Raw genomic sequence first — 57671 nt, 5'->3', positions numbered from 1 at the left:
ATGCCTCAGATCCTTGCCCGGCACATCGTCGGCTTGCTGATGCTTTGCCTCAGCAGCCTGACCCTTGCCGTAGAGGTTGACTATCGCCTGCCAAAATCCTATGCGGTGACAGAGCAATCTATCGCTCTCACCCTGGATCCGGTGAAAGACGGCTTTACAGGTACAACCGTTCTCAAGCTCGTTGTGCATGAGCCGATGGATCGTGTTGGCCTGCACTGGGTGGATCTTAATGTTACGCCGCCGCAACTGACCGGCAGCGATGGCAAGCTTCGAACACTGACTTACGAAGCGGGTGATTACGAGATGTGGTGGTTGGGGGATGGCAGCCCGATCGCACCGGGGCAATACACGCTCGATATTGCCTTTAGCGGCGATTACTCCCGCGACGCGCTGGGGCTCTACAAGAGCACCTTTGCTGGCCGGGACTACCTGTTCACGCAATACGAACAATCCCTGGCGCGCAGAGCCACGCCCATGGTCGACGAGCCGGATTCCAAAATACCTTGGCAGCTGACTATTACTGCACCCGAGGGATTCAAGGTTGCGTCTAATACCCCGGTGGAGTCGCAATCAAAGAACGGCGATATGGTGACGCGAGTCTTTAAGCAGACCCCACCGATGCCCAGTTATCTGCTGGCCCTGGTTGTAGGGGATTTTGACGTCACGCCTATAGAAGGGCTGTCTGTCCCGGGTGTTATTTATTCACCCAAAGGTACCGGTGGCGACACGGGTTTTGCAGCTTCCGTAACTCCCGAAATCCTAAGTGCCCTGGAGGACTACTTCGGTAGCAAACTGCCCTACGAAAAACTGGATTTTGTGGCGGTACCGGATTTTAGCTTTGGCGCGATGGAAAACGTCGGCCTGGTGACTTACCGAACAGAGTTACTGCTCCGTGGTGACACCGCGTCGGGCTCGGCGGCGGCTAACACGGTCAACACCATCGCCCACGAGCTTGCGCACATGTGGTACGGCAACCTTGTCACTATGGAGTGGTGGGACGACCTCTGGCTGAACGAGGCCTTCGCGACCTGGATGGCGAGCAAAATTGTCGACGATATGTACCCCCAGTACGAGTCGAATCTGCAGTTGCCTCAGGCGGCGGCCTTCGGCGCGGATGCCGTGGCGCAGTCGCGCCCATACGCAAAGAAGTGAAGACCGATGAGGATGTACTCGATGGTTTTGGTCTCAACTACAGCAAGGGCCACGCGATACTGAATATGCTGGAGCAAAGCATGGGGGGGGCCGCCTTTCAGCGCGCAATCCAGGCTTATATGGACGAGCATCAATGGTCGAACACCCGCTCGTCAGACCTCTGGGCCTCCCTTGCAACGGAAACCTCCGTGGCCGTGGACGTCATCGCTGATTCTTACCTGGAGCTTGCGGGATTTCCGCTGATCACCTTTGGTGATGATGGCGTGGTCAGTCAGACCCGCTTTCACAACCCCGGCGTTGAATTGCCCGAGCAACGTTGGCAAATCCCCGTCGCTACGCGGTATCGCAATAAAGAGAGCGGTGATATCACCGAGTCCGTGTTCGCCTTGACGGGCCAAAGTGTGGTGCTGCCCGAGTACAGCAAGGCTGAATGGATTTTGCCGGGCGCGGGGGGAGACGGCTACTACGTCTGGCACACCGGTGACCGGCGCTATAAGGCCCTTCTGGAGAATCTGGATGCCCTGAGCGCGCGCGAAAAGGCGGCGGTTTTTGCCAACAGTAACCAGCTACTCCAGGGCGATATCATCGGCATTGATCAGCATTTGCAGCTCCTCGGTGGCCTGCTTGCTGATGACAGTATGACTTTGGCTCTGAGCGCGGTGAATGGATTGCGTGGCATTGCCGGGATGTATTTTCAAACAGAGCTGCAGTCAGAGCTCAAAGCCTATATTACTCGGGCACTGACTCCCTGGTATGAAAAACTGGGCACGGAAACCCGCGCCGACGACAGTGATAGTGCGCGGGACCTTCGGCCTCGCGTGTTGCGTACCCTCGCGGAGTTTGGCGATAAGCCTGAATTGGTGGCCCAGATGTCAAAGCTGGCGGAGCAATACCTCACAAAACCCGAGAGCGTTGATCAGCGATTGGGACAGGAGGCTCTGCGTATTGCTGCACTATTTAACGGTGATGAGGCCATGGCCAAGCGATACATCAGGGCGTACCGCGAAACCGACAACGCCAATCTGCGGAGTAATCTCGCCTTTGCGATGTATTTCCGGGATCAGGCGGCGATGAACAGCGTGCTGGCGTCCCTGGCAAAGGGCGACATTCAATCGGGTGATGTTTCTCTGGTGATCATGGGGCTGTTCTATGCTTCGGTCGATCAGCGCACCCTGTATCAGGAATTTGATGCTTACTTCGATAATCTGGCGGCGAAGATCCCGGAGTTTTATCGACCCACGATGCCGGCATTCACATCGACGGGTTGCAATAGCGAGAACGTCGCTCTTCGAGAAGCCTTCTATGCGGGTCGCGACAGCAGCATGAACACGCAGCTGCGCAAGTCCCAGGAGTCGGCGCAGAACTGTATCGCTACGGCGGAGCGAGGCTATGCGGCTATGGCAGAGTTTTTGAAGGGGCCTTGATCTGGCGCAAGCCCCAACGGTCCCCCGTTCACTAGTATGCGTTAACTCGTTAGTACGGATATTGTGGAGAGTAGCGCGTGACGACTTTGGGATATAAACGCATGGCGGGCACGTCAGCGGTTTTTTTAAGAGAGGACTATACCGGGCCGTCGCCCGTCGAACGTGACGGAATGGTATGGAAGGCAGAAGAACTTCATCTCGATGAATTACCGAAGACTCTGAGTCCTCTTGACGCTATGGCGAACGTATTAGCCCTCGAGGGCCTTGAGGACTACGATCCTGCGACCCACGGCGATTTGCGCCAGGTCAAATCCATCGGCAAGTACTTCGTATATCTCGCGCCGATACGCGGTTGGGTGCAAATGGGCGATGAGCTACCAACGCAGTAGTGCGGGCAAGAGATAGCGGCCAAGCAAAGCGCCCAACAGCACAGGCGCCACATGCCATAGGCCCAGATGAATAGCACCGTCCAAGGGACAGGCCAGGCCATAAGCCGCTGAGCCCAAGGCGGTTGCGGCAATGCCCAGATGCAGTCCGGCGGTCGCCGGCGCTACCGGTGCCCCGCGACGCAGCCACAGAAAGAGCGCTACTGCCGTGATGGTCGAGGCGAGCATCGCCGAAGCAAAGCATTTGAGTCCGTGGGTATCGGTGAGGGGCCCCATGGGATGCTCGTGTCCCAACAGCGCAAGAAAAGCAGCGGCGGGTAGTACCGCGACCATCAATGAGGCCCATCGGGGGCCGTCATGCTGATTGCCCACGCGTGGATTGGCCATTTGAATGACGCTGCTGGCGGCGGCGCAGCCTAAAATCAGGAGGAGGCCGTTGGTCACCACGAAGAACATCGACGCCTTACCGCTGAGGAGACCGCTCCAGAGCCCGGGCCCGAAGGCGACGCCAAGCACCGTGACTGCGACGGCGGCGACGACCAGCAGGATACCGTCGCGGATCTTCAGGGGTCTTACGGGCTCCAGTTCATCAGCCATTTGTTCAATCAGGGAATTGGTAGAGCGATCCATTGCTAATTTGCCTTCTCTGGTAGGGCAGACAGTTTTTTAAGCCCACGATGAATATTGACCTTCACGGCCGCTTCGGACAAACCACTTTTGCCCGCCGCTTGTTTAATAGATAGTCCTTCGATCTTGACCCAACTGATTACCTCCGCCTGCGTCTTGGGGATCTGAGCCAGCATCCGATCAAGACTGAGCCTCGCGATAATGGATTCTTCTTCGCTGGCAAAGGGTGTATCCGCATCGGTCAGCTCTTCTTCGGCTTTACGATATACGCCTCGCAGATGATCTATCCAGCGATAGCGCGCGATGGCCGCCAGCCAGGGCAAAAAAGGTCGCGTCGGATCGTAGGACGCGCGTTTGTTGTGTACGGCGATAAGTACTTCCTGTACCAGATCGTCGCTATGCCCCGGCGCGCAGCGACGACTGAAAAATCGCTCCAGCCAGCGCTGCACCTCTGTCAGCAGCGCTGTATACGCCTGCTTGTCACCACGCTGGGCGAGACCCATGAGGCGCGCCAGGGTTTCTTCGTCAGCAATCAAGCGGTGGCACCCGCGGGAGTGCGACGGAAGCGCTGCATCAGATGATCCAGGGAAAAGCCGCCGCCACCTTCCGACAGTAACATCAGAGACAGCGCGGCCCACAGACTGTGCACCTGCCACCAGGCATCGGGATAGACAAAGAACTGTATCGTCAGGGTCATCAGTAATAGCGCCAGTGCCGAAAAACGGGTCGCCAATCCCAGTACCAGCAAAATGGGGAACAGGTGCTCCCCATAAGTTGCCAGGTACATGGAAAGCTCGCTGGGCAGGGGCACGCCGCTGTACTCCTGTTCGAAGAGGAAGCCTGTGGTATCGCTGATGGTTAGCAGGGTTCCTTCCTCAACTTTGGTGCGACCGGCGCGCCAGAATACGCCGGCAAGGGAGACACGGCAGAGTAGCAGTGCGGTCCCCCTGAAATAAATGCCCGAGAGGAGACTGGTCGCCCGGTCGTAGTAGCTTAAGGTCGAAATCATGGTTATCTCCTGTCGGGACTGCGCTCAGCGCTCGATGGGTGTCAGGGAGCCATTACCTTTCGGTGTCTCGATCCGCTCGCAGCTGCCTTTTTTGACCAGCTTCCAGGCATTGCCCTGGTAATCACGCGTTGAGCTTCCGGAGCAGCTGGTGCCGGGACCCGCTGCGCAGTCGTTCTGACCGGCTTTGGCGATGCCGTAGCACTTCTCCATGGCATTGGCCTGCGCAGCGGCGGGTGCGGCATTGATACCCGCAACGATACCCGCGGCGAGGGCCAGGGAAGCAATCTTAGTGATGTCACGTCGTTTCATGATGGTGTCCTTTTATAGGGAGTGAGTACATCTCCACCCCATGAGATGCCTTCCGGGCAATCCCCCTGCGGTAGATACACAGTCATTCGTCCCGTCGCAGCATTTGGTTACAACTTTCTGAAAAAAAGTTTTTTAAATTTTTTTCATCTTCCCTGTAACCCAATCGCCGTTTGTAGCGAATACCGATATGTCCATCGCGACAATTTCTTTGAGACGAACGAAATCACGAACGACAACACGAAACACAACTGACTTAACGACAAGGAATGACTTATGAACAAGCAAAACATCTTCGCGGCTACTGCCGCTGCCATCGCTCTTTCATCTGTTGCAGCGTTTGCAGCGGAGCCACCGGCGGGCAGTAACGGTCGAGCCATTGACAGCAGCGACACGGTTCACTGTTACGGCGTCCATGACTGCGCGGGTAATGCGGACTGCGCCACGACAGAGAATGCCTGCAAGGGCATGAACGCCTGTAAGGGACATGGTTTTCAGACTTTGGAAGCCGGCGCCTGTCTGACGCGTGGCGGCACCATTGGTGACATCAGCGGCGAGTGATCCTGAGTCTTATCAGTGCTCAGGCTCTCAATCGATCAACTGTCCGGCTACGCCTCATGAGGAGGCAAGGCCGGATTGTCCCGGGGAGATCACTACGATGAAAAGCATCACAGCAACGGGCGGCTATGGGATCGGTCTTCGCCGCGACCATTACGAAGACTTTCTCAAAGGCGCCGTTCCCGTCGATTTTGTGGAGGTGATCTCCGAAAACTATATGGTTGATGGTGGTAATCCCCTGCGCGTACTAGAACAGGTGCGCAAAGATCTGCCGGTTATCCTCCATGGTGTCTCCATGTCCGTAGGTTCCGCTGAGGGCCTTGATACTGCTTATCTGCAGCGACTCAGACGCCTTGCCGATCGTATCGAACCTCTATGGGTTTCTGACCATATATGCTGGACACGCACCAGTGCGCACAACAGCCACGACCTTTTACCACTCCCGTACATTGAAGAAGCCTTAAAGGTCGTCTGCAAGAACATTGAACACGCCCAGGAGGTCCTGGGGCGGGAACTCGTTCTTGAGAACCCCTCAAGCTATCTCAGTTTTCCCGGCGATGAGATGACGGAGTGGGAGTTCATTGCTGCTATCACCCAACGCACGGGCTGCCAGCTCCTCCTTGATATCAACAATGTTGTTGTCAGCGCTCATAATCACAATTTTTCCGCCGACGACTACATCGAAGGCTTGCCTCTGGAGCGTGTGCGACAGGTACATCTTGCCGGTCATACGGACGGCGACATCAAGATAGACACCCATGATCATCCCGTGAGCGACGCAACCTGGGATCTGTACGCCAGAACCCGTCCTCTTCTGGGCGACGTTGCTGTGATGATTGAACGCGACGACAAGATTCCTGCTCTCGATGAACTTCTTGAGGAACTCACCATTGCCAGGGGTTTCGACAGCAACAACGCAATTGCCCTGCGCGAAGAAGCCAGCGTCTCATCTAACCTCCGGATGGCCTTATGACGGCTCCAAGCCTCGCCGCGCAGCAGGAAGAGTTTATGGCGCTGCTGTTGGACGATGCCCGGGATCTACCCCCGGGCTTGGAGGCGCAGCGCGTTGCTATCTATCGCAATGCCTATCGGGCACGATTGATTGATGCGCTTCGCGAAACCTTTCCGCGAACGGCTCGCTGGGTAGGCGAAGAGGCTTTTGCCCAGGCCGCAGCTCATCACGTGATCAGCTTTCCACCGTCGAGTTGGACTCTGGACGATGTTGGTAAAGGGTTTAGCGACACGCTTCAGGGGCTCTTCCTTAAAGATCCTGAAGTGAGTGAACTTGCCTGGTTGGAGTGGGCAATGCACCGGTGTTTTGTCAGTTATGACGCAAGGCCTCTGGACGCTGCTGGCTTTGCCACAGCCACCGCAGGCTTTGAGGACAATGACTGGGCAACGATGCGTCTGCGGTTTATGCCCGGTACGCAACAGGCGTCCATGGCGCACCGCATCGACAGGCTCTGGCGCAGCCTTCTCGAATCAGAAAGCGAAGCCGTTGGGGAGGGTGCTGAAGAGACTGACTTCAGCAGCGATGAGCCCCTGGCATGTGTTGTCTGGCGTCAGGACTACACACCTGCGGTGCTCCCTGTCACCGCGATCGAGGGACACGCCCTCTCGATGATGTTGGACGGGGCTGCCTATGGCGAACTTTATGCACTTCTCGTGGATGCCTTGGGCGAAGAGGCCGCAGCGGGGGAGGCTGGCGCGATGCTGGGTCGCTGGTTGAACCACGGTATGCTTGTGGGCATCAGTCTGGGTCCGGTGAGGAAGTAAACGCTGCGGTTGAGGGAACAACTCGACAGTGCTCCTGCGGCGGCTTTATCCTAGGCGCCTACAGCTACCTCACACCCGACTCCCATCCGAGGCTTCTTTCAGGTGATTGTGTCCGCCATCCCAGTGCGCTCGCGGCTAGCGCAGAGAATAATCAATTTATCCCCAACCGCGCCTGGCGCCAGGCTTATGGCGGCAGGGCTCTGTCTTGTCATTGCCGGCAGTGTGAGCGCCCAGCGTGCCGCCGAGAACGTTGTGCGCGCCGCGGCGGATGCCTTTGGCTCCAGCGTTGGCGATGAGCAGATCGGTCTCTATAGCGCTACCAATGTTCGCGGTTTCAGTCCCACGGCGGCGGGCAATATTCGCATCGACGGAATCTTCATCGACCGGCAGTCCGGCTTTAGCGATCGTCTTGTCTCCGGCTCGCAGATTCGCGCAGGGCTCGCAGCGCAGGGCTACATGTTGCCCGCGCCCACGGGCATCGCCGATTTTTCCCTGCGTCGCGTCGCTGACGAACCCGTGCAAAGCATTATTCTGGAGCGCAGCCGCTACGGCGGCGTCCGCCTGGCAGCGGACCTGCAGGCTCGCTTGGCTGAGGGCGTGGAGGCAGCGTTCGGCGTAGGTTACGAAGAAGACGAGGAGGGCAATGGCACCAACGATATCGCCGCGAGCGCCGGGGGCAACCTCCGCTTTACGCTGCAGCCCGACGCGGACGTAACGGTCTTCGCTGATTACGTGGAGGAGTTGGAGAACCAGTTCTCCCAGCGCTATTTCACTGCGGGGCCCTACGAGCCGCCAGAGGTTACGCCCCTGAAGTTTGTTGGCCAGCCCTGGGCCAAATTTACCGGCCCCCGCTATAACGTGGGTGTGCTTGCCAACTATCGACCGGCTGATTGGGAGTATCGTCTGGGAGTGTTTCGCTCCAGCCGCGAATGGGACCAGCAGGCAAACGTACTCTATACCGATGTGCGTCCCGATGGATCGGCACGACGTCGATCGGCCCTGGGCCCATCGACTACGCTGTTGTCCGATTCTCTTGAAGCGAGGGTTACGCGGCACTTTTATGAAGGAAGCCGCCGGCACAGCATCACTGTGAACCTGCGTGCCCTGGACCGGAGCAGGGTCTACGGCGGCACCGTAGGGATTGATCTGGGTGACGCCAATATCGACGAGCCAGTGTACTTTGAACGGCCGGATATCGAGGTAGGTGAGCAATCCCGGGAATCCGTAGAGCAGGTGACTCTCGGTTTTAGCTATGATCTGCGCTGGGAGAATGCGGGCCAGCTCAATATCGGTATTCAGCAGTCTGATTATTCCCGGGAGGTGATTGTGCCCGGTAGCAATGACCTCCTTGATGAAGAAAACCCCGTGCTCTACAACGTCAATGCGAATGCCCCCCTGGGTGAACGGGTCGTTGTTTATGGCGGGATCGTCCGCGGCTTTGAAGAGAGTCCCGTGGCGCCCATCAGTGCAATTAACCAGAATGAGGCGCCGCCCGCGGCGGAGACGCAGCAGATTGATGCGGGTGCCCGCATTACCTTCGGGGAGCTCACAGCGGTTGCCGGTGTCTTCGAGATTGAGAAGCCGTTTTTCGGCTTTGATGAAGATCGCTTTTTCGGTGCGCAGGGTATGCAGATCAATCGCGGTGTCGAGTTCTCCGTCGCCGGGCCGGTGACCGAGGCGCTGCAGTTAGTGCTCGGTACGGTATTTTACGATGTGAGTCTGACGGGCGATGCCGTGGACTCCGGTGCGCTTGCGGACAGCCCTGCGGGGGCGATCACCCGGTCTACGACCCTGAACTTTGATTATCGACCCCAGTGGGCTCCCGGCTGGTCCTTTGATCTTGGAGTGACCAGCCAGGGGGAGCAGAACGCCGACTCCCAGGGACTGGTTACCATCGATCCCTATACCCTTTTCGATCTGGGGCTACGGCGTCAGTTTTCCTTTGCCGATAACGATGTGGTGATTCGAGGACGTCTGACCAATGTCTTTGATGAATTTGCCTGGAATGCCGGTTCTACGGGGGCTTATCGGTACATCCCACCAAGAGCGCTCAGCCTTTCATTGCGTATGGATATCTAAAGCTCCGACGACTGTCTCTGGAGAAACACTGATGTCCGGAATCATCTGCCGTAGTCTCATTACCCTGCTGTTTGCTTCTGTGTGTTCGGTGTCGGTGCAGGCCCAGTTCACTAACCGCTACCCCAAGCTGGACGATTTCGGCCATCAGATTTATCTGGAGCAGCACGAACTCCCCATCCTGGCGCACGGCCCCACGGATCCTGCACCCTCACCCGACGGGGAATCCATCGCCTTTGCGGCCCAGGGTTGGCTATGGTTGCTGGACCTGGACTCGGGAATCGCTCGGCGTCTGACCCGTGGCGGTGATGTCGACTCCCGGCCCCGCTGGTCCGCCGATGGCCGCCGTCTTGCGTTTGTCCGGGACACGGGCAAAGACACATCGCTGGTGGTGATGGATGTGGCAGGAGGGGATGAAACCATTATCAACACACCGGCGATCGATCTGGATCCCGAGTTCTCCGGGGATGGCGAGTCTCTCTACTACGCATCGGGCCAGTCGGGTTCTATTGATATCTGGCGCCACCACTTTGCCTCAGGGCACAGCGAGCGGATCACTGCCCTGCGTCAGGTGGAGCGCAACGTTCGTCGGGTACCCGGCAGCGACAGCATTCTGTATCTCGATGGCCAGGGCCCCAGCCGACAGCTTCGTCTGCGGAATTTCCTGACCGGGAGTGATATCAGCGCCCACGCCGAAACCCTGACCTATCATCTGTCGGCGGATGTGCACCCCGTGGAGCGCCTGGTGGTTTTTTCGGCGCCCCGGGAAAATGACTATCACCTGTGGACCAAGGACCTGGACCATCCCGGCGTGCGAAAGCAGCTGACCTTTGGTGAGGGATATGCACTGACACCGGCATTCAGTGCTGATGGAACATCGATTTATTTTGTCGAGGCGGACGCAGCGCGGCAGTTCCAGTTGAAGACCGTTCCCACCTACGGGGGCAAGGTTGAGACGGTAAAAATCACCGCCTGGAATTATGGAAAGAAGACGGGCCAACTGCGCCTTGCGCCGCAGGATGTCCGGGGAGACATTGTCAGCGCCCGGGTGTCTATTGTGGATGAGCAGGGTCATCCCGTTGCCAGTCCCTCGGATGCCACCTACTTCGATCCGCAGTCGGGACGTAATTATTTCTACACCGACGGTGAGGAGGTAATGACCCTTCCCGTTGGGACCTACGACATTACCGCAACGAATGGGCCCTTGACCCCCCTCGTCCGTCAAACGGTAGTGGTCCGCGCGAATAAAGCGGCGGACCTTGCCCTGCGACTGGAGCCCGTGTGGGATGCCAGAAAAGCCGGATATATAGCGGCGGATTATCACAATCATTTGAATGGCGATGGCCATAACCGCGCGAATCATGGCCATGCCCTGCGTGTGCAAAAGGGAGAGAGCCTCCACCATATGTCGCCCATGTCCTGGAATCGCTGGGAGCGAAAAATCGATCGGGAGTTGCTTGGCACGCAGACCCGGAGCGAGGGCTTTGTCGTCAGCCAGGGGCAGGAGGTTCGTTCTCACTTCCATGGACATATTGGCCTGGTGGGTGTGCAGGAGCCCTTCGCGCCGTGGTTCTTCGGACCCCGCAATCCGACCCTGGGTGATCCCGACCTGAGCAACGGCATGGTCTTTGATTACGCCCGCGATCGGAATCTTTTTCCTATTTATGTGCATCCGGCATCTGCGGATGAGGATCCTTTCTCGCCGGCGCTCATCGCCAGGCTACCTATTGAACTTGTTTCCGATGCCGTGCTGGAAGACAACTTTGGTCTCGAGACAGTGATCGGTTGGTCGAGCCCCCTGGGTACATCCCAGCTTTGGTATCGCCTGCTGAACGTCGGGCGTTCCGTGCCGGCCATGTCGGGAACCGATGCCTGGGTTGATTTCTATCGGACGCCCGCTGTGGGCACCGGTCGCAACTACCTGCCCGTTGAATCAGCGGATGGGGACTTTGCGACGATCTTCCGCGAGGCGACGACGGGCCGGGGCTTTGTGAGTACGGGCCCTGCGATCCTCTTTGAGCTGAATGACGGGAGCCAGCCCGGCGATGTCACCCGGGCGGGGAGCCACTCCTGGTCGGCGTTTGTGGCAAGCACCGTTGATCTTGAGAAGCTGGAGATTATTGTGAATGGCGAGGTTGTCGCCCGGCGCTCGAGTGTATCTGCCGGCGAGGCGCAAACGATGAGTGGTGACATTGTGCTGCCCGAGGCCGGGTGGGTCGCCGCGCGGGTTTACAGCGCCGAGCGACAGACAGATCCATGGCCCATGATGCATCCCCGGCCCTTTGCTCACAGCGCGCCCATCTGGATTGGAGAAAGGGGGAGTAGTGATCCCGAGGCTCGCGCTAAGGCCGCAGGGGATATGATTCGCGCCATCGAAGCGGCGGAGCAGACCTCACGCGACGCCTATGGGGAGGTGCAGGTGTCGACGCTCATGGACCGCCTCGCGGCCGCCAAGGCGCTACTGCGGGATATGACACTGCCGGAGCAATAGATTCCTGTCGTTCATCCAGACATCCACTCAGCCACCGGTCCATTGACGACGTCGGAGACTTGTTTATGAAGCGAAGCATTACACCGGTGCTCCTGCTGCTATGGATGAACGCCACACCGGCCCTCGCGCAGGAAAAAAGCATTCTGTTCATCGGCAACAGTTTTACCTTTGCCTACGGCTCCGCCGCCTGGTTTTGGGGGGCCGATACGGTGACTGATTTGAATGCTCAGGGTGTTGGTGGTGTGCCCGCGCTGTTCAAGGCTTTTACGGAGCAGGCGGATCTGGCCTGGGATGTATCTCTTGAGACTCATCCGGGCGCGGACTTTGCCTTTCATCTTCGTGAGAAACAGGCGGAGATCACCGCGCAGCCCTGGGATGTTGTCGTGGCACACAGTTACAGCACCCTCGATGCACAGGCGCCGGGCGATCGGTCGAATCTATTGAAGACCGGCAGCGATCTCGCCGGTCTACTCCAGCGCAGGAACCCCGATGTGAAGTTTTATGTCACGGCGACCTGGTCGCGGCCAGACCTCACCTACGGACCGGGGTCGCCCTGGTCCGGTAAAAACATCGAGGCGATGGCCCTTGCTGTGAGTGAGGCCTACGAGCAGCTCGCCAGGGACGTGGCCGGCGTTGCGGCGGTCAATCCCGTGGGTAAGGCCTTTAATCGCGCCATTCGCCGGGGCGTGGCCGACGGTAATCCCTACGACGGCATTGATGTGAACAAGGTGGACCTGTGGACCTGGGATCATTATCACGGCAGCAGCTATGGATATTACCTGGAGGCGCTGGTGGTCTTCGGTAACGTTACCGGCGTGGACCCCCTCGCCCTTGGGGATGGAGAGTGCGCCGCCTTTGAGCTCGGCTTCTCCCCCACCCAGGCGGTAGCTTTGCAGCAAGTTGCCCACGATGAATTGCAGGCAGCGGGGGTAGCATTGAGCACCCCCAAAGCGATGGCCTCGCTACCGTGGGCCACGCCCTGCGGATGAGCCACCCGCCGCGTTTCGCGGAGTCGAATTAAAAAGTCGCGGTATAGTTCATCCTTTGCTATCGCGGAATAGAAATGGCATTCAGTTCGCTCCCCGGAGTTGTATGGCTTTACACCCTGATCCAATCGCTGGCCGTGAGCGTCGGCAGCATGATGGTGATTGTCGGTGGTGTCCTGGGCGCAACACTGGCTCCTGAGCCATCCTACGCGACACTGCCGGTTGCTGTAATGATATCGGGCACCGCGGTAAGCGTACTTCCCATCACCCGACTCATGCGACGCTTTGGTCGCAGGCCCATATTTTTGGCTGTCACCATAGTGGCGGTGCTTGCCTCCTTGTTAGCGGCGCAGGCGGCCAGCGATGGGAGCTTTCTCCTGTTTTGCAGTGCCGCCCTTGGTTTTGGCTGTGCCCTCGCGGGCATTCAGCAGCTGCGTTTTGCTGCGATGGAGGCCGTAGCAACCCACCTGGTGCCCAAGGCGGCGTCTACGGTGTTACTCGGAGGTCTGGCAGCCGCCATCATAGGACCCCAGCTGGCCACCAGCGGCAGAGATTTGGTGGGGGCCGAGTTTGTCGGTACTTTTTTGTTGATGGCAGGCATCTCAGGGGTATGCACCTTACTGTTTTTGTTCACACCATCCTCCCGAGCACAGGCAACCGAGGTATCCGGCGATATTCGTTCCCTGCGGGAGATGCTCAGCAATCCCACACTTATCATGGCCATTGTTGCCGCAGTGGGTGGCTATGGTCTGATGAGCTTCATCATGACCGCCACACCCGTACATATGCATGTGTACGAGGGCCACGGACTGGACCAGACCAAGCTGGTGATCCAAAGTCATATCCTGGCAATGTTCCTACCCTCGTTTTTCAGCGGTTGGCTCATCAGTCGGTGGGGGACTGCCAGGGTAATAGTGTTGGGTCTGCTGGCCTATGTATTGACGGTCCTATTGGCTCTTGCCGGGAGCGCGATTCTCAACTACTGGACGGCGCTTGTGCTGCTGGGCGTGGGCTGGAATTTTCTGTTTCTCGCCGGAACTACCTTGTTGCCCATGACCTACGCTCCTGCGGAGCGCTTCAAAGTGCAGGGGCTCAATGAAATGCTGGTGTTTGGATTTCAGGCCATTGCCGCCCTCTCTGCGGGAGCCGTATTGCACTGGTTGGGTTGGCAAAACCTGTTGCTGGCCTGCATACCTCTGATCCTGTTGCTCCTGCTTACACTGCTGTGGTGGCAAAAATCCCAAAACGCGGCAGACCTCGGTGTTGAGGCGAAAACGGGGCTTTAGCTCGCCCCATTGTGAGTGTTTGTAGGGCTGTTTACGACTTTGTCACGATTTAGTCACGACCGAGCGCTGCCGAAGCCACGGCTTTTAAACGCTTGTAATCAACCTTACCGTTAGCCGCCCGGCCAATGCTGTCGATGGGCACGATATGCCGGGGTGCTTTGTAGGCAGCAAGGCTTTGGCGCACATGACTGATAAGATCTGCGCTATCGAGGGTTGCACCGGGCTGGGCTTCGACGACACCGACCACGGACTCCCCGAAGGTGTCGTGGGGGACGCCGACGGCAACGGCATCGTGGACATCGGGATGGGTTTTCATCGCCTCTTCGACTTCTTCGGGGAAGATTTTTTCACCGCCGCTGTTGATGCAGACCGAACCGCGACCTAGCAATATGATGCCTCCGTCAGCGTCGACCATGGCAAAGTCACCGGGGCAGGAGTAGCGCTTACCCTCGATTTCCAGGAAGGTGCGCGCGCTTTTCTCGGGATCTTTGTAGTAGCCCAGGGGCTGACGACCGCCCACGGCGATACGACCCACCTTGTCGCTACCCGCCTCGATTCTCTGATTGTTGTCGTCGATCACAATGGTCTCGGGGCTCATCTCAAAACGTGCCGTGGGGTTGGCTGCGCCCGCCGCCGACACCGAAGAACCCATACCCAGCGCTTCCGAGGATGAAAAAGCGTCCATGAGCATCATGCCCGGATGATGCTCAAGGAGACGCTCCTTGCTCTCCTGACTCCACATGACGCCCGATGAGACCATGCCCTGCAGCGATCGAAGATTCCAGCGACCGGGTTCGCTATCAAGGGCACGAAGAATTGGCTTGGCAAAGGCATCGCCGACGATCGCCAGGGTATTTACCTGCTCTCTTTCGATAGTGTTTAGGAGCTCCTCAGGATCGAAATGGCGACCCGTCAGCGTGACAATGCTACCGCCGCCACACAAGGTACTCAGGCAGGGGAAATTGCCCGTGCCGTGCATCTGGGGGCAGGAGGGGAGGAAACGACTCCCCGGAGCGGTGAAGCTACCGCGGAGATCACCGGCACTGCCGCTGTCGTCGAGAGGATTGCCAAGGGAGGCGGTGAGCGTGACGGCGAGATCATCCTGTCGCCACATCACGCCCTTGGGCATGCCCGTGGTACCTCCGGTGTAGAGAAAGTTTAAATCGTCGCCACTCCGCCCCCAGCGGGGCACAAGGCGTTCGCAGGCCTGGCTCGCGACGGTTTCATAGTCCCTTGCCCATGGGGGACAGGGGCCGCTGCCGTCATCAACGAAAAGCCAGACCCGCACCTTGGGCAGGCGATCGCGGATCGCTTCGATGGTCTTGGCAAACACACCGTGGAAAACGACGGCACCCGCATCAGCGTTGTCCCAGAGGTAGAGCAGCTCGTCGGCGGTGTAGCGATAATTGGTGTTTACCGGTACCAGGGCCGCCTTGAAGGCAGCGTACATGGACTCCAGGTATTCGTTGCCGTTGTAAAGATATTGGGCCACCGCCTGCTGGCGTTCGAGGCCGGCGTCTATCAGATAGTGCGCCAGGCTGTCGGCGCGCTCGTCGAACTCACGCCAGCTTCGACGTGTATCGCCATGAATGAGGCACGGGGTATCACCCAGTTCATCTGCAGCAATCTCCCAGATATCCGCAAAATTCCAGCTGCCCATAGTGTCTGCTCCTGCTTTTCCCTAAGCAATCTTAGGGGCTCTGTCGTCTCAGTTAAGAGAGACACCCTCAACGTGGGGTGCGCCGGCTTCAACTAGCGCCTCACTGAGTTCCTCTACGGTCGCTTCGGCACTTTCCAGTTTTTCCCGAAGGGATGCCATGGCTTTATTGGCCAGGGCCAACTGCTGCTGGCTGGTTTCCGTGGGACCGTAGAGGGAGCGATACACCGTTCGCTCTACGGCGAAGAGCCGCTGAGAAATCGTGGTGCGGGTTTTCTCGCCCACCTCCAGTTTCGCAGGATTGCCCTTGATCTCTGCATTCAGCGCATGGAGCGTTTCCCTTAGTTCATGCACGCGTGCGTCCAGCCCACCGGCATCCGCACGGGAGAGCGACAAGGCTGTGCCCATGGCGTCGACGCGATCGATGGCGCGAGCGAGTTCAAGGTCAAGCCTGGACGCTTCCCGGGTGGCATCTTCCCAGGCGCGCCAGAAGGCGGCGACGTCTTCATCGGATGCACCGGGTAGGGCGCCCTGGTAAAGACGTTCCACCTGGAACTCGATGGGGTCGTCGAGCTGGCTCACCTGTCCGTCCACACGCTTATAGAGCGTAGCTGTATAGGTTCCCGGCGCGGCCATGAGACCCCGGGAGGGCTCATCGTCGTCATCTGTTTCATTGAACCTGATGACCTTGGGCGCCGGATAGCGCAGATCCCAGGCCACACGATGGAAGCCTTTTTCCCGTGGACCTTCGATGCGACGTACAACATTCCCGTCCTCATCTCTGACCACTAGCAAAATAGCGGGCTCGGCTTCCATAGACTCTTTAGCCAGGGCGTCCCACCCCGGGAACGCGACGTTCTTGCCGTCCGCTTCCAGCGGTGCCTCTGCTTCCTGGCGCGTCTCACTGCGCGTCTTCAGCCCCCCGTTGAGGTGGTAGGTGAATACCGCACCGAAGTCCGGGTTGGGTGCGACGTAGTGCGAGGCTCCCTGAGAGCCTTTGAGATCATCAAAATCCAGGTCGGAGCGGGGGATGTACAGCCAGGCTTTGCGCGTTGAGTAGAGGGAGCCTTCCTGTTCGAGGGACGCTTTGCTGACTTCGCGCAGTGCGCTGTAGTCGTCCAGAATGAAGAATCCCCGCCCGAAAGATGCGCCCACGAGGTCGTTCTCCCGGCGTTGGATGGCGAGGTCCCGAAAACTGATCGTCGGTACGCCACCTTCAAGCTCGATCCAGTTATCACCCGCATCGATAGAGAAAAACACGCCGAACTCCGTTGCGGCAAACAGGAGTTCCGGTTTCTCGTGATCCTGCACCATACGCCATACAAGATGTCGCTCGGGCAGGTCACCGCTGATGGACTCCCAACTCTGTCCGCGGTCAGTGCTCTTTAACAGGTACGGTGCGTAGTCGCCGTACTTGTGGTTATCGAGGGCTACGTAAACCGTGTCGGGATCGTGGAGATCGGCCTTGATGTCGTTGATGAAGGCGCGCTTGGGAACGCCCATGCGGCTGACCTCGACGGATCGCCAGTTAGCCCCGCCATCCTCCGTAACCTGCAGGAGGCCATCGTCGGTGCCCGCGTAAATCAGGCCCTCCACTAACGGTGATTCCGATAGCGACGTAATAGAGTTGTAGTTGGACATGGCGAGCACATCCCAGGATGAATCCCAGCTTTGCTGGCGACCCATAATCGGTAACTCGAAGCGCTCTTCATTGCGGGTGAGGTCACCGGAGATTGCCTGCCAGCTGTCGCCACGGTTATCTGAGCGCCAGACTCGCTGACTGGCGAAGTAAATGCGCGCGGGGTTGTGGGGGCTGACGTGGATCGGCGCGTCCCAGTTAAAACGCTCGTAATCCTCATCCTCGCCCGCCTGCGGCTGGATATCCACGACTTCGCCGGTGGTCATGTCGATGCGCGACAGCGCGCCCTCCTGACGCTCGGCGTAGACGATATCCGGATTACCAGGTTCTGTGGCAGGTGCATGGCCATCCCAGTTCAGCACCAGGCTCCAGTCAGAGTTGCGTATACCGTTGACGCTGTCCGTGCGCGAGGGGCCGCCCTGGGTGCCGTTGTCCTGGGTACCGCTGTAGATGTTGTAGAAGGGCGCCGCATCGTCCACGGCCAGCTTGTAGAACTGCGTGACCGGCAGATTGGGCATGTAGCGCCAGTTGTCCGCCAGGTCAAAGCTCTCGTAGACCCCGCCATCGGTGCCCAGGAGCAGGTAATCGGGATCGCTGCGCTTGAAGGCCAGGGCATGGTTGTCCCCATGACGGTGCTGACGGTTCACGGGTCCCCAGGTCTTGCCGCCGTCGAGGGATTGCTTCATGGAGGCATCCATCATGTAAAGATGGTCAAAGCGATGGGGTGATGCATACAGCTCCACGTAATAGTGGGGGCCGGTGCCACCGGAGATGACCTCCGATTGCTGAGTCCAGGACTCGCCACCATCCGTCGACTTCCAGGTGCCTCCTTTACGCCGGTCGAGTTCGATGGCGGCGTAAACAATGTCCGGCTGCTGCGGCGATATTGCCAGGCCGATCTTGCCCATCTTGCCTTCGGGCAAACCCTCGGACAGTTTCTTCCAGCTATCCCCACCATCTTCACTGCGATAGATAGCGGACTTTGCACCGCCGTCCATCACCGCCGCCACAGTGCGATGATGCTGCCAGGTTGCGGCGTAGACTCGCTCCGGGTTTCGTGGGTCGATGGCAATGTCAGTTACACCGGTGAAGGCCTCATCGCCCAGGGTCTTGGTCCAGGTCTGGCCGCCATCCGCTGACTTGAAAAACCCACGATCGCCGCCGGGGCTCCAGAGCGGCCCTTGAGAGGCAACGTAGATGACATCGGAGTTCTCGGGATGGACGATGATTTCGCCGATATGTTGGGAATCCTCAAGACCCATGTTTGTCCAGGTCTTGCCGCCATCCATGGACTTGTAGATGCCGTCACCAAAGCCGAAGTGCCGGCCGCCGCCGTGTTCGCCGGTGCCCACCCATACCGTATTGCTGTTGTTGGCATCCAGAGCCACGGCGCCGATGGAATAGGAGCCCTCGTCGTCGAAAACCGGCTCAAAGGTGGTGCCGGCGTTGACGGTTTTCCAGACACCGCCGGAACCCACCGCGATATACCAGGTGTTCTCGTCCTGGGGATGGATAGCAATGTCTGCGATACGCCCGGATCGCACCGCCGGGCCGATGTTGCGGAGGGTCAGGCCCTCGAAGGTGGCCTCCGACAAAAGGGCCTCTGCCTCATCGGCGGCACTGCCTGTGCCGGACAGCAGGAGGCTCGAGGCCAGGGTCAACGTGGACAGGATGGACCTGACGGTGCTCATATTGAATCGCCTTGTGTGAATCCAGGGGAGTCGAATACTCGCATAATCCCCCGTGTGCAGCTACGGGTGTGCAGCTACGGGTGTGCAGCTACGGGTGTGTAGCTAAGGAGAGGAGGTGAGAGGTGCAGGTGAGGGGTGGAGCTAAGGTTATCGAGCCAGGATTAGCTGCCTGCAGGCCGCCGGTTTAATCCCAAGAGATCCCTGAGGGCGTTGAACGCCTCAGCGTTCCCGCGCCTGCTGCCATGACAAAAGGCATACCAGGGCTGCGAAAAAGCTGCTGAGACCCACGGTGCCCCACCAGCCGCCAAGATCGTAGGCGAGGGCGCCGGTCCAGCTACCCATGCCGCCGCCCAGAAACATGAGGGTGATGTACAGGGTCATCAGGCGGGTGCGAACCGCCGGTGGTTTGTTGAGGCTGGTCATGCGCCCCGTGACATCCACCATGGGTCCCACGGTGCTCATAATGCCGATGGGTAGGAGCAGAAACAGCCAGTGGATGGGCGCCAGGCTCAGGGTCAAAATGCCCAGGAAGTTGATGATGGCCACGCGTAGACGCGCCCGCTCGGCGCCGAAGCGATCGGCCCAGCGCCCGAGGCGCGGCGTTACCAGCAGGCCCACGCCAGAGAAGGCCGCGAGGTAACCCACGGTGTCCGTTCCCAGTTTGAGTTCGTCGCTGGTGAGATGTAGTCCGATGCCCAGCCAGCAGCATAAAAATGCCGAGAAGCCCAGCCCCTGAATCACGCCGGAGATCATGACCCGGGGGTGGCCCGTGGCCAACAGGATGAGGGACTTCAGCAAGCTGCCATAGCTCTCTCCGGGGATTTCTTCGGAGGTCTCGTCCCGGTCCATGAGCATTGGCAGCACAAGCATTGAGAGTGCCATCAGCCCTGCGGCCATCCAGTAAACACTCCGCCAACCCAGTAGTTCACCCATGACGCCAGAGGTCACCCGCGAGAGCTGTACACCGGCGATGACACCCGTTGTCAGAACGGCGGTGACAAAGCCCAGACGCTCTATGGGCACGCGTTTGGACGTGTAGGCCGGAAGCAAATAGGGCGTGATGGTAAAAAAACCAAGAAGGCTCGACGCTGTGATAAACAGCCAGTAGTCCTTTACCGTGGCCATCAAGACGAGAGCCGCGACCTGGGCGCCGATGCAGATAACGGCGAGGCGGCGGTTGCTCATGCGATCACCCAGGGGCAGAAGAAACAGTACCCCCAGGGCCAGGGCGATCTGATTCAGCGCCGGCACCAGACCCACAAGTCCATAGCTCACCTTAAAGCTGTCTGCCACGGGCCCAATGATCGGGTGTATGTAGTAGGCGTTTGCCGTGACGATGGCGCCCGCAGCGGCGAGGAGAATGACCTCACGGGTGCCGAGCTGTCGGGGAGTGATGGTGTTCAGGGGTGCGTCCAGCTGCCAAAGGGTTGCCATCATAGGGCGATGTCAGCGCTCTGATAAGCCTTTCTTAGGAAATGGATGCCTGCCCGGGTGCCTGATGAGACCGCAGCCTGGGTCTGTTCCACGACAAATGAACGCGCCCTGATGTGTCAGCTCAGGCGCACAAACTCAGGCAGGGCGTCAGCTGCCCGTTTCATCGAGGACTGTGACACCCCGCTCTTCAGCTTTTGAGACGCCGAGGGCGCTCAGTTCCTCGCAGGCGTGGGACTGCACCAGTGTCGCTCTGCGCACGCCTCGCCGCCTGAGGGCATCACGGACACGGTCCAGGGAGCGAAAGTGCACCACTTTCCCCGTGAGGCTTTCCAGCATCCGGGGTGAGCTTTGCTCCTCGGGGTCCAGCTCAACGACGTAGCCGCGGCAGGAGCTCGCATGAACGAGGGCGCTGCTTGCGCGTTGTTTCGGTCGCAGCAAGGTGATGATGGACATGCAAAAAATCTCCCGATAAAGCCTGTTTTCACCGTGCGGCCCTGTCTTGTACTACATGGACAAACACACGACGGCGGTGAACACCCCTTCGCAGAGGCACGTACCTAAGTGCAAGTAACTACGTGCAAGTGAGTGCGTGCAGGTAACTACGATCCGTCAGTCCTTCCAGATTCCCTGTCATCAGATAAGCGACTTTTTATGACCACAGCAATTTCGTTTCTCCTTGCCGCGACCTTCGTGATTTCCGTTGGCGGTCTGGCGTTGCTGATCTGGGCTCTTGCGAATGACCAGTTCACTTTGGGGGAGCGCGCGGCTCGCACGATCTTCGCGGAAGGTGAGGTGGGTCGTATCGAAGACCCCGCCATGACCGAAGCTGATCGCGCGGACATGCAGCGCTCGCGGGATGACGACCGCGTGGTCGAGCCCGGAGAGGACGAGGACAGCAGCGCCGTCGATGATGCCCTGGCTGCTCGCTGGATCGCCGACGCCTCAACGCGCGTGCCGGTGCTGGTCTGGATGATGTCGTCGCTCCTCTGGCTGGCCGTGGCTTCGCTTCTGGGCGTGGTGGCGTCCCTCAAGCTGCACATTCCCGAGTTTTTAGTTCAAGACGCCGCGCTAACCTTTGGGCGCATTCGACCTGCGCACCTCAATGCCGCGGCCTACGGCTGGTCCTCCATGGCGGGGATCTCTGTGGGTGTCTGGCTGATCCCCCGTTTATTTAAAACACCGCTGGTGGGAGCCAACTGGGCCACACTGGGAGCCGTGGTGTGGAACCTGGGTGTAATCGGCGGTATTGCTGCTGTTCTCCTGGGCTACAGCGACGGTCTCGAATGGCTGGAGTTTCCCTGGATCGTGGATATCCTGCTGGTGCTCGGTGGAGGGTTTGCGGCTGTGCCTTTGATTCTGACCTTGCTCCAGCGCAGGGTGCAGCATCTGTACGTCAGTGCCTGGTATCTCATCGCCGCGCTCATCTGGTTCCCTATGCTGTTCCTTACCGCGAATCTGCCCAACCTCTTCGGGGGCGTTGAGCAATCCATGCTCAACTGGTGGTATGCCCACAACGTGCTGGGGCTCTGGATGACGCCGCTCGGGCTGGCCGCGGCTTACTACATGATCCCCAAGATTGTGGGTGCCCCCATCTATTCCTACGGTCTGTCACTCATCGGCTTCTGGGCATTGGCGCTTTTTTACTCCCAGGTCGGTCTTCATCATCTTATCGGCGGTCCCGTGCCCACCTGGGCCGTCACGCTGTCCATTGTCCACAGTGTGATGATGGTGATTCCTGTGCTATCCGTGGCCGTAAACCATCACATGACCGTGGCGCGGCACTGGCGACTGCTGATTTACTCCCCCACCCTGCGTTTTGTAACGGTTGGCGCAATGCTCTACACCGCTGCCAGCGTGCAGGGGTCTCTGGAGGCGCTTCGCAGTGTGAATGCGGTGACTCACTTCACCCATTACACCGTGGCCCACGCGCATCTTGGTGCCTACGGCTTTTTCGCCTTCGTCATGTTCGGCAGCGTCTACTTCATCATGCCCCGGGTGACGGGGAGGGAGTGGCCCTTTCCCCGGGCGATCGCGGCGCATTTCTGGCTGGTGTTCGCGGGCTTTCTTGTCTACTTCTGGCCCCTGACCATCGGCGGCTGGTTACAGGGCCTCGCGATGCTCGATCCCGACAGGCCTTTCATGGATTCGGTGCTTATCACCGAGCCTTATCTGGTGGCACGTTCCGCAGGAGGTAGCCTCATGACCCTCGGCCATCTGATTTTCACCGGCCACGCATTCCTTATCCTCTTGGGTTGGGGAGCGCGGAAGCCCGGCGCGGCCTTGTTCCGACGTCAGGAGCAGCCAGCATGACGCGCGCCGTTGGAATTCTCGCAGGCGCGGCAATGATTCTGTTGTTTGCCACCCTGATGATTGTTGTCATGCCCACGATTCAGCTGCAGTCATCGGCCAAGGTGCCCCGGGGATTGGAGCCCTACTCCGAATCGGCGCAGCGCGGTCGCGACCTGTACGTCAGCCTGGGTTGTGTGTATTGCCACAGCCAGCAGCCCCGGGACCCTTCCCTCGGGCCTGACGGTCTGCGCGGATGGGGTCGTCCATCGGTGCCCGGTGACTACACCTATGATTCGCCGCACCTGCTGGGGACCATGCGCACGGGTCCTGATCTTCTGAACATCGGAGCCCGGCAGCCGAGCAGCGCATGGCATTTGTCCCACCTCTACAATCCCCGGGCCATCATGCCCTGGAGCATCATGCCCAGCTATCCGTTTTTGTTTGCGGAGGTAGATGCGGTAGAAGAAGGCGGCGTCGTGGTGGATCTCCCGCCGGATTACGCGCCCGAGAGTGGTGTCATTGTCGCGCTGCCGGAGGCCCTCGATCTCGTGCAGTACCTGCTGGAACTCGATCGGACCTACGAGGTGAATGAGATTCCCCGGGCGGATGCCGGTGAGGAGGTAGGGCCGTGACACCCCAGCAAAAAAATCGCGCCCGGACCCAGTCCCGGGAGCGCGATGAACCCGAAGAGCTGCGCAATCCCACGCCTTTGCCGCTGTTGATTCTGGCGGTGGTCATGGTGTCCTGGGGGGTCTGGTATTACTTTGCCAATGCCGGCTTCCCCCTCACGGCCGGTGACCGTAGAACACCCATCGAGGTGCCCACCATGGACCAGGTCGATGGGGCTCAGGTTTTTGCGGCCAACTGCGTTGCCTGCCATCAGGCGGACGGCAAGGGCCTGGCCGGCGTGTTTCCGCCCCTGGTTGATTCGCGCTGGGTGCTGGGCTCCCGGGAGCGTCTTGTGCAGATCATGCTCTACGGTATCCAGGGGCCTATCCAGGTGCAGGGCGCGGTCTACAACGGCGTCATGCCGGCCTTTTCGAGATTGTCCGATGCAGAGCTTGCCTCGGTGACGAGCCACATTCGCTCCACCTGGGGAAATGACGCCTCGCCCCTGACGCCCGACGAAATCGCCAAGGGGCGAGCGCGTGATCCTGAGCGCACCGCGCCCTGGAGCGGGGGAGAAGAGCTCAACGCCGTCTTTGGTGACGGCTGAGCCCCATGAATCAGGCCGTTAGCGCACTTTCGTCTTCGGCGCATATCGACGAACTGTTAATTGTTGACGGCATGTTCTGCGGTGGATGCGCCTCATCGCTGGAGCGGCGCCTGGGACAACTTCCCGGGGTGGTCGAGGCCTCCGTGGACCTGGCAGCGGGCGCCGCTCTCCTTCGCTGGCGCTCGGGGCAACAGAACGCTGATGCCGCCCGGAACGTCATTACGAGCCTCGGCTATACAGCGCGCAGGCCGGGCGAAGAAGCCGCCGGCGATGGCGTCGACGCGCCGGAGCGTTCCCTGCGACTTAAATTCGTGGTCGCTATGTTCTTTGGTATGTGGACCATGCTGCCATCTATTGGCCTCTATCTCGACGCGGCGCCGAATGCCGCCGTGGCCCACGGCCTCGCCTGGGCGGCGGCGATCGCCAGTCTGCCCGTAATCCTGGTCTGTGGCCGGCCCTTTTACGCCATGGCCTTTGCAACCCTGCGGGTGGGTGCCGCGGGTATCGATGCCCTGGTGAGCATAGGTGTCGCCGGCGCTGTAGCTTTATCGGTGTTTTCCCTGGCCGGCGGCGGTGCCGACGTGTATTTCGAGGTGGCGGTCGCGCTCATCACTCTCCAACTGTTAGCGCGTCTCATACAGTTAAAGGTGGCTCGCAGGGGCCGCGATGCCCTGGCGCAGCTCCTGGATCTCGCCCCAGGAAAAGTCGCCAGAATAGCCACCAACGGGGCGTTGGAGATTGTTCCTGTCAGCCAGATCGCTGCAGGCGATCTGTTGCTTGCCGAGGTGGGGGACACCCTGGCCGCAGACGGTGTGGTCGAGGGAAGCGACGGACTCCTGGACCGCCATCTGTTGACCGGGGAGTCCCGGGCGATTCGTGTAAAGACCGGGGATGCGCTCTGTGCCGGGGAGGTGGTGGTAGAAGGCCCCCTGAAGCTTCGGGTCACGGGCGCGTCGGGCGATCGGCGCATCGACGCCCTGGCCCGGCAGGTTCGTTCCACCCTGATGCGCAAGCCCGATTGGCAGCGTCGTATTGATCTGGTGGCGCGTTACTTTTTGCTCCTCGCGACCATCGCTGCGGTCATCGGCGGGTGTGTTGCGGTGGCGACCGGTGCCGGAGCAATAGCGGTCGCCGAGCGTGCCATCGCCGTGTTTGTTATTGCCTGCCCCTGCGCCCTGTCCCTTGCGGCGCCCCTGGCAGGACTGGGCGCGACGCGTCGGGCGGTAGCGGCGGGGATTTTGCTGCGGGATCTGCGGGTGCTGACCGGGGCCGAAAAAATACGTCGGGTGTTTCTGGATAAAACCGGCACGCTGACCGAGGGCAAGCCGGTGGTATGCGCCCTAAAGCCCGTGGCCGGTGTGAGCGAGGGGGAGCTTCTTGCCCTGGCGGCGCGGGTAGAACGACACTCCCGTCATCCTCTGGCAACGGCCATCGTCAGAGAGGCTCTGGCGCGCAACCTGAAGCTGGATACTTATGGGTTCTTTGATCGCGATGAAGAAAACCATGGGCAAACGCCAGATCACACTCGCACGGTGGTGGGACGGGGCGTACGCCTGGAGTCTGCGGCGACGATCTTGCGCGTGGGTAGCGCGCAGTGGTTTGAGGAGGAAGGTCTTCAATGCCCCTTTGCTGAGGACGAGGGGTTTTCGCGTGTGTGGGTGGCACGCAACGATGAGGTGCTTGGTGCCATTGATCTTCATGACCCTCTTCGCCCGGGTGCCCGGGATGCTATTGAGTGGCTAAAAAGCCAGGGGATAGCGGTGACTATTCTGAGCGGCGATGCTTCCAAGCCCGTGGCGCGTATTGCGCGGGAGTTGGGGGTGGAGGGCATTGCCCGATGCTCACCGGAAGACAAGGTATCCATTGTTGAAGACGCCGCCCAGGGTTGTGCTACGGCCTTTGTGGGAGATGGTCTCAATGATGGTCCGGCGATCGCCGCGGCAGATCTGGGGGTCGCCGTAGAAAACGCTCTGGATGCGGCGCGCACGGCCTCCGCTGCAACCCTGCTCCGCGGCGGTGTGGAGCGCGTTCCGGGATTGCTGACCCTGGTTTCTTCTGCCGGTGGGGTCTTGCGCCAGAATATTTTTGGAGCGGTGATCTACAATCTGGTGGCGATACCCGCGGCGCTCGTGGGTTGGGTACACCCGGCGGTCGCCGCAATCGCCATGGCCGCCTCATCCATCACCATCGTGTTGAACTCTCTTCGCATTCGTGAGGAGTCACTCGCGACTGTGGATTAAAGCCCTAAGCACCAGACCCCTTGAAGGGGTTCTCGTCATCGTCGTCGATGGTTTCCAGTTTCAGCTCGCCAAAGCTCGAGTCGAAGGGATTTGCCTTGGGGGCTTCCGCGGGTTTTTCGTCCGGCAAGGCCGGCTCCTCGGGTGCATCGTTTTCCTTGGAGAGTTTGATTTTCAAGCGCAGGTTATTGGGCGAATCCGAGTTTGCGACGGCTTCGTCGAAGGTGATTTTTTCGTCTTTGTAGAGTTTGAAGAGCGCCGTATCAAAGGTTTGCATGCCCAGGTTTTCCGACTTCTCCATAATCTCCTTAATCTCTTCCAGGCGATTTTTCAGGATCATGTCCTGGATAGTTTTGGTGCCCAGCAAGACTTCTACCGCGGCACATCGCTTGCCGTCCACCGTGGGGATGAGTCGCTGGGAAACAATGGCGCGCATGTTCTGGGACAGTGCGAGGAGAAGCTGATGTTTGCGATCCTCGGGGAACAGGTTGATGATCCTTTCCAGGGCCTGATTGGCATTCGTCGCGTGGAGCGTGGATATTGCCAGGTGACCGGTTTCGGCAAATTCCAGTGCGTGCTCCATGGTCTGGCGATCGCGAATCTCGCCGATGAGAATCACATCCGGCGCCTGGCGCAGGGTGTTTTTCAGAGCCGCCTGAAAGCTCCGGGTATCAACCCCCACTTCCCGCTGATTGATGATGCTTTTCTTGTGGTTGTGCACATACTCCACGGGATCTTCGATGGTAATGATATGCCCCGCAGACGTGCTGTTGCGATGATCAATCAGCGCCGCCAGGGATGTTGATTTTCCCGAGCCGGTGCCGCCCACAAACAGTACTAAACCGCGTTTTGTGGTGATGATTTCTTTCAAAACTTCTGGCAGGCCGAGATCCTCGAACTTGGGGATATCGGCTTTGATGTTGCGCGCGACGATAGAAATCTCATTGCGCTGCTTGAATATGTTGATACGGAAACGCCCGATCTGAGCCAGGGAGACCGCGAGATTCATTTCCAGGTCGCGAGCAAAAGCTTCCCGCTGTTCTTCGTCCATGATGGCGTTGGCAATGGCTTCGATCTCACCCGATTTGTAGGGTGTTTTCGACATGGGTATCAGCGTCCCCTGAAACTTTCCACTGGGCGGGGCGCCGGTGCTGAGGTACAAATCGGAGCCGTCTTTCTGGGCGAGGATGGTTAGATAGGTGTCTATGGGTGTTTTCATGAGGCCCTGATCGCTCGGCTAATGATTACCTCAGTATAGGCCCGTGAAGGGGTGCGATTGAAGTAACTGCGGATATCACTGCTCTCGGGGTTTTCCCCGCTGGTTTTGCCAGCCCAGGGTAAGGGTCAAAAACAGACCAAACACCGAGGCACCGGCGAGAATGCTGAAATAGTATTGGTAGCCGGTTGCGGGTCCGTAGTTGTCCAGGAACCAGCCGACCATGGGGTAGGCAAAGACGTCGGCGGTAAACCCGATGGTTGATACCAGGCCCACGGCGGTACCCGTGACCAGCAGGGGAATCTTGCTCTCTTCCATCAGCGCAAAATAAATGCCCCGCAACGCGAAAACCGCGATGGCGACGGCGGAGATCTGAATCCATAGCATCCACAGAAGATCCGCCCTGCCGGGAATAAGCGCGAGGGCGCCATAGCCCACTGCAGAGGTGATAAAAGCGATGGATACCGCGCGGGAGGCTCGAATGCGGTCCGCCAGGAAGCCTGCGGCGATGGCAGAAACAGGCCGGAGCCACTCCCGAAAAGCACTGAGGCTCGCGCCAAAGACCTTGTCCTGATCAAAAACCTTTTCCGCAAAGGTGGCGAATTCAAAGGAACCCAGATAGAGCCAATAGGCCATGAGAATAATAAGCGCCTGAAGCCACACGGCGGGCATTCTCGCCACAACCCGTAGCTGTCCTGCGGGAGCGTTGCTATTGTCGCTGTGCGTGAGGGAGCCGTGGGCATGATCCGGAGGAATAAAGGCGAGGACGCAGAGCCCCGCCGCCATTGATGCCGTCGCGTAGAGCAGAATGACGTCCACCAGTCCGTCGGCGGCGAGGGCAGACCGTGAAAACACCCAGGCGCCGGCGGTCATCATGACCGCGCCTACGAGACCCCGCCCGGCATCGAGAATGCCGAAGGTGCGCCCCTGATCATCGGATCCACCCCACAGGCGCGTCGCCTTAACCAGGGCCGCCCAGAACGTGAGGATGGTTGAAACGCCCCAGAAGGCATGGAGTGCAAGGAGCATGGGATAGCTGGGGATCGTCGCCATGTAATAGCCGCCCAGGCCCGTCGCAAACAGTGAAAAACTCAGGAGCGTTCGCGTTGCGACCCGGTCCGAGAGCCAGCCACCGGCGAAGTAAGCAGTAATGGCCAGCAGCCCGTACATGGAATTCATGATGCCAAGCTGGGTGTAGCTGATCTCAAAGACCTCGTGCATGCTCGTTTGAAAGCTCTGGCGCATGTACACCAGGAGATAAATGCTGTCGCCGGCGAGGATAAGGCTGGCCATGTAAAGCCAGCGTAATCGTCGGGAGCTCGGCCCTTCGTCATTCATTGCATCATTCCCTGGCAGGGGTCCTCTCTGCCTACGGGGTCTGCGAAGAGCCTGTGGTCGTAAAAACTTTCATCGTCAGACGCAGCCTTGTTTGCGCTCTGGGTGGCTGCTTTCTCCAGCTGGCCGATGCTCACTACGACCGTATCGGGCGATGCTGCTGCGATTGCTTCGGGCATCCCCCAGTCCTTTCGGGCGTGGCCCGTTCCGGTGATCACCACGACGGGACCGCCGGTCTCCCTTAGGGCCGTGAGCGCCGTTGCGGCAAAGGAGGCATCCCGAAGGCGCTGGGCTTCCACCATGCCACCGAGGAGTTCGAGCGGCAGCATGTTGCAGTGCACCGCCTGTTGGTGCGCCTCCCGGGCTGCCTGCTGATCATCGGGGAGGGGCGTGGTGAGTCCAAAGGCTTTACTGTCGCCCGCAAAGACGGCGCTGGCGCTTTCTCCGACGGCTCGGCGCACACGCTCCCGGGGCAAGGCCATCCCGTAAATCTTTGTGCTCCCCGTCGCTTCAAAAACCGGTTGATAGATCTCCCAGGGGGGCCAGCCACTGTCATGCCAGCCGATGGCATCGGCCAAGGCTGGGCCGCGTTCCGCTGTGCTGTTGGAAATCTCTGCTTGTTCGCTCGTAAGCATTTCGAAGGCGACGGCAGCGGGCTGCAATGTCCGGATGTACTCCGCCTGGATGAGGTGGTGTCGGGGGTTGTCGTGAACCTCGCTCACAATAATGATTTGCGCCGTTTCCGGAACCGCCGGTAGAGCCGTGTCCTGAAAAGGTAGTTCCGTGCATGCAGCAAAGCCCGGGAGCAGCGCTCCCAGCACAAGTTTTCTCAGCAGTTTTCCTGTCACGGTGGATTCCCGGCGGGTCAGCGTAGTTCCTGTCGATCGCCATAGATGCGGTAGAACATTTTTATCCAGAAAGGCGAGAACAAGGTCGTATAGGCAATGACCAGTACGATAGCGCATAAGTCGGGCCATCAAAGATACCGGCTACGCGGCCAAGTTCGGCAAAGATGAGACCGACCTCTCCGCGAGGCACCATCGCCATACCGACGGCAAATTTCATTAACCAGTGTTCTTTGCTGAGCAAAAAACCGCCGGCGATTTTCCCGAGAATGGCGACGATAGCCAGGCTGATGGAGAACAGCCAGACGAAGGCGGAAGCCCAGTCCACCTCGCGAAGATCCAATGACAGGCCCACGGTGACAAAAAATATCGGTGTGAATAGAGAGACGATGGGGCGCATTTCGCGCTGTACCCGATCAGCAAAGTTCGGGTCCCGGCCAAGGGCCGCCCCGAAGGGCAGAAAGAAGCGTCGCGACAGAGCCAGTCCCGCGGCAAAACCACCCAGTAACTCCGGGGCCCCGGAGGCGTGCGCTGCCCAGGCGAAAAGCAGGACCAGCGCGACGACCAGCGTTGCGACGACACCGGTGCTTTCGTCATTGGCAGCAAAACGACTGATCACCGCCGAGAGCACTTTAGCCAGCACCGGGGCGAGAACAAAAAACAGACCCACGAGCAGGGAGAGGCGTCCCACATTCGTGATACTCAGGTCTCCCGTTTGCGCAAACTCATAAAGAAACGCCAGCAGTAGCACGCCCAATACGTCGTCTATCACCGCCGCACCCAGAACAATCTGGCCTTCGCGACTGTCCTGGCGACTCACGTCGCGAAGGATACGCACCGTTACGCCGATGCTCGTGGCGGTCAGTGTGCCCCCAATAAAGAGCGCGAGGATGAGATCCTGGCCAAACACATAGCGGCTGAGTCCAAAGCCAAGAGCGAAGGGTATAAAAAAACCTCCGACGGCAACGCTTGCCGAGCGCCACCCGGATTTGGCCAGGCGTGACAGATCCGTATCTACGCCGACCTCAAAGAGCAGAAGAATAATGCCTATCTCTGCAAGTAAGCGGATGAGCTCCGTGGGTTCAAGCCACCCGAGGAGGCTAGGCCCCAGGATGATGCCGGCAACGAGTTCGCCAATGACACTTGGCGCTCCAAAGCGCGCCGCGATGGTTGACGCCGCTCGTGCTGCCACCAGGATGATGGCCAACTGCAGAAACACCATGGAGGCATCCATGACTTAGTACTCCGGTCTGCCGGGGATGGTTGCTACACAGTGGTCCATGGTGACGACTCCGCTTCGCTGCCCGGTTTTCAAAACGCTAGACGCGATAGTGTTGGCGGAATGGACGTATATTTCAATGTTTCCGCCGGAGCAGGGGAATGGTGTATTCAGGCGGCACTCCAGTGAGTGTTAAAAGACGCGCAGGAGCACGTAGGCCATAGCGGCGATCTGGATAAGTCCCGCCAGCACCGAGAACAGGTGCAGCCGGTTGAACTGTTTGCGCTCACCCGCGTCCGCCGCTCGATTGATGGCCGGCATCAGCTGCTGCCTCAGGGGAATCGTTGCTACGGCCACAACCGCGAGGATCGCGCAGGCGATCGGGTCGATGTTTACGAGCAATGCAGCGGCCAGGGAAGCCGTTGCGATGAGCCATAGATAAAAAGATGCAAACGCCTTACGTAAGAGGGCGCCTGCTTCGTCCGGTGGAAGCGTCTTGAAGAGAAACGCGGCAAAGGCCGAGGAGTAGAGCAGCGTTCCCCCAAAGAGGAACGCTGTGGTCAAATGCGCAGCGCCCACCTGTATCGAAGCTATGGACGTCATTGCCTTACCCAAATCGCCTGAGGGTGCTGCCGCTGACGCGCCAGCATCTCGTCGGCCGAATCTATGGGCGCTGCTTTTACTTCAGGCTACCCAGCCGTTACACCAACCGGAGGCGTGGACGCGCTTGCCCGCGAAGATGGGGCACAGTCCATACTCGTCGTCGATCTTTTGATAAAGCGTGCAGGTCGTGCATTGCTGCTTGGCGCCGTCGGGGCCGGCCTTCTTGGTCCACTTGGCGGTGTCGACGGTGCTGTGATCAGCTGCGTAGCCCATGGCTACGGCTGTTCCGTCATCCTCGGTCACGATTTCCTGCGCGTGACTGAAGCGGGCAATCAACAGACCTGAACCGGCGACTGCGGTGGTTTTAAGAAAGTTACGACGATTAAGCTTGTTCATTGGGACATCTCCAAAAGTGTGTTTCGGGGACTTTACGCAGCAAAAACGGCTCCTGGCTCACTACTGTTCATGTCTTGTCGCGGTTTCCCGCACCATTTTGGTGCAATTGAGAATCATTTACGCTCCAAATCCCATTGGCTCCGCAGCGTATCAATAAGCCCAGTACTGTCTCTTTGAGAGCGCAAAAGCGACTCAGGGAAAGCCAAGAGTCAGCACCTGAATGTCAGAGGTGTAGCGCTTTTGTCGCGACCTGGGGCCTGGACACAAAGTAAACGCAGGCGTCCATCATTAAAAAGACGGACGTACCTCTCTTTGTTCGCGGCGCAGCTCGCCACGCACTTCACTCATTGAAACAGCACAGTCTTACTGTGGAGGATTACGAAAATGGAAGATGCATCATTGCCAATATTGAATCTGCTTGTTCTGGGCTCGGTATTTTTCTTTGGACTGCGCGAGTTGGTTAAATTGGAGACCCAGGCGATCAGGATCGACGAAGAGCAGGATCTTCGCCGCCGCTAAGGTATTGCGCCAAGGCTGACTGTTGGGAGGACCCTCATGTCAAAGTCCCCTGTATTGGGGACTTAAAACAATGCTGATAAGGTGCGGGTTTTAGGCAGCTGAGCAGGACAACGCGTGGACGAGGATCACATTCTTTGGCGGCCCGATCCCGAGAGAGTTGAGCGCAGCCCCCTCCATCGCTATCAGGCCTTTCTGCGCGAACGCACGGATCAATCCTTCGACTGTTACAGCGACCTCCACCAGTGGTCCGTCACAGATCTGGAAGGGTTCTGGCAATCTGTCTGGGACTTTACGGAGCTAAGGGCTAGCCGACAGGCCGATGCGGTGCTGTCCGATGGAGATCGTTTTCCCGGCGACCGCTGGTTCGACGGCGCACGACTTAATTACGCTGAGAATCTTCTTAGTCGGCGATCCGATGGCACTGCCATTGTGGCAAGACTCGAAAATGGCCAGCGCCGTGAGATCAGTTGGCCAGAGCTTCACACGCAGGTGGCCCTCTCAGCTGCCGCGCTCCGCGAGAGCGGTGTAGCGAAAGGCGATCGCGTTGCGGGAATGCTCCCCAACGTGCCCGAGACCATTATCGCGATGCTTGCGACTGCCAGCATTGGCGCACTGTGGTCGTCATGCTCCCCAGATTTTGGAGTGAGTGGCGTCCTTGACCGCTTCGGGCAGATCCAGCCCAAGGTATTGATTGCCTGTGATGGCTATTTTTATAACGGTAAAACCATCGACTGCCGGGACAAGGTCGCCGAAGTCGCGTCTCAGTTATCCCTGAGTACAACGGTAGTCGTTCCCCTATTATATGAATCAGATGTATCAGTGGATGTGTCAGTGGAGGGGGCCATAGCCTGGCCGCTTTACCTTGCGGCGCAGCAAACAGCAGCGGGCGACGCCCCCGGCTTGCTGTTCGAGCAATTACCCTTCGATCACCCCCTCTTTATCATGTACTCCTCGGGGACCACGGGGGCGCCTAAATGTATTGTGCACAGTGCCGGGGGTACGCTGTTACAGCATCTGAAGGAGCATCAGCTCCATGTGGGACTGACCCCGGGCGATGTACTCTTTTACTTTACGACCTGCGGATGGATGATGTGGAACTGGATGGTCGGCGGGCTGGCAAGCGGTGCGACCCTGGTGCTCTACGACGGCTCACCTTTTTATCCTGCCCCGGATGTTCTTCTCGACATCGTGGACGAGGACGGTATCAATGTGTTCGGCGTGGGTGCCAAATACATCTCGGCCCTGGAAAAGCAGGGGATCAGGCCAGCCACCACCCATAGACTCACGAGTCTGCGAACGGTACTGTCGACGGGGTCGCCTCTTTCCCATGAAAGCTTTCGTTATATCTATCGCGACGTAAAACAGGACGTCTGCCTGTCGTCCATCTCCGGCGGCACGGACATCATTTCCTGCTTTGTGCTGGGCAACGAGTGCCTGCCTGTTTATGAGGGAGAGCTGCAGTGCCCGGGATTGGGTATGGCGGTGGAGGTGTGGGACGAGGAGGGACAGCCCGTCACCGGGACCAAGGGCGAAATGGTATGCGTCAAACCCTTTCCTTCGGCGCCCGTGGGCTTTTGGAATGATCCCGATGGCAAGCGCTACCACGATGCCTACTTTTCATCCTACGACGGCATCTGGGCGCACGGCGACTACGCCGAAGTTACGCCCAGCGGTGGCATGATTATTCACGGTCGCTCTGATGCTGTGCTGAATCCCGGCGGCGTTCGCATTGGTACCGCAGAAATTTATCGCCAGGTCGAGAAGATCGACGCCGTGATGGACAGCGTCTGCATCGGTCAGAACTGGGATGATGATGTGCGGGTAGTGCTCTTTGTGGTGCTCAAAGCGGGCGAGGAGCTCAGCGATGAGCTGGCTGCCGATATCCGCCTCGCCATCCGAAAAGAAAACACGCCGCGCCACGTGCCTGCCAAGATTCTCGCCGTAACGGACATCCCTCGCACGCGCTCCGGGAAGATTGCTGAGATTCCCGTGCGTAAAGTGGTGAATGGCGAGACCATCGATAACACCGAGTCCCTGGCAAACCCCGAGTCTCTGCATCAATTCGAAAATCGTCCTGAGCTTGAAACGTGATTAGGGACACTTATCTGAGCTCCCCATCGCGGTCCTGATCCGGCGTAGCGTCTCCCCGCCGCAGCCGGTATCGTAGCTTCAAGACTGGCAGCCGCGAGACCTTATGAAAAACGCGCTCATTCTCTCTGGCGGCGGCGCTCGCGCTGCTTACCAGGTAGGTGTGTTAAAAGCGATTGCCGAACTCTTGCCGGTAGGGGCCAAAAATCCCTTTTCCGTGGTCTGCGGCACCTCGGCTGGGGCCATCAACGCTGTCACCGTAGCGGCCCATGACGGCAGCTTTGCGGAGGGCGTCGCTATCCTGGAGTCCGTATGGATGGGACTGACGCCCGACGACGTATACCGCAGCGGTTGGGGTGCCATGGCGCGCAGCGGCGGTCGCCTCGCCCTGTCCCTGGTGAATCGCGGTGTAGGCGTGGGAAAACCCGTGGCGCTGCTGGACAACTCACCTCTGCGAGAGCTGATTAAGAGCACCATCAACTTCGAAAAAATCGACCGCGCCATTGCCCGGGGCGACCTCGATGCGGTCTGCGTGACAGCAACGGGTTATCAGTCGGCGCGGTCCATGTGTTTTTATCAGGCCGGAAGCGATGTCAGTGACTGGTCACGCTACCGGCGCAGTGGTCGGCGCACCTTGCTGAACACCGATCATCTCATGGCATCGTCGGCCATCCCCACGATGTTTCCCGCAACCCGTATCGAATATGAATACTTTGGTGATGGCGCGGTGCGGCAGCTGGCGCCTCTCAGCCCCGCCCTGCACCTGGGTGCGGATCGCCTGTTTATCGTTGGCGTGAGCGCCAATCGTGAGCGGCACCCCGCTGACCCCTTACCGAGAACCAGCGCCGCGCATTCGCCATCTCTGGCGCAGATCATTGGTCATCTTCTTAATAGCGCCTTCATCGATAGCCTCGAAAGCGACATTGAGCGTCTGGATCGTATCAACAAGCTCCTCGCTTCCTTGCCACCGGATTCCCGGGACAATGCATCAGACCTTCGTTTCATCGAGCGCCAGGTGATTTCTCCAACGGAAGAGCTGGATGTGATTGCGGCGACGCATATCGATGCTCTACACCCCAGCGTGCGCTTTCTGCTCCGCGCCACGGGGGGCACGGAAAGTGGGGCAGGCTCGACGGCGGCATCCTATCTCTTGTTTGCCAGGCCCTTTGTGGAGTCGCTCATCGCCCTGGGTTACCGCGATGCCATGTGGAGGCGCGACGATATCTCGGGATTTCTTCGCGTGGAGATGAAAGCCTGAGCATTGTGGAGCGGGGGTTCCCTGCACTGCGACATTTTGTACATTGTTGCATCACCGATGAAGCAGTATTGTTGGGTGGCTTGCACCCAACTGAGGCTACCCGAGACAGACAATGAATAAGAAAACGCCTTTTCTGTTGACCACTCTGACAACGCTTACAACTCTCGCCTCGTCCATAGCCATGGCGCAGTCGCCAACGTCCTCGAGTGTTGACCCGGGCGCCGAGATTGAAGAGGTGGTAGTCACGGGTTCGCGGATTAAGCGCAAGGATTACACCTCCATATCACCTCTGGTGACACTGGATGCCGAGCAGATTACCCTCTCGGGCATCACGGCGATTGAGGATCTGGTGAACGATGCTCCCCAGCTCGTGCCCCTCAATAATCGAACCAGTAATAATCCAGGTAATGGCACCGCGTCCTTGAATCTTCGTGGTTTAGGTTCGAACCGCACTCTGGTGACGCTCAACGGCAGACGACTGATTCCCGCGGACCCCGAGGGCTCCGTGGATATCAACACCATCCCATCTCAGTTGATCAAGCGTGTAGAGATCGTCACGGGGGGCGCTTCAACCGTCTACGGGTCCGACGCAGTCGCGGGCGTGGTGAACTTCATTCTCAACGACGACTTCAGGGGTCTTGAGGTCACGGCTCAGTACGACAGCTATGAAGAGGGGGATGGCGCGGTTGCCGACCTGAGTGCGGTCTTTGGTTTTGGCAATGACCGCGGGAGCGTGACGGGGTTTTTGAACTATCAGGACCGCGAAGAGGTGTTTGCCGGCGACCGGGTTTTCACCACGGAGCGTCTTCAGGAGAGCTTTAATCCCGCCGACGGCGGCGCCCTGGTGCCCGCAGGCAGTGGCACGATCCCCGCGGGCAGCATTGTCTTCCCGGCAGCGCCTGCGCCGGGCAGCGGCGGATTCCCGGGTAGCGTGACCTTTAACGAGGATGGATCGCCCCGCGCCTTTGTTCGTGGGCAAGACCAATACAACTTCCAGCCGGACAATTACCTGCAAACCCCGTTGCGGCGTGACTCCGCAGCCGTGTTTGGCAAATTCGAGATCAACGATCAGCTGCGTGCTTTTGGTGAGTTGGTCTACTCCCAGACATCTTCCACCTCACAGCTGGCGCCGCCACCGGCCTTCGTTCAGGCCAGGGTGAATCTGGACAATCCCCTGCTCACGCCGGCTCAACGCAGCCAGTTTGCCAATGGTGCCTACGACCCCGACGGTGATGGCGTGGCCGAGTTTATTTTTGCAAAGCGTCTGGTCGATACCGGACCACGGATACAGTCCCGGGAGTCCGATACCCTGCGCGCGGTGCTCGGTTTGCAAGGTGATTTTGCTTCCAGTTGGGAATGGGAAGCGAGCTACAGCATGTCTCAGGTGCGAGGAGAATTCGTGTCCGGCAATGCTGTGTTTGCCGATCGATTTGCCCAGGGTCTGTTAGTAGATCCCGCGACAGGAGCCTGCGTCGACCCCTCAAACGGCTGCGTACCCTTCAATCCCTTTGGCCTGCCCATTAATGCTGACGCTGTAGAGTTCCTCAAGATTGGCGACCTCATCTCCACCAGTGATACCGATGAGGATATTGTCAGCCTTATTCTTACCGGCGATGCCTACGAGTTACCGGCAGGCCCCATTGGCATCGCTGCAGGTCTGGAATGGCGCGAGCTTTCCTCAAAGGAAAATCCAGACCCTAACTTCCTGAATGCCAATGTCCTGGGAGCCAACGCTCAGGCTCCCATCGAGGGCGCCACGGATGTCGCAGAGGTCTTTCTCGAAGCCCTGGTGCCCCTCCTGGCCGGTGAGCGCTTTGCCGACTACCTGGGCATTGAGGCGGGGTATCGTTACTCCGATTACAAATTCTCCGGAGTCGCTGACAACTGGAAAGTGGGTCTCGACTGGGCGCCCACGAGCTCCCTGCGTTTTCGCGCCATGGCACAGCAGGCGATTCGTGCACCCAATATCGAGGAGCTTTTTGCTCAGCCACGGGCCCAGCCGAGCGTTATTTTTGACTCATCGACAGATTTTTGTAGTGCATCGGCGGATCCCGTCGGCAATGGACTGACGGATCTTTGTGTGGCCCAGGGCATACCCGCCGATCAGGTGGGTATCTATGAAGCTACGGAGCAGTTCCCCTTGCTCGTTCTTGAGGGCGGTGGTAACACGGCTCTGGATCCCGAGACCGCAGATACCTTTACCGCCGGCGTGGTGCTTCAACCCGAGTGGGCTGAGGACCTGTCCTTGTCCCTGGATTACTACCGCATTGAAATCGAAGATGCCATCGGCGGTACGAGTTTTGAGGGTTCCCTGGGGCTGTGCGCCGACTCCGCCGACCCGGACAGCCAGTTTTGTAACTCTCTCGTCAGAGCCCCATCGGGTGACATCAGCGAATACACCAATCCTCAGTACAACCTCGCGAACATTTCTGCCGAGGGTGTCGACCTCACGGTGAATTACCGCTTTGATCTGGGTGACAGTCTGGCGCTCCCAGGGCATAGCGCATCCATTGCGCTGCAGCTGCTGTTCAACTACGCAATGGAGAACACCTTTCAGGCAACGGCCGACAGCGTCGAAACGGATTGCGCAGGCTTTTACGGCGGAGCCTGTAATTTTGGTGTTCCCCTCTTTCAGGTAGTGCCGGAGTATCGCAGCAGTACGCGTCTCACCTATTACTCAGGTCCCCTATCCCTGGCGCTCAATTGGCGTTGGATTGGAGAGATTGCTAACCATATTGATATCACCTGTGAGGAGTCTCCCGAGTTTTGCTATCCGACTGTCCTCGGGGACATCGGCTCTCAAAATTACTTTGAATTCTCGGGTCGTTTTGAATTTGGCGAGCGAGCGGAAATTTACGGTGGGGTGAGCAACATCTTCGAAGAGGAGCCGCCGTTAATGGGCAGGGGTGCGACGCAATCCAATACGGCGCCACAGTTGTACGATGTTTTTGGTCGCCGCTTCTTTCTGGGCCTGCGCGTTCGCCTCTAGAGCATCGATAGGGGCTTAGCCGTCCAGCCAGCCCTGGGCGATGAGCTCGGTTTTGAGTTGCTTAAACGCCGCGCTGTCCCTGATCCTGGCGTAGTGGGGTAACCGTGGCTCCAGAAAAGGATGCACATCGCTGGGCTGATCAAAGCCCTCACGCAAACAACGCACCGCCCCCTCTGCGTCGGCCAGTAAGCCAAGGTTGCGGCAGATCAGCTCCCGCGTGAAAAACAGCTCTACGTGATTGCCGGCGGATGCCAGGATATGTTGGTCGGTAATCTGCTTTGCCTGCTGCCGGTTCCCTTCCGCGAGGGCCAGGAATGCCTTCTCCGTGGCGTGGAGTCTGCGTCCATAAATCAATGCATAGTCGTGATCGTCGGCAACCAGGCTTTCAACCCCGAATGTGTTCTTCATAGCCTCGACCTGCTTCTCCAGGGCGCTCATGTCACCCGTCAGCAGGTGCTGCTCTAAGGCCAACATTGCGTAGTGCAGTTGATCGGCTTTGTCTACGCTGCCTCCGCCGAAAATGAGATCCTCCGCTGTCGCAAGACTTTGGGAGGCGCCCTCGATGTCACCCAGGGAGAGCTGAATCAGCCAGTGCTGGAGAAAAAGACTCCGCTGCCTCGCCGGTGAGGCCTGGGTCATGAACTGCGCCAAACCCTCTTGATATGTTTCCAGATCATGATGCCGCGATAACTCAAGTTGATTGCGGAAAATCGCGATCTCAAGATTTGCCTGCCCTGCAGCAAGGACAACAGCCTGCGCTTCGGCGTAGTCGTGCACGACCATGAGTCGTCTTACCAAAGTGGCCTTGTGAGACAGGTCATTGGGCTCAAGGAGGGTGGCGCGTCGAGCGGTCTCTACAAAACCTTCCCAGTCCCCTTTGCGCCGCTTGATCCAGGATTGAATCTCCAGAAGCCGGGTGTCCGAGGGGTTGAGAGACTGAGCGCGCGCGATGAGCTCGTCCGCGCGATCAAAGTCGCGAAGTACGTAGTAAAAGTAGTAGGCTTCCGCCGTGATGGCTTCCGAGGAGCCGGGATCCAGTGTTTGTATCCTGGCAATCAACTCCTCGATCCGCGCGATATCCGTCTCATTCTGTTCGCGCTGGTTCCTTTGCGCGAGGCTCCCAACGAGTTCCATGATGGGCCGCGTGTATTGAGAATCCAGGGCAATGGCGTCTTCAAGTTTCTTCTCGTAATTCTCGCGATAGTTGGCAAATCCCGGATTGTAGCTACGGGCAAATTGCATGGCGTTATGAAAGGCGCGATACGCCGCCAAATTGCGGGTGGGTTGCTTTTTCAGGTCGCTCTCTTCTTTGGGACTCAGGGTCAAGCGTAGCGCTGATGTGATGGCGCGGGTAACTTCTGTCTGGACGGCAAAAATATTCTCAGCGGTGAGGGCGCGATCAAAGGTTTCAGCCCATAGCTGCGCATCGGTGCTGGCGTCGATCAATTGGGTGTTCATACGAATCTGTCCGCCGGCAATGCGAACTCCGCCTTCGAGAATCACGCTGGCACCCAGCTCTTTGCCAATCTCTGGAATCTGTTTTGTGGTTTTCGCGTATTCCATCACCGAAGTGCGGGAGACAACGCGCAGATTTTTGATCTTCGACAGACTGATTAACAGGTCATCGTGCACCCCCAGGGCAAAGAACTCACCGTCTTCGCCACCTCCGAGCTGTGCGAAGGGCAGCACAGCGATCATGGGGAGCTCGGTTTCTGAGGACGCCGAAATCGGCGGCAACTCAAGTAAGTCGTCGGCATTGCGTACGACGCCCAGGGTGATCGTCGCGAGTATCCCCAGCAGCCCGGCGAGGATCAGGTAATCCCCTTTACCTAAAAGCTGACCTTCACCGTCGTCTTCAGTGCCCTCGAGGGCCTCTCTCCCTGGTGTGCGACGAATACCGTCAGCGCCAATGTCATACAACCAGGCAAACACGAGGGCAACGGGAAAGCCGGCAACGCTGGCGAGTAGGAGGTAGCGAATACTTGCTTCCGGAAGGGACAAGGCCGGAAGCAAAACATCGGCGACCTGCATCAGACCCCAGGCAGCGAGGATATAAATGCCGAGCGTGCGAAACACTCGGCGGCGGCGCAGTTCACTGAACAAAGACATCAGTCTTGCTGGCCTGGGATGTTGCGATGATTCACAAGTTTTCGCCCAGGAGTAGACGTGCACAGACCAGGTGGCACGGCGCAACGTTTGCTTCTTAGCGCTCCCGGCCCCGCCATTACTCCTCGACCACCCATCCCTCGCGCAGGAGTTCCTGCCACAGCGCCTGAAATTCCGCGGAGTCTCGAACAGGGTCGTAGTATGCGAGAAGCAGCTCCAGAAAATGCCAGGCACCGCTGGGCTCATCCAAACTGTTGCGAAGACAATCGGTGGCCTCGGTGGCTGCGCCGGCGAGGGCCAGCAACTGGCAAATTTGATTGCGGCGGAGCCATATGGCCCGATCAACTTTCGGGTCACTCCACAATGGTGCTATGGATTCTGCGACGAGTTCGGATCGTCCTTCTGCGTGGGCCAGCAAGGCGCCCGAGAGTGGGTTCATTGAGCCTAGATACTCATCGGGAGTTTCTGTGGTGATCGTTAAGGCCTCTTTTGCTTCGGCGAGAAAGTCACCCAACGTAGCCTGATCATCCATGATAAGCGCGTTTAGCAGGCCCATCTCCAGCGTCAGTGACAGCTGTCCCGGAGGCGGGGCGCCTGCGTATGCGTCGGCCGCGGGCAGATAGCGCGTAAGGGTCTCCGTGGCCTGTGCGTACTTGCCTTGGGCGGATTGCAGTTCCCAAAGTAGCAAGGCGAGATCGAAGGTTCCTCTGTCAAAGGCATGGGGTTTTTCGAGTATCGCCTTGATGCTCTGCTCAAGGCGCGGCAGGCTGTGATGACCGGCGAAGGCCAACTGGCTGCGCAACATTGCGAGGTTCGGGTCCTCGGTCTCGAGCGTGTTGGCCACTAACTCTGCCTGTTTTTTTGCTTCGTCATAGCGATGCATGACCATCAGCCGGACTACCAGCGAGCGCCCCAGTTCCGCATCCGTCGGTGCCAGCTGGTAGGCCCTCTTTGCACTGGCCAGCCATCCTTCAAAGTCGCCCTGGCGTCGCTGAATCCATGATTGAATACTGACCAGCTTTGGGTCGCTGGGGGCGCGCGTCTGCGCCTTCTCTATGAGGGCGTTCGCGCGCTCGTAGTCCTCAAGCACGTAGTAGAAGTAAAAACTCTGGGCGGTGTAGTGATCCGCCGAATCAGGGGCGATCTCTCCGATGCGAGTGATCAGTTCTTCCACTCTGGGCAGGGCTTCTTTATCCGGGTTTCGGAACATGCGGAGGGCAAGGGCATTGACGAGCTCTACCATGGGGCGGGTGAACTCGGGATCCAGGGTAAAGGCCTTTTCCAGCCCCTCGGCAAATGTTGGCAGCGTGGTGGCATTCAGGTGGATCGTGTCGCGCCACTGCATGATTTCGTGATACGCCCGGTAGGCCGCGAGATTGCTGGTTGGGATAATATCCAGACTGTCACTGTCGTCTTCCGTCAGGGTGGTTTGGAGCGCTGTACTGATGGCCCGGGCAATTTCAGATTGCACTTCAAAAATATTGTTGGCGCTGAGTTCCCGGTCAAAAGTCTCGGCCCAGAGGTGCTCATCGCTGCGCGCATCAATGAGCTGGGCATTGATGCGAATCTGATTGCCCGCCACGCGAACGCCACCTTCAAGAATGGCATCGGCGCGGAGCTCCCGTCCGATGTCGGGTATAGCCTTCGTGGTGTCCGCGTACTGCAGCACCGATGTCCGTGAAATCACCCGCAGGGTAGAAATTTTCGAGAGGCTTGTGAGGAGGTCGTCGTGAACGCCTTTGGCAAAAAACTCACCGTCCTCGGTACTTCCCAAATGGGCAAAAGGCAGTACGCCGATCATGGGCGGACCCTCGCTCCGCTCCCAGTCCCCGGCGTCGGCCTGAGTGTCTGGATTGCCCGAGGGGAGGGGGATGTTTTCGGCATTCTGTACCACGCCGTAGCCAATGACGCCCAAAACGATGAGGAGGCTAGTGAGAATCAGGTAGTCCGAAGCCCGAAGGGGAATGCGCGCTTCCAGCTCTTCGGCACTGGCCGCGGCTGTGCGATGGATGCCATCGCTGCTGATATCAAAAAGCCAGCCAAAGATCAGGGCGACGGGGAAGCCCCCTATGGCAATGAACAGCAAATAGCGGATGTCGCTCTCCGCAAGGCCCAGCGCGGGAAACAATACATCGGCGATTTGTAAAAGACCCCAGGCACCCAGGATGTAGAGCGCTGAGGTGCGAAAAACGCGGCGTCGTCTGAGCTCGGTTAAAAAGCTGCCCATGGATAGTGCCTGCATGACAGGGGATAGGGTTCGTGCACATTGTGTGCGAGTCGCAAAGGGACATTAACAGAAACAGCGTTTACATTGTCGGGGAGCACCGTTAGCATCCAAGGCAACTCTGCTCATGAGGTCGGCTGGCGCTCCCCTGGTATTGCACCTCCAAGGAATCGCCCCCTTGACGATGATGAACACCACGCCATGAACAAATACCTCGCGATTATTGATCTGAGAACGCTGGTGCTGAGCATCGTTTGCGTTGTCGTGACCTACCTGTGCTTTGAATTCAATATCGCCTATGACCTGAACATCACCCTGTTCAGTATTGCGGTGATCTTTCCCCTGGTGTTCACCATCCGCGAGGCGTTTAAGCGCCGGGACAACGCCCTGAAGTTTCTCAGCCAGTTCAAGTCGGGTTTGTGCTCGGTGCATTACTGTTTTGAGCAATGCCGCAAGCTCGATGCTGCGGCTTGCGCCGAAGTCTCTGCCCTATTGGACAAGGCCTCGTCACAGTTTTTTGATGCCCTTGGATCGGAAGATTCCGATATCAGGCCGGCGGAAGATACGGTGAACGAGATCATTCACTTTATTCAGCGCAACAACGGCGCGATCTCCAACAGCCTCGCTCTAAAAATTATTCGCTTCGTGCAGGACGTGAACGATGGCATGGAAAATACCATTAGCCTGAAGATGCACGGTACGCCCATCAGCATGCGGGCCTACTGCCTGGTATTTGTATTTTTGTTTCCCTTTGTTTTTGCCCCTACCGTTGTGTACCACCTGCCCGACGCCCCGGTGGTGCTGACCTATGGTTTGAGCGTGCTCCACGGCTTTATTCTCATTACGCTCTATAACGTGCAGGTGCAGATGGAAAACCCCTTTGACCAGATCGGCCTCGATGATATTCAGCTTGATGAGTTCCGTTTTCGTGCGCTGGAGCCCTCGAAGATAACCTCCCCATGATTAAGCTCATTCGCGAGTTGCGTCAGCGCCGCGTGTTTCGTGGTGCTGGCTACTATCTCCTCGGGGCCTGGGGTGTGCTTCAGGTCGGCGACGTGATCGTAGAGCCCGCGGGTTTGCCCGGCTGGAGCATGACGGCACTCCTCTACCTGCTGATTCTCGGCTTTCCCATAGCGATGGTGCTCAGCTGGCGCTATGACATTGGAGAGCACGGCATTGTCCGCACCAAGAGCATTGGCGACGATACGCCTGCTGAAGGCCTGCGCATCGTGGATTACCTCCTTCTCGCGGGTCTCGTGGCCGTTAGCGGCGGTGCGTTGTACCAACTGCTACCGGTAGCGCAGCAGGTCGATCAGGCCGAGCAGGCACAGGTGGAGTCGGCGGGCCCCGCGCTTGCTGATCTGCCGCCTAACTCCATAGCGGTGCTGCCCTTTGCGGATATCAGCCAGCAGCGCGATCAGGAGTTTTTGGGGGATGGCATCAGCGACACGGTGATGCACGTGTTATCTCAGATCGCCGATCTGAGCGTCACCGCCCGCACCTCGAGTTTCGCTTTTAAAGGGCAGAACCGGAGCGTGACGGAGATTGCCAGCATGCTCGCTGTGGCCCATGTTCTCGAAGGGAGCGTGCAAAGAGCGGGCGATAAAGTGCGCATTATTGCCCGACTGATTGATGCTCGCGTGGGCACGGAAGTGTGGTCCGGTTATTACGATCGCACCCTGGATTCGATCTTTGCTATTCAGGATGAGATTGCCCGGGAAGTGGCGACGGCCCTTACCAAAGAGGTGCTCAAGACCGGCGAGACCCAGCTCGTGGATAACGCATATCGCCCGGATCTTGAGGCCTACGAAAAATTCATTCTCGGTAAACAGCAGATGGAGCAGCAAAGCAGACCTGCGGCCGAGAATGCCAAGCGTTTGTTCCAGGAAGCCATAGATATCGATCCCAACTACGCCATGGCGTATGTCATGCTGGCTAACGCCCAGTATCAAAGCGCCGGGATGCAGGGTCGTCAGGCCATGATCCTGTCGGCGAGCGAGCTTGTCGCTGAGGCGCTTGATCTCGATCCCCAGCTGGCCGAAGCCCATGGCATGAGCGCGCTTCTCCTCAGTTTGCAGAAGCGTAACGCCGAGGCCCGTGCGGCGGTCGATCGAGCGATTGAGTTGCGGCCAAGCTATGCGCGGGCCTACGCCACCCTGGCATCCCTGCTTTACGCGGAAGCCGATTTCGATGGTGCGCTGGCACAGATACGCAAGGCCATTGAGCTTGACCCTCAGGAAGATAGCTTTCGCTTGCAGCTGGCGAGGTCCCTCTGGTCCGTCAGCCGGGCGGAAGAGGCTGTTGCCATGGTCAAAGAGAGCATTAAGCGAAACCCCGGAAACCCCAGCAACTATGGCTATCTCGCAAGATGGAGTGGTCAGTTGGGTGATTTGGGGCGTGCGGCTTACTGGCAGCACCAGGCGGCGCTGGTTGCTGGCGATGACCGGGCGCTGGTCTGGCGAGAGTGTTCCAGCCTGTTACAGTTATGGGCCCTTGAAAAAGCGCGAAGCTGTCTTGACGGTTTTCTTGAAAACCATCCTGACGATGTCGAGGCGAAGCAGTTTTTGGCGGTTGCCACTGATGACGTACAAGCGGGCATTGATAACCTCAAGCCCAGAATCGAAGCGAACCCCAATCTCTGGTACCGCCGCTATCAGCTATCGGATTGGTTGATTGCTCAGGAACGCTGGACTGAGGTGGTGGAAATTTTGACGCCGGCATCGCCGGGCCTGCTGGGCGAGGCGCCGAAGGTGCAGGATCAGACCGTATGGGCAGCGGTGAACCTTGCCACGGCCTATCGAGGGCTTGGCCAGGAGGAAAAAGCCCGCGTACTCAGTGAGGCGGGATTGGCGTTCATTGATCAGCGTCGTAAGTTGCAGGCGAGTGGCTATGTTTCCGGGATTGAGGATTCCCATTTTCTGATGCTCCTCGGTCGGGAAGACGAGGCATTGGAGCGTTTGAATCGAAGCGTTGCTGCCGGCTGGCGCTTCTTTTCCGTGGTCATCAAGTTTCATCCACTCTATGACCCCGTGAGAGACGACCCCGAGTTTCAAAGAGCCATTGAGACACTCGAAGAGGATATGGCGGAGCAGTTGGCCTGGTATGAGGCGCATCGTGACGACCCTATAGAGAGCGTGGGTATCTAGTTTCCTCGTCGAGTGCGCTGCTGCTTTACGTCGAGGTTTGCCAGCCATCCTCACGGGTCCTAGACTGCGCTTAGTTGCTATTAACCCACGGGATGCTGTTTCCATGCGTTTTCCTTTGCCACTACGTTCTGCCTTGGCTATACCGCTACCTTCTGTTTCTTCGACTATCCGGTTGCTGCGATGTTTCCTGGCGAGCTTTCTTCTCCTGTCGTCGTCACAGCTGTTTGCGGCGCCACTTTTTGATAGCGATCAACAGCTGGCGATCACCGTTTCTGGCCCCTTCGAGCGCATTGACAGAGAGCGCGATAAAGAACAGGAATATCCGGGCAGTCTGAGCTACAACGACCCGGAACTGGGCCCCAAGACCCTGGATGCCAAGTTCTCCGTGCGCGGTAACTTTCGCTTGCGTAAAGATATCTGCAGTCATGCGCAGCTATGGGTGAATCTTAAGAAAAGCCAGGTTAAAGGCACGCTCTTTGCCAAGCAGGACAAGCTCAAGCTGGTGGTGCAATGCAAAGATCCCGATCGCTACGCCGAGTACATCGGTCGGGAGCAGCAGGCCTACCGGATTTTTCAAACGCTGTCGGATCTGAGTCTTGATACCCGCATGCTTGAGGTCACCTATGCGGACTCCGAAGGCGGTGATGCGCGCACGCAGATCGGTTTCTTTATTCAGCACCAGAACCGTCTCGCTAAAGAAAACGATATGACAGTGTTTAAGGAGATGCGTGCCGACAAGTCTCTGCTCAATCCCGAGCGCAGTGCCCTGGTTGCTCTGTACATGTACCTGGTTTCGAACACGGATTACTCTTTTATTGCCGCCGCGCCGGGGGAGACCTGCTGTCACAACATCAAGCTTCTCGAAGCGCCGGATGGCGGTCTCTACCCCTTGCCCTACGACTATGATTCCACGGGGTATGTAAACACCTCCTATGCCGAACCCGCCGGCGGCATCGGTCAGCGCAAAGTTACCCAGCGCATGTACCGCGGGTACTGTGCGCCGGAAGAGCTCACGGCGGGCGCCATCGAGCACTTCCAGGCAAATCGTGATGCCATCTATGCCATTGTCGAAGACACCCGCTTCGTCACCGAACGCTCGGTGAAGCGCACGCGAAAATTCGTCGATAAGTTTTACGATGTTCTGGATAACCCAAAAAAAGTCCGTCGGGAAATCATTGAAGAATGCCGATAGCGGTGTCTCGGAGTCCTTTTTTGATGCGCTTTTTGCTGCTGTGTCTCGCGGTGCTCATGGCACCGTTTACCGCTGCGCAGTCCGATTGGCAGGGCGTAGAGCGGGTGGTCGCTGTCGCCGACCTCCACGGTGACTACGACAATTACATTACGGTTTTACGCCAGGCCGGAGTGATTGACCGCAGGGGACGCTGGGATGCAGGAAAAACCCACTTGGTGCAACTGGGCGATGTGCCTGATCGCGGCCCCGATAGTGACAAGATCATTCGCCACCTGATGAAGCTTGAGGAGCAGGCGGAAAAAGCAGGTGGCAAGGTCCATCCCCTGATCGGTAATCACGAGGTCATGAACATCACCGGCGATCTCCGTTATGTGCATCCTGGTGAATACGAGGCGCTTACCAGCAGAAATTCCAAACGCCTGCAGGAAAATTACTTCGAGCGGGTGGCTGCCTACCTCAAAGAGAATAAGGGCAAGGATTCCGTTGATGAGGCCTTTCGTGAGCAGTGGTTCAAGGAGCACCCGCGGGGCTTCGTAGAGCATCGTCAGCATTGGCATCCCGAGGGGCAATTCGGCGCCTGGGTTGCCAGCCACAATACCGTGATACGCATCAATCGCAGCCTGTTTGTCCACGGTGGCATCGGTCCGGACTATCTCAAAGCGTCCATGGAGGATATCAATGACACGGTGCGGGAGGAGCTGCGCGCTCCCGACGGGGCAGATCGCCGGGTGGTGGAGGACGAGGAGGGCCCCCTGTGGTATCGGGGGCTGATCATGGGGGAGGAGACAGACAAGATCGCGGCGCATGTCGACGCGCTCATGGAACGCTTCGATGTGGATCGCATCGTCATGGGGCATACGCCGGGTTTTGGCACCGTCGTGCCGCGCTATCACGGGCGGGTGCTTGCGGCCGATAGCGGGATCGCTGAGTACTACGGCGGGAATCTCGCCAGCGTCCTTATTGAGAATGGGCAGGCATTCACTCTCCAGAGCGGCGAGCGGGTCGCTATTCCTGATGAGGATGCCGGGTTGCTCGCGTACTATCGTGCCATCGACAAAATCTCACCGGATATCAACAATCTCAAAGTGCTGATTCAGCGTCTGGAAGCGGCCGAGGCCGCTGAGGGGTCGGCCATGCTCCATGAGCTTCGGGACCTCCAGTGGACGCATCGTGTTCTCGTGATCCACGAGCCCGAAGCATCTGATCAGCTGCGCGATGTGTTCCGGGACAATCGCGAGGCCTTTGATGAGCGGCGACTGGCCTGGTTCATGATTGCCGATGGCGAACTTCAGAGCAATCTCGACGGTCGTGTTGGCCGGGACTTACTGGAAAATATTCGAATTCAGCTCAATCCGGCGGTTAATGAGGTGTTCCTTGTGGGCCTGGACGGCGGTGTAAAGCTGCGAGACAAGACCCTCGATTTGAACGCCCTCTACGCCACTATCGATGCCATGCCCATGCGTCGCGCCGAGGTGCGAAGATAAAGCGCCGGGCCTGGCGCCTTAACCCTGAGCCCTCAGGGCAGGCACTCAACAACGCGGGCTATATCCTGGCCGTCGTTGTAAAAATGCGGCGACAAACGAATACCCTCTTTGCGCACATCAAATTGTAATCCCGCCCCGCGCAGGCTCTCGGCAAACCGATCCTGACGCTCTCCGAGCTGTAAAACCACGGTCCCGCCCTGGGCTGCAGGCGCTATCGGTGACACCAACCATTGGGGATTGACCTCACCGCAGAGCGCTTTGAGCAAACGACGGTTGTGATCTTCAATGTGCCCAAGTCCCACTTCGAGCAATGACTCCATGGCATGGGCCGCTACAAGGGCCGGGGCCACGCTGGGGGTGCCGCCCCAAAAGCGCAGGGCATCACCGGCGTACTCAAAGTGATGGATATCGAATTCAAAGGGATTGCTGTGGGAAAACCAGCCTACCTCCGTGGGTTCACAGGCGGCCAGCCGTTCGGGGTTCACCCATATAAAGCCGGCACCGGGTCCGCCGCACAGCCATTTGATGCAGGAGCCGACAATAAAATCCGCATTCCAGCGACGGGCATCCACCGGGCGCACACCGATGGATTGGGCAACATCCACCACGCTGATAGCGCCACAGTTGCGGGCGAGTTCGGCAAGCTTCGCAGTGTCATGGCATTCACTGGTGTTCGAATGCACGTGGGTAAACACAACGCAATGGACCCGCTCGTCGAGGTACCGCTCCCAGACGTCCGGATCCAGAGTGTTCGCGCTTTCGGGGATGATGACGAGTTCAAAGCCCCGGCGTTCTGCGATGGCGAGAACAAAGCCCAGGGACGGGAAGGCTCTCTCGGCGATGAGTAGTCTATTGCGACGGGGGTCCGCGGGCATGGCGTTGAGCACGTGGCTCAGTCCCGAGGTGACGCTGGGCTGGGGGCAAATCATCGCTGCCTCATGATTAATCACCTCGCCAAGGGCGGCGCGAAAGCGGTCAAAGGCTTTCATCCAGTGCACCCACACCTGGTCGTCACTGGCGACCCAGGGACCGAACAATCCTTCGGAGAGTGCAGCGGCGGCATCCCTGGGCGGAAGACCCGCCGAGTGATTCAGCAGATACCCGCGACCCGGAGGCCAGCCCTCGGCGAGCTGCGTATCGTCTGTCATGAGGCGGCCTCTCCCAGCGCCGAGCGGATCGCGGCAATATCTTTATAGCGACTTTGGATATCGTCCCGCGGCGCTGCCGTGCGCAAATCCCGGAGTTTCTGTAATGCGGCCATGAGTACCTCCAGGGGCGGACCGCTGGCGGTGATATGGGTCAGGTGCTTCTCATCCAGTGCTGATGAGGGTTTTTCGATAAAACGCTCGACGAGCTGATCATGATGCTGGGCTGCAGTGCGGCCGTGGGCTTCACAGACCTTGAGGAACAAGCGCGCGTTCTCCTCAAAGTAGCGGCCACAGCTTCCCGGTGATTTAAGCCCCTCGAGAATCTGATCCATGAGACTCTTCCGGCGCATGCTGTCCCGCAGACGTGCCTGATCCTCGGGCATCATGTACAAAAACTTGTCCACAAGTAGCTGGGAGTAGGAGGGATCTTCCGCGCGGCAAAGACCCAACAGGAGATCTATCTCGTTGATGCCGGCAAAGTCGCCGGCATTGGCGCCGCGGTACTCACTCTTACCCACGCGGTAGGGTTTGTAATAGGGGCGCACGGAGTAAAAGAACCGCGCCGGATCCAATTGCTCAAACAGTTGCTCGTTATAGCGGGCGACATCCTCTAAAGTCTGGTGGGCCGCCAGGAGGAGATCAGCGGTCACGGGGTGCGTGATCCCCAGAGGTACGGTTCTCACCAGAGCATCTGCGGCGCGTTTGTAGGCAAAGATTCCCCGGGTATTGAAATCGAGAAACAGAAACTCGTCCTTGAGCTTGGTAAAGCTGCGATACACGCCGTTGCTGGCCGAGTTATGTGTGGACAGATGGCTGGTGGCAAAACGGGGAGCGACGCCCAGAGATGCGCCGATGTGAAGCGCAAGCCCCGAGGCTTCCACAAGGGGGGAGCTGCGTTCCCGCGAGGGTTCGGTGATTCCATGGCGGCGACAGGCACCCATGTACAGACCCACGTTGCCCAGGAGGGAAAAAGCGGCTTCGAAGCCTTCGTCGGTATTGCCTTCTTTGTGCAGACCTATGATGTGCGCGCGACCCTCATCGTGTAACAGCTGGCGCAGCGCTTCTCCGCCCGCGCTGGTGTCGGCACGGTCTTCCTGGGCGAAGTACAGCGCCTCGAGCTCACTGTTGATCTCAATGAAGCTGGAACGTATCCACTCGTCGTATCGCTGGGCCTTGACGCTCATGCCGGCGCTTCCTATTCGGCGTTGAGGTTGTATTTCATGATGCTGCCGTGACGCCCGTTTTTATCCCGCTCCAGGTCAAAGACGTCGTCGGCCGGCACCTGCATCTGCCCTTTGACGGCCAGGATGGCGTCCCGATCCTCGTCATCCATTTGCAAGGCAAAAACCTCTTTGTAGCGATCAACATGGTCCGCATTGCGGGAGCCGATGATGACCGCAGCCACCCGTGCCTGCTCGAGGACCCAATTTGACGCGACGCTGGCGATGCTGACGCCATGCTTCCTGGCGATGCGATCCAATGATTCCAGCAGCGTCTGAAACAGATCCCAGCCCCCAATCTCATCAATCATCAATTTGTATTTGATGAGCGAGCGATTGCTGAAGGATTCGGGTTCGGGCTGACCCAGCCAGCGGTTACTCAAAAATCCCCCGGCGAGGGTGCCGTAGCACAGGAGATGCATATCGTGCGCCGCGCAGAGGCTCAAGAGCGCTTTTTCAGGTCTGGGATCCAGGAGGGAGTATTGAACCTGGGTTGTGCTTAAGGGAACGCCGGCATCGAGAATCTCCCGCGTCCTTTCCGTATTGAAGTTCGTGAGGGATAAAAGTTCAATTTTGCCGGCCTGATGCAATTCCCGAAGCCAGACGGCCGCTTCCACAGCCCCGGCGATGGCATAGTTCCACCAGTGAAACTGCACCATGTCCAGTCGTTCCAGCTTGAGGCGCTGGAGGGAGCGATCAATGATTGCCTCCACATCCGACTTCTTGAGTTTTCCAAGCTGATCATAGTCCGGGACGTATTTTGTGTGGACGCGAATCGGCAGGGGGTCCCTTCGGGCCTTATTGGCGGCGACAAACTTTCCGATAATCGCTTCCACACCGGTGTAGATATCAGCGCAATCAAAGGTATCGATGCCGCGTTCCACGAAGGCGAACATATCCGCTACGGGATCAGAGGAGATTGCGTCGCTGTGTCCGTCGGAGAGTTGCCAGCCTCCCTTGATGACACGGGATATGTCGTAGGATTCCGTCAGGGCGTAGCGCTTGATCATTCCTTCCATGGATTGTTCTCGGGCAATGGTTCAAGAGTGGTCTCGGAGCGTGTGAAAACCTGCTTGCCGATACGGTTTATGCGAAAGCGGGCCCCGCAATGGGGGTCGGGACAGGCGATCACATGGTCCGTCGCCATCCAGTCAAACTCATTGAGGGGGCGTTGTTTGCTCGGTAGTAAAGGCAGCAAGGCCGACAGTGCATAGAGAGAGAAGGGTTTGCCCGTCTCGAAAAAGAGATTCTCGCCACGCACTTCAAAGGAGCTGCCCAGTTCGTGGCCACAGACAAAAGGCTTGTCGCCTTCGATGGTCTCAACTCTTAGGTCGTAGAGCGTGAATTGGGGGTCGTCCATGGAGTGTCCTTAAAGCCTTTGCTACTGCGGAACGTTACTTATGATCGGGAAGCTTCTGCCATCTGCCAGGGTCAGTGCGGCGTCGCTGAGCGTTGCCGATAGCCGGTGGTCGCGCAAATTCTTTACCTCCCGGCCATCGCTTTCGGCCCAGCGGATGGCGCTCATGGCCAGAAGCTCGCCATTTCTGCTGTAAGTGCCATAGCCCGTGACCGCCTTATCTTCGTCTCCAATCACGAGGATAAAGTAGTCGTCCGCAAGGGCCAGACTCCCGTTGCTGAAGTTGTAAATGCGGGTTTTTTCGGCCTCGCTGATCAGCGTGAAGGTCTGGATAGTGCTTGTACCGCCACCGAACTGCAGGGTCAATGCCTCGCCCTCGCGGCTCACCTTGAGGTCGTGTTCCAACGCCCCTGCGGAGGTAATCGGCGTATCCGATGCAGGATCCAGACTCAGGGTTTGATCTGAGCGCAGGCGAAGTCCTGCGCCTCCGGCCCAATAAGGCCCCGCGTGGGCCATGGAGCCCTGCTTCGCAAAAGGTTCACCGTTAAAAATGCTCTGCTGGAGAAACATGCCCTCACGGATCAGAAAGATGCCCGTAAGGGGGAGGGATTTGCCGTCCCGGGTAATCAGATCAGTGTATTCCCAAAGGCCCTCTGCGGCTTCGAGGGAGCTTCTGTCCCGGGGTTCCTGGGCAGAGACGGCGGCGACGCCGAGGACCGATAGAAAAACGAGTTGTTGGAAAATCCGCAGCATAGCAATACATCCGGCGCTTAAAAAAAACAGGGCCGAAGCTTAGCATGAGGTGTCGCCAGGGAGAGGACACGGGGCACCGCAGCCCCCGCGGGAAGGGGCAATTTGCGGCTGTGGCTGTTCATGGCCTGAGCAAAGGCATACTATTCTTTGCAAAGGCCGCGCGCTAAGAGCCTCACGCCCGACACCACGATCAGGGCACGGACATCACTTCAGGAAAACGGGGAAAAAGATGAGCAAAACGACAAGGAGCGCCGGAGCGACTTTGGCTTTGGGCGGCAATGGATTTGTGCCCGCGGTTATGGCGGCAGCGGTATTCGCAGCTCTGGGTAACGCAAATGCGGCCCACGCCCAGAACGCGCCGGCTTTGGAAGAGGTCGTTGTAACGGCCCAGCAGCGGGAGGCGAGCCTCCAGGATGTGCCTATTTCCGTATCGGCTTTCAGCGATACGGATATCCAGAAAAACATGTTCCGCGATGTCACGGACTTTGTAGCGCGTACACCCAACGCCAGTTTTATCACCAGCGGTGCACGATCCCGCCGCGAGATCAGCATGCGCGGCGTCACCAATTTTGTGGGCGCCAATAATGCCCGTCGCACCTCATCCTTTGGCTTTTACGTCGACGGCTTCAATCTATCGAGCAGCAGTATCAACCCACCGATCATGGATATCGAGCGCATCGAGGTGCTCCGCGGTCCCCAGTCGACTTACTTTGGTGCGAACGCCCTCGGCGGTGGTATCAGCGTGACGACAAACGCACCCAACACGGATGAGGTGAGTGGCTATGTCATGGCCGATTACGGCCGTTTCGATAGCATGGATATCGAAGGCGTGCTGAATGTACCCATTGTGAAGGACAAGCTGGCAGCCCGGGTCAACTACAAGAATTACAGCACCGATGGCAACATTGAAAACATAAATCCCCAGGGTGGCGGCAACGATGCGGACTACGAGTATGTTCGCGCCACCGTGCTGTGGACACCGACGGAGAATCTATCCGTCACCCTGAACTACAGCGATGCCAGCGAGGACGTGGGCATGCGTGAGGGCGTGCCCTCGGGCGTCCTTTCAAGTTTTGGTAACGTGCTTTACGGGGACACCGCCGATCCCGATGGCGTGGGCTTCTTCCCGCAGAATGACAGCAAGGTGAACTTCAACGCGCCGCAAACCGTGGGTACGGAGTTTGAGTACGCGATTGCGCGGGTGGACTACGATTTTGCCGATATGCGCTTTACCAGCATCAGTGGGTACATGGAGTCTGACTTTTTTCTCCGGGGCGATATCGACGGCGGCAGCATCGATTACTTCCAGGAATTCCGAACCATCCCCCGGGAGTCCATCACCCAGGAATTCCGTCTCCAGAGCATGGATGACTCCAGGTTGCAGTGGAACGTCGGCCTTTACTATTCCGACGATGAAGGCTTTATCGACAACAAGACCTTCGTAGGCGGGGCGGAGATCTTCGGCATTCCCGAAGGCTTCCTCATCGATAGCGAAGAGACCTTTGGTAGCTCCGAGGTCTACGCGGTGTTTGGTCAGGTGAATTACGCCCTGAGTGATAGCCTGACCCTCACCGTTGGAGGACGCTACAGCGAAGAGGAGATATTCGCCGACATCTCCGGCTTTGGCGGTGGCGCTGTTCAGGAGCAGACCTCGGAAGAAACTTTCACGGACTTTTCGCCCATGGCGTCCATCCGCTACGACCTTGGCGATGATGCCTCGGTTTACGCGACCGTTGCCAAGGGCTTCAAGTCCGGTGGTGCCCAGGTGACCGGTGATCCCGAAGTGAACAGCTATGATCCCGAAGAGCTCTGGAACTACGAGATCGGCTACAAGGCCGAATATCTGAACCGTACCCTGCGGGTCAATGCCGCGGCCTTCTATATGGACTGGACGGATCAGCAGACTTCCCAGCAGTTCTCGGGCGTCGATGAAAACGGCGACTTCTTTATCTTCGGGGCCGTAGGTAACGCCGACTCTGCAGAGTCCTATGGTGTTGAGCTGTCCATTACCTCTGCGCCCACGGCGGGCCTGGTGATGAACCTGAACGTGGGCTGGCTCCAGGCGGAGTACGAGGACTTTACAACGGTGATTGATGGAGCTCCCCGGGTGCTGGATGGCCTGACGGTGCCGAACTCCCCGGAATGGACCGTATCGGCTGACGCCGAGTACAGCTTTCAGTTGACCGGCGATCTCGATGCCTTTGTCCGCGGCGAATACATTTACCGCGACGAAATTCGATCGTCCATCGACTCCCTAATTCGTGAGGGCTTTCCCTGGGAAGTCCCCGCTTATGACATCTTTAATCTGCGTGCCGGTGTAGAACACGAGAACTACACCGTCGCTTTTTATGTCGAGAATCTGTTTGACGACACCTACTTCACCAACTCCTATCAGAAAGCCTTCATGGGTGGTCTGCATATTGAGCCGGGTGTGCAGCGCTACGGTCTGCGAGCGCGCTACAACTTCTAGCGTGAGTTAGGAGGGGCCCGTGGTTTTTGAGCCTGGTGTTGAGACGGCGCGAATAAAAGCAGCGGGAGCACCCCGGTTCAAGCCGGTGCTCCCCGTTGCTGCAATGCTCTGCTTTGTCTGTTTCCCAATGCCGGGCATGAGCGCGAGCCCGGAAAAAGCGCCTGAGTCTGCTGTGGAAGCAGAACAGCAGGGCGTTTTGCCTATGGGCAACCCTGCAGACAACACCGGCCTGGATTTTGATCGTCTGTCCTCAGCGTATATCGATGCCTGGCGTAAGTTTTATCCCTCTCGTGCCTTTGCCTACGGCGATGCAGCCAGCGCCAGGGCTTTCGAGGATTTCAGCGAGGCAAGGTTGTCGCGATGGCTGGCACTGAACAAGGCCACGGAGGAATCTTTGCAGGCCGCGCTGTCGTCTGACGAATCGCTACAGGCGAAGCATCAGACCGACGCCCGGGTGGTCCTTGCCCAGGTGCAAAACGAACTGGCGACATGGGTCGAAGACCAACCGCTCACGGGGCAGCTCAGTGTACGCCGAGCAGGTATCTCAGGCGCTCACGCATCTCTCGTGCGGGAACAGCTTTCCGAAGAAGTGCGCAGCGAGGCGCTTATTGCAAGACTGCAGGGCGTGGCCGGGCTGTGTCGCCTGGGTGTGAGTACCCTGTCGTCGGGGAACGCCCTGCGGACCCGCCGCGCCCTGAGTGTGCTGACAGGGAGTATGGAGTTTTACGGCAGCGGTCTGCCCGAGCTGGTGGCCGACTGGCCGCAGCCTGCTCAAGGACAGGGCGTCGAGGATGCCATCGCTGAGGCGCTGGCCGCGATGTCAGCCCTGCAATCGCATTTGGAGGAGCAGATCCTCCCTCTGGCCAAGGCGCAAGCGGCTATCGGTGTTGATGCTTATACCGCAAAATTGCGGCGCCGCACCTCCGGGCTGTACACCCCGGCAAAACTCCTTGCCGCAGCGGGGGAGGAGCTCCGGACTGTGCGCGCCCTCATGCATCAGGAGTCTATTCGCTGGGCGAATGCCAGTACCGATGATGCGGAGCGGTTTCGTCTCCTCGAGCTCAATGATGACGAGCGCCTCGACGAGGCCCTGAACGCCATGGAGGCGGAGCGACAGGACAACAGCGCTGCCTTCCTGGACAGTTTCACGGAACTCACCTTTGCCGCGGAGCGCTTTGTGGAGCGGCAGCAGATCGCCACGGTGCCCAAGCCGACCACCTTGCTCATCGCGCTCTCACCGGCGCATTTCAGCGGTGCCGCCGTGGGCGGTGTGTACCCCAGCGGTCCCTTTGATCCTCAGGCGGACACGCTCTTTTACGTACCGTCGGTCCCCGATGATGCCCCCGCTGAGGTGAAGGAGGGCTTTTATCGCTCTTTTAACACCCACTTCAACACTATGATTCTTGCTCACGAAATGTTCCCGGGCCACTACCTTCAGTACAAGGTGGCGGTGACGGAGGCCCCCTCGCTGCGATCTCTGTTCTCCAATGGTTCCTATGTGGAGGGCTGGGGGAGTTTTGTGGAGGAGCTCATGCTGGATGCAGGCTGGGCGGGGAATGCGCCCCTGACACGCCTGGCCCATCTGCGAAAACGCCTGGAGAATGCTACCCGGGCTTATGTGAGCGTGCAGGTGAATACCGCCGCCTGGGGCGAGGCCGAGGTGCTGCGTTTTGCCCGGGAAGAGGGGTTGTTAGCACCGCAATTCGCGACAAATTTATGGCAGCGGGTGGTGAATTCGCCCCTGCAGATCACGGATTACTTTACGGGCTTTAAAGCCTTTAAAGATCTCTATGGGGCCTACGAGTCCCAGGCCGAGCGTCCCCCGGTGCGAGCCTGGGTTGATGCTGTGCTCCGGGCGGGCCC

General features: G+C 58.5%; 44 protein-coding genes and 1 pseudogene (1 of these 45 running past the window's edge). 24 read left to right on the top strand and 21 right to left on the bottom strand.

The features are described from left to right. The 3 genes and pseudogenes from KT71_RS19270 to KT71_RS19260 all read left to right on the top strand — a co-directional run. Positions 1-1310, top strand: a pseudogene (locus tag KT71_RS19270) (M1 family metallopeptidase); the annotation flags it as partial. A 30-nt stretch (positions 1311-1340) separates the two neighbouring features. Beyond that, a complete protein-coding gene (locus KT71_RS19265; RefSeq protein ID WP_353511633.1) occupies positions 1341-2576 on the top strand; it encodes an ERAP1-like C-terminal domain-containing protein in 1236 nt (411 codons plus the stop codon). 77 nt (positions 2577-2653) lie between these two features. Next, a complete protein-coding gene (locus KT71_RS19260) occupies positions 2654-2965 on the top strand; it encodes a hypothetical protein (RefSeq protein WP_023660377.1) in 312 nt (103 codons plus the stop codon). Here KT71_RS19260 and KT71_RS19255 read toward each other — a convergent pair. From KT71_RS19255 to KT71_RS19240, 4 genes are read right to left on the bottom strand one after another with little or no spacing between them, the layout of a single operon-like run. Continuing rightward, positions 2951-3592 (bottom strand): NrsF family protein, encoded by a 642-nt coding sequence (locus KT71_RS19255; RefSeq protein WP_008293641.1) that lies wholly within the window; start codon positions 3590-3592, stop codon positions 2951-2953. The genes KT71_RS19260 and KT71_RS19255 overlap by 15 nt on opposite strands. A 2-nt stretch (positions 3593-3594) precedes the next feature. After that, positions 3595-4125, bottom strand: coding sequence for a sigma-70 family RNA polymerase sigma factor (locus tag KT71_RS19250; RefSeq protein WP_008293642.1), 531 nt, complete (start codon positions 4123-4125; stop codon positions 3595-3597). Then, positions 4122-4598 carry a DoxX family protein gene (locus KT71_RS19245; RefSeq protein ID WP_008293643.1) on the bottom strand — a complete coding sequence of 159 codons (477 nt, stop codon included), beginning with the start codon at positions 4596-4598 and terminating at the stop codon, positions 4122-4124. Before KT71_RS19245 ends, KT71_RS19250 begins: the two co-directional genes overlap by 4 nt. 24 nt (positions 4599-4622) lie before the next feature. After that, positions 4623-4907: a BufA1 family periplasmic bufferin-type metallophore gene (locus KT71_RS19240; protein ID WP_008293644.1), complete on the bottom strand. Its 285-nt coding sequence runs from the start codon at positions 4905-4907 to the stop codon at positions 4623-4625. Between the two features lie 273 nt (positions 4908-5180). Between KT71_RS19240 and bufA2 the strand changes: the two genes are divergently transcribed. From bufA2 to KT71_RS19205, 7 genes are all read left to right on the top strand, one after another. Next, complete coding sequence (bufA2, locus tag KT71_RS19235; RefSeq protein ID WP_008293645.1) at positions 5181-5465, top strand: BufA2 family periplasmic bufferin-type metallophore; 285 nt, start codon at positions 5181-5183, stop codon at positions 5463-5465. A 97-nt stretch (positions 5466-5562) separates the two neighbouring features. Continuing rightward, positions 5563-6435: an MNIO family bufferin maturase gene (gene bufB / locus KT71_RS19230; protein ID WP_008293646.1), complete on the top strand. Its 873-nt coding sequence runs from the start codon at positions 5563-5565 to the stop codon at positions 6433-6435. Then, a complete protein-coding gene (locus KT71_RS19915) occupies positions 6432-7238 on the top strand; it encodes an HvfC/BufC N-terminal domain-containing protein (protein WP_008293647.1) in 807 nt (268 codons plus the stop codon). Before bufB ends, KT71_RS19915 begins: the two co-directional genes overlap by 4 nt. A gap of 186 nt (positions 7239-7424) precedes the next feature. After that, complete coding sequence (locus tag KT71_RS19220) at positions 7425-9317, top strand: porin family protein (RefSeq protein ID WP_008293648.1); 1893 nt, start codon at positions 7425-7427, stop codon at positions 9315-9317. A 31-nt stretch (positions 9318-9348) separates the two neighbouring features. Next, complete coding sequence (locus KT71_RS19215) at positions 9349-11805, top strand: CehA/McbA family metallohydrolase (RefSeq protein ID WP_008293649.1); 2457 nt, start codon at positions 9349-9351, stop codon at positions 11803-11805. Between the two features lie 65 nt (positions 11806-11870). Continuing rightward, positions 11871-12794, top strand: coding sequence for an SGNH/GDSL hydrolase family protein (locus KT71_RS19210; RefSeq protein WP_008293650.1), 924 nt, complete (start codon positions 11871-11873; stop codon positions 12792-12794). Positions 12795-12868: 74 nt separating this feature from the next. Beyond that, complete coding sequence (locus KT71_RS19205; RefSeq protein WP_008293651.1) at positions 12869-14077, top strand: MFS transporter; 1209 nt, start codon at positions 12869-12871, stop codon at positions 14075-14077. A 49-nt stretch (positions 14078-14126) separates the two neighbouring features. Here the strand turns inward: KT71_RS19205 and KT71_RS19200 are convergent, their stop codons facing one another. From KT71_RS19200 to KT71_RS19185, 4 genes are all read right to left on the bottom strand, one after another. Further along, a complete protein-coding gene (locus tag KT71_RS19200; protein ID WP_008293652.1) occupies positions 14127-15737 on the bottom strand; it encodes an acyl-CoA synthetase in 1611 nt (536 codons plus the stop codon). A 48-nt stretch (positions 15738-15785) separates the two neighbouring features. Continuing rightward, positions 15786-19064: a VPS10 domain-containing protein gene (locus tag KT71_RS19195; protein WP_008293653.1), complete on the bottom strand. Its 3279-nt coding sequence runs from the start codon at positions 19062-19064 to the stop codon at positions 15786-15788. A gap of 219 nt (positions 19065-19283) precedes the next feature. Continuing rightward, positions 19284-20501: an MFS transporter gene (locus KT71_RS19190; RefSeq protein WP_008293654.1), complete on the bottom strand. Its 1218-nt coding sequence runs from the start codon at positions 20499-20501 to the stop codon at positions 19284-19286. Between the two features lie 144 nt (positions 20502-20645). Beyond that, on the bottom strand, positions 20646-20951 hold the full coding sequence (locus KT71_RS19185) for a DUF6482 family protein (protein WP_008293655.1): 306 nt from the start codon (positions 20949-20951) through the stop codon (positions 20646-20648). Positions 20952-21149: 198 nt separating this feature from the next. On the opposite strand from KT71_RS19185, the gene KT71_RS19180 reads away from it, so the two are divergent. Genes KT71_RS19180 through KT71_RS19910 form a run of 4 tightly spaced genes read left to right on the top strand, consistent with a single transcriptional unit; the run spans position 21150 to position 26243 of the window. Continuing rightward, a complete protein-coding gene (locus tag KT71_RS19180) occupies positions 21150-22808 on the top strand; it encodes a cbb3-type cytochrome c oxidase subunit I (RefSeq protein ID WP_008293656.1) in 1659 nt (552 codons plus the stop codon). Then, entirely contained in the window at positions 22805-23419 is a 615-nt protein-coding gene (locus tag KT71_RS19175) for a cbb3-type cytochrome c oxidase subunit II (RefSeq protein ID WP_008293657.1), read from the top strand. Before KT71_RS19180 ends, KT71_RS19175 begins: the two co-directional genes overlap by 4 nt. Then, entirely contained in the window at positions 23416-24003 is a 588-nt protein-coding gene (locus KT71_RS19170) for a c-type cytochrome (protein ID WP_008293658.1), read from the top strand. Before KT71_RS19175 ends, KT71_RS19170 begins: the two co-directional genes overlap by 4 nt. Before the next feature lie 5 nt (positions 24004-24008). Continuing rightward, entirely contained in the window at positions 24009-26243 is a 2235-nt protein-coding gene (locus KT71_RS19910; RefSeq protein WP_008293659.1) for a heavy metal translocating P-type ATPase, read from the top strand. A 4-nt stretch (positions 26244-26247) separates the two neighbouring features. Here the strand turns inward: KT71_RS19910 and KT71_RS19160 are convergent, their stop codons facing one another. The 6 genes from KT71_RS19160 to KT71_RS19135 form a co-directional block, all read right to left on the bottom strand. Continuing rightward, complete coding sequence (locus KT71_RS19160) at positions 26248-27459, bottom strand: PilT/PilU family type 4a pilus ATPase (RefSeq protein WP_008293660.1); 1212 nt, start codon at positions 27457-27459, stop codon at positions 26248-26250. A gap of 75 nt (positions 27460-27534) precedes the next feature. Beyond that, positions 27535-28794, bottom strand: a complete 1260-nt coding sequence (locus KT71_RS19155) for an MFS transporter (protein ID WP_023660375.1) — start codon at positions 28792-28794, stop codon at positions 27535-27537. Further along, positions 28791-29639, bottom strand: coding sequence for a ChaN family lipoprotein (locus KT71_RS19150; RefSeq protein ID WP_008293662.1), 849 nt, complete (start codon positions 29637-29639; stop codon positions 28791-28793). Before KT71_RS19150 ends, KT71_RS19155 begins: the two co-directional genes overlap by 4 nt. Positions 29640-29700: 61 nt before the next feature. Continuing rightward, complete coding sequence (locus tag KT71_RS19145; RefSeq protein ID WP_008293663.1) at positions 29701-30870, bottom strand: cation:proton antiporter; 1170 nt, start codon at positions 30868-30870, stop codon at positions 29701-29703. 177 nt (positions 30871-31047) lie between these two features. After that, positions 31048-31419, bottom strand: coding sequence for a DUF4149 domain-containing protein (locus KT71_RS19140; RefSeq protein ID WP_238549444.1), 372 nt, complete (start codon positions 31417-31419; stop codon positions 31048-31050). Positions 31420-31539: 120 nt separating this feature from the next. After that, positions 31540-31854 (bottom strand): high-potential iron-sulfur protein, encoded by a 315-nt coding sequence (locus KT71_RS19135; protein ID WP_008293665.1) that lies wholly within the window; start codon positions 31852-31854, stop codon positions 31540-31542. 384 nt (positions 31855-32238) lie between these two features. Between KT71_RS19135 and KT71_RS21260 the strand changes: the two genes are divergently transcribed. The 4 genes from KT71_RS21260 to KT71_RS19120 all read left to right on the top strand — a co-directional run bounded on the left by KT71_RS21260 (position 32239) and on the right by KT71_RS19120 (position 38708). Then, positions 32239-32373, top strand: a complete 135-nt coding sequence (locus KT71_RS21260; RefSeq protein WP_008293666.1) for a hypothetical protein — start codon at positions 32239-32241, stop codon at positions 32371-32373. Positions 32374-32487: 114 nt separating this feature from the next. Beyond that, on the top strand, positions 32488-34464 hold the full coding sequence (locus tag KT71_RS19130) for an acetoacetate--CoA ligase (RefSeq protein ID WP_008293667.1): 1977 nt from the start codon (positions 32488-32490) through the stop codon (positions 34462-34464). A gap of 103 nt (positions 34465-34567) precedes the next feature. Next, entirely contained in the window at positions 34568-35719 is a 1152-nt protein-coding gene (locus KT71_RS19125; RefSeq protein WP_008293668.1) for a patatin-like phospholipase family protein, read from the top strand. Between the two features lie 112 nt (positions 35720-35831). After that, positions 35832-38708, top strand: coding sequence for a TonB-dependent receptor domain-containing protein (locus KT71_RS19120; RefSeq protein WP_008293669.1), 2877 nt, complete (start codon positions 35832-35834; stop codon positions 38706-38708). Positions 38709-38723: 15 nt separating this feature from the next. Here KT71_RS19120 and KT71_RS19115 read toward each other — a convergent pair whose 3' ends face one another. After that, positions 38724-40817: an adenylate/guanylate cyclase gene (locus KT71_RS19115; RefSeq protein ID WP_008293670.1), complete on the bottom strand. Its 2094-nt coding sequence runs from the start codon at positions 40815-40817 to the stop codon at positions 38724-38726. 115 nt (positions 40818-40932) lie between these two features. Then, complete coding sequence (locus tag KT71_RS19110) at positions 40933-43041, bottom strand: hypothetical protein (protein ID WP_023660373.1); 2109 nt, start codon at positions 43039-43041, stop codon at positions 40933-40935. Between the two features lie 198 nt (positions 43042-43239). On the opposite strand from KT71_RS19110, the gene KT71_RS19105 reads away from it, so the two are divergent. The 4 genes from KT71_RS19105 (at position 43240) to KT71_RS19090 (ending at position 48860) form a co-directional block, all read left to right on the top strand. Beyond that, the gene (locus KT71_RS19105) at positions 43240-44001 is read left to right on the top strand and encodes a hypothetical protein (protein WP_008293672.1); all 762 of its coding nucleotides are present in this window, start codon (positions 43240-43242) and stop codon (positions 43999-44001) included. Continuing rightward, a complete protein-coding gene (locus KT71_RS19100) occupies positions 43998-46184 on the top strand; it encodes a tetratricopeptide repeat protein (protein WP_008293673.1) in 2187 nt (728 codons plus the stop codon). Before KT71_RS19105 ends, KT71_RS19100 begins: the two co-directional genes overlap by 4 nt. Before the next feature lie 172 nt (positions 46185-46356). Then, positions 46357-47376 carry a hypothetical protein gene (locus tag KT71_RS19095; RefSeq protein WP_008293674.1) on the top strand — a complete coding sequence of 340 codons (1020 nt, stop codon included), beginning with the start codon at positions 46357-46359 and terminating at the stop codon, positions 47374-47376. A 23-nt stretch (positions 47377-47399) separates the two neighbouring features. After that, positions 47400-48860, top strand: a complete 1461-nt coding sequence (locus KT71_RS19090; protein ID WP_008293675.1) for a DUF4174 domain-containing protein — start codon at positions 47400-47402, stop codon at positions 48858-48860. Between the two features lie 32 nt (positions 48861-48892). On the opposite strand, the gene KT71_RS19085 is transcribed toward KT71_RS19090, so the two are convergent. The 5 genes from KT71_RS19085 to KT71_RS19065 are packed head-to-tail and all read right to left on the bottom strand — an operon-like array spanning position 48893 to position 53338. Further along, positions 48893-50008, bottom strand: coding sequence for an aminotransferase class V-fold PLP-dependent enzyme (locus KT71_RS19085; protein ID WP_008293676.1), 1116 nt, complete (start codon positions 50006-50008; stop codon positions 48893-48895). Next, positions 50005-51192 carry a PrnB family protein gene (locus KT71_RS19080; protein WP_008293677.1) on the bottom strand — a complete coding sequence of 396 codons (1188 nt, stop codon included), beginning with the start codon at positions 51190-51192 and terminating at the stop codon, positions 50005-50007. The genes KT71_RS19085 and KT71_RS19080 overlap by 4 nt, the downstream gene beginning before the upstream one ends. Positions 51193-51203: 11 nt before the next feature. Next, entirely contained in the window at positions 51204-52247 is a 1044-nt protein-coding gene (locus tag KT71_RS19075; protein WP_008293678.1) for an aldo/keto reductase, read from the bottom strand. Beyond that, positions 52235-52588 carry a TIGR04076 family protein gene (locus KT71_RS19070; RefSeq protein WP_008293679.1) on the bottom strand — a complete coding sequence of 118 codons (354 nt, stop codon included), beginning with the start codon at positions 52586-52588 and terminating at the stop codon, positions 52235-52237. The genes KT71_RS19075 and KT71_RS19070 overlap by 13 nt, the downstream gene beginning before the upstream one ends. 21 nt (positions 52589-52609) lie before the next feature. Then, positions 52610-53338, bottom strand: a complete 729-nt coding sequence (locus tag KT71_RS19065; protein WP_008293680.1) for a hypothetical protein — start codon at positions 53336-53338, stop codon at positions 52610-52612. 229 nt (positions 53339-53567) lie between these two features. On the opposite strand from KT71_RS19065, the gene KT71_RS19060 reads away from it, so the two are divergent. Both KT71_RS19060 and KT71_RS19055 read left to right on the top strand, forming a co-directional pair. Then, positions 53568-55808: a TonB-dependent receptor gene (locus KT71_RS19060; protein WP_238549443.1), complete on the top strand. Its 2241-nt coding sequence runs from the start codon at positions 53568-53570 to the stop codon at positions 55806-55808. 19 nt (positions 55809-55827) lie between these two features. Beyond that, positions 55828-57671 carry the 5' portion of a DUF885 family protein gene (locus tag KT71_RS19055; protein WP_023660370.1) on the top strand. 52 nt of this gene lie beyond the right edge of the window, so only the first 1844 of its 1896 coding nucleotides appear in the window; it begins with the start codon at positions 55828-55830; its stop codon lies off the right edge, out of view.

Source organism: Congregibacter litoralis KT71, from assembly GCF_000153125.2.
Classification (GTDB): Bacteria; Pseudomonadota; Gammaproteobacteria; order Pseudomonadales; family Halieaceae; genus Congregibacter; species Congregibacter litoralis.
Note: the sequence above shows the minus strand (reverse complement) of the source record. Positions and strands in the feature narration are given on the sequence as shown.

Coding starts and splice junctions, on each gene's coding strand:
- KT71_RS19175 (WP_008293657.1), top strand. CDS start 22,805: ATGACGCGCGCCGTTGGAATTCTCGCAGGCGCGGCAATGATTCTGTTG.
- KT71_RS19220 (WP_008293648.1), top strand. CDS start 7,425: ATGGCGGCAGGGCTCTGTCTTGTCATTGCCGGCAGTGTGAGCGCCCAG.
- KT71_RS19125 (WP_008293668.1), top strand. CDS start 34,568: ATGAAAAACGCGCTCATTCTCTCTGGCGGCGGCGCTCGCGCTGCTTAC.
- KT71_RS19215 (WP_008293649.1), top strand. CDS start 9,349: ATGTCCGGAATCATCTGCCGTAGTCTCATTACCCTGCTGTTTGCTTCT.
- KT71_RS21260 (WP_008293666.1), top strand. CDS start 32,239: ATGGAAGATGCATCATTGCCAATATTGAATCTGCTTGTTCTGGGCTCG.
- KT71_RS19155 (WP_023660375.1), bottom strand. CDS start 28,794: ATGAATGACGAAGGGCCGAGCTCCCGACGATTACGCTGGCTTTACATG.
- KT71_RS19210 (WP_008293650.1), top strand. CDS start 11,871: ATGAAGCGAAGCATTACACCGGTGCTCCTGCTGCTATGGATGAACGCC.
- KT71_RS19120 (WP_008293669.1), top strand. CDS start 35,832: ATGAATAAGAAAACGCCTTTTCTGTTGACCACTCTGACAACGCTTACA.
- KT71_RS19205 (WP_008293651.1), top strand. CDS start 12,869: ATGGCATTCAGTTCGCTCCCCGGAGTTGTATGGCTTTACACCCTGATC.
- KT71_RS19190 (WP_008293654.1), bottom strand. CDS start 20,501: ATGATGGCAACCCTTTGGCAGCTGGACGCACCCCTGAACACCATCACT.
- bufA2 (WP_008293645.1), top strand. CDS start 5,181: ATGAACAAGCAAAACATCTTCGCGGCTACTGCCGCTGCCATCGCTCTT.
- KT71_RS19180 (WP_008293656.1), top strand. CDS start 21,150: ATGACCACAGCAATTTCGTTTCTCCTTGCCGCGACCTTCGTGATTTCC.
- KT71_RS19110 (WP_023660373.1), bottom strand. CDS start 43,041: ATGGGCAGCTTTTTAACCGAGCTCAGACGACGCCGCGTTTTTCGCACC.
- KT71_RS19085 (WP_008293676.1), bottom strand. CDS start 50,008: ATGACAGACGATACGCAGCTCGCCGAGGGCTGGCCTCCGGGTCGCGGG.
- KT71_RS19070 (WP_008293679.1), bottom strand. CDS start 52,588: ATGGACGACCCCCAATTCACGCTCTACGACCTAAGAGTTGAGACCATC.
- KT71_RS19185 (WP_008293655.1), bottom strand. CDS start 20,951: ATGTCCATCATCACCTTGCTGCGACCGAAACAACGCGCAAGCAGCGCC.
- KT71_RS19135 (WP_008293665.1), bottom strand. CDS start 31,854: ATGAACAAGCTTAATCGTCGTAACTTTCTTAAAACCACCGCAGTCGCC.
- KT71_RS19105 (WP_008293672.1), top strand. CDS start 43,240: ATGAACAAATACCTCGCGATTATTGATCTGAGAACGCTGGTGCTGAGC.
- KT71_RS19255 (WP_008293641.1), bottom strand. CDS start 3,592: ATGGATCGCTCTACCAATTCCCTGATTGAACAAATGGCTGATGAACTG.
- KT71_RS19090 (WP_008293675.1), top strand. CDS start 47,400: ATGCGCTTTTTGCTGCTGTGTCTCGCGGTGCTCATGGCACCGTTTACC.
- KT71_RS19080 (WP_008293677.1), bottom strand. CDS start 51,192: ATGAGCGTCAAGGCCCAGCGATACGACGAGTGGATACGTTCCAGCTTC.
- KT71_RS19160 (WP_008293660.1), bottom strand. CDS start 27,459: ATGAAAACACCCATAGACACCTATCTAACCATCCTCGCCCAGAAAGAC.
- bufB (WP_008293646.1), top strand. CDS start 5,563: ATGAAAAGCATCACAGCAACGGGCGGCTATGGGATCGGTCTTCGCCGC.
- KT71_RS19195 (WP_008293653.1), bottom strand. CDS start 19,064: ATGAGCACCGTCAGGTCCATCCTGTCCACGTTGACCCTGGCCTCGAGC.
- KT71_RS19145 (WP_008293663.1), bottom strand. CDS start 30,870: ATGGATGCCTCCATGGTGTTTCTGCAGTTGGCCATCATCCTGGTGGCA.
- KT71_RS19915 (WP_008293647.1), top strand. CDS start 6,432: ATGACGGCTCCAAGCCTCGCCGCGCAGCAGGAAGAGTTTATGGCGCTG.
- KT71_RS19240 (WP_008293644.1), bottom strand. CDS start 4,907: ATGAAACGACGTGACATCACTAAGATTGCTTCCCTGGCCCTCGCCGCG.
- KT71_RS19065 (WP_008293680.1), bottom strand. CDS start 53,338: ATGCTGCGGATTTTCCAACAACTCGTTTTTCTATCGGTCCTCGGCGTC.
- KT71_RS19245 (WP_008293643.1), bottom strand. CDS start 4,598: ATGATTTCGACCTTAAGCTACTACGACCGGGCGACCAGTCTCCTCTCG.
- KT71_RS19115 (WP_008293670.1), bottom strand. CDS start 40,817: ATGTCTTTGTTCAGTGAACTGCGCCGCCGCCGAGTGTTTCGCACGCTC.
- KT71_RS19910 (WP_008293659.1), top strand. CDS start 24,009: ATGAATCAGGCCGTTAGCGCACTTTCGTCTTCGGCGCATATCGACGAA.
- KT71_RS19200 (WP_008293652.1), bottom strand. CDS start 15,737: ATGGGCAGCTGGAATTTTGCGGATATCTGGGAGATTGCTGCAGATGAA.
- KT71_RS19100 (WP_008293673.1), top strand. CDS start 43,998: ATGATTAAGCTCATTCGCGAGTTGCGTCAGCGCCGCGTGTTTCGTGGT.
- KT71_RS19075 (WP_008293678.1), bottom strand. CDS start 52,247: ATGGAAGGAATGATCAAGCGCTACGCCCTGACGGAATCCTACGACATA.
- KT71_RS19060 (WP_238549443.1), top strand. CDS start 53,568: ATGAGCAAAACGACAAGGAGCGCCGGAGCGACTTTGGCTTTGGGCGGC.